This is a genomic window from Martinezella lusitana, assembly GCF_016901135.1.
Taxonomy (GTDB): Bacteria; Pseudomonadota; Alphaproteobacteria; order Rhizobiales; family Rhizobiaceae; genus Rhizobium; species Rhizobium lusitanum_D.
On record NZ_JAFEVL010000062.1, the window covers coordinates 172,254 to 227,273 of the forward strand.

Here is a 55,020-nt window from a genome sequence, read left to right on the forward strand (position 1 = left end):
TGAAACCAATCGAGCCCCAGATCACCGACCAGGCCGTCGCCGCCCCAAAGGGACTGGCGCACTTCCGTCCGAAACCGAAGCTGATTTTCCATCAACCAATATTGTGCGAAGCCGCCGGCATCGAAATTCCAGCGCACCCTGCGCTGGCTCTGCAGGTGCAGATTATTGAGGTCCAGGCGGTCATCTCTCAAGCCAACCACGGGACCAATTTCGAGACCGCCGAGGTCGAAGAGAGTATAGTCGAAGTTGTCGTCCGGGGCGCTGTATTCCGGGGCTTCACCAAGGCGATGGAAATCGAAAGAGGGCAAGGCGCTGAAGGAATGATGCTTCGATCCTTCGTAGTTGGGGCCATACTCCACGGTGGCTCCGAGCGTCACAACCCAAGTGTCGGATGAGGACTTTGTGGTGTCCTGCGCCATGGACGATGTTGGAAACGCACCGATTGCGGACGCTATCAGAAGACCCATTCCGGCCATTGTCGGCAACCGGGCAGGGAAAGATGTCCCAACACTTAACACTCTGACAACACCCGATCCCTGATCGCCCTTGCGGCACTACTATCACAGCTCAAGGTTCCGAAAATAGCAAAAATTTTTAGCGCAAACATTACGCCCGGCTGACGGCTGGAACGTTTTGCACCGTTTGCGGAAGATTGATCGCGGTGATGGGAGGCTTCCTTCTGTCCCTGGAGACGACGGAGGGTGTCGATGTTGTCGCATTCACTTGCTGGCAATCGAGATGCTCTCCGTCATAGACGAGTGAATCCTCTGCTGCCGTCAATGATCGCAAAGGATGCAGGTGAGAATAGAGATGTAACATTTCATGAACCTGAAACCCCCAAGCCCAAGCGCGGCCTGATTGTTCGTTCATTGCAGTTGGACCGTGCCGATTTTATCACTAGATAGCGAATGTCCTCATTTCGGACAGAGCTTCGGGCGACGACAGATCCCTTCCTGGCGTGGAAGGGGCGACATGAAGATATGGCAGGCAGGCGATAGGACATGAACGATCAAGGATCTCGCAAACCGGGCATTACGGGGTGGTTAAGCCGCAACGAGCCCCTGTTGCTTGTAATGTTCGCCGCCCTTTCAGGCGGAGTTCTTCTGTTCGTCTATCTGACGGGCGAGGTTCTCGAGGGAAGTACAAGGGGATTTGACGAGGCGATCTTGCTGGCGCTTCGCCAGCCTAGTGACCTGTCTACTCCCATAGGGCCGAGCTGGCTGACCCATGCCGTCAAGGACATTACAAGTCTCGGCGGCACCACCGTCCTCGCGATGATGACGGTCCTGGTGACGGTCTATCTGTTGCTCGACCGGCGGCGCGCCATTGCCATCTTCGTATTAGCTTCGGTGCTTGGCGGATGGGCGCTGAGCACGACGTTGAAGCTCGGCGTTGCGCGGCCACGGCCGGATATCGTGCCGCATCTGGTCGAGGTTCATGATCTGAGCTTCCCGAGCGGCCATGCGATGGTATCGGCGGTTACCTATCTGACGCTTGCAGCGCTCATTTCCGGTACGCGACGCTATCGCTCGACGCGCATCTTCACCGTCGCGGTCGGCATCCTGCTGACATTGATGATCGGCGCGAGCCGGGTCTATCTCGGCGTGCACTATCCGACTGATGTTCTCGGCGGCTGGTGCGCCGGGGCAACCTGGGCGCTCGGCTGCTGGATCATCGCCCGCCGCTACATCTCGCCATCCCGAGGCACCGAAGGTTCGGCGCGGATCGACGCCAGCTCGGTTAATTAAGGTGATGGCATCAGGCCGGAGGCGATCCCTCGCGCAGCATCAGCACTGGACCTCCAGCCTCGTTGCCACGAGGAGCGAGTAGTCCGTGCCCTTCGGATCACTGAAGAACATGCTGGTGAGGGCTGCCTGGTTCTCCGCCATGACTTCCTTGGGGTTGGGCCTCACAACCTTGCTCTTGCAGCGGCCGGAGGCTGTTCCCGAGAGGGTCATATCGTTGTCTGTGGCGAAATCGACCGCCGTGTAGAGCGTCTTGTCATAAATCCCGAAGATCGTGGTACCCTTGAGGAAGGTCTTCTGCTCGGGCTTCAATGAAAAGGTAAGGGTCAGCGAACCGTCCTTGTAGTCGGCCTGGATCGCATCGGGCTTGGCCATCGGTATCGCTTTGCCGTTGCTGGTGACATTCGTATAATAGCCGTACTGCGCAAGCGAATCCCTGACCGTCTTGCCGACGGCCTTGAGTTCGCTCGCGGTGAGCGTCTGGTCGCCAGCCTTGTCGTAATCCATGAGGACCGAGGAGGAAAACACCTCATCGAAGCTCCAGAGGTTGCGCAGCTCGCTGATCGAGCCGTCGGGCGCCGCAACGACCTCGAACTTGGCATCGATGAATATATGCGGATGGGCAAGGGCGGGCACGGGCAGAAGCGACAGCATCGCGATCAGCAGGGGCGTCTTTCTTTTCATGCGAACAATACCGCGTTCCATCCGTCAGTTCGATGTACAGACCTGAACGTCAATTGAGACTGATTTGAGACCCGCATCCCCTAGTGGCTCAAGGGACGATCGGCAAGAGGCGAAGCATGCCTGCCGTCACAGCACCAAGCGAGATAGTCATTGACTCCTATCCCCGGCGTGAGGATGTAAAGCATCATGTCCGGATATGTGTGTATGCCTCAATCCCAAACGTTTCTGCGGCACCATGCCACTAGAAGGGCAATCACGCCCATCAAGTGTGCGTTGAGCCGGGACCGCCATGGTCGCTATCTTGGAAACGCCATCGGCGCGTTTCCGGGAGGTCGACGTCGGTCGATCGCCGAGCCAAACACAACCGCCGCTTGTCTTTGACCGATGGCCGAACTTGCTGTCTACCTCAGTTTGTTCATGGCCGCTTTTGCGGCGGCCACCATCCTGCCGATGCAGTCTGAGGCTGCCTAGTCGGCTTGCTGCTGACGGAAGAATATGCAGCCCCTGTATTCGTGGCCGTCGCCAGCGTCGGCAACGTCCTCGGCTCGTTGCTCAACTGGATATTCGGTCGCGGCATAGAGCGTTTCCGCTCGCGGCGATGGTTCCCCGTTGGCGAACAGGCGATGGACCGGGCGCAGGAGTTGTACCGACGCTATGGACGATGGTCGCTGCTGGCAAGTTGGCTGCCGATCGTTGGTGATCCGATCACCGTTGCCGCCGGCGTCTTGCGTGAGCCGCTGCCGACATTCCTGTTGCTGGTGACCGTCGCGAAGGTCGGGCGGTATATTGCAATCGCCGCCGCGACGACGAGCTTGGTGTGATGATGTCACTCATATGGGGCACCTGACCTGAATAGGGCGCAAGTTCCATAATTTGGGCTCAGCTTGAGATCCTCCGTAATCGACCAATTCCTTCACAGCGAAGGCATTGCGAAAAGATGGATTGCCTCCTCGCGATCAGGTCAAGATCGCCACCAAGTTCGGTTGGGACGTCGATCCGGATACGGGCATCAAGAGTGGCAATGTCAACAGCAGGCCGGGGAAGAGCGTATCCATCGGCCTGCGTGACCGGGCGCATCGATCATGATCCGTGGCTGTTGGTATCAACTATCGCAGATACGACGAATCGAAATCAGCCAAACGCTCCAGCCTCTTGGCGTCGAGGAGTTCCACCGATCCTTCATGAAACGTCATTGCGTTCAACTCGCGTAATTGCCTGAGAACGCGATTGAAATGGACTGCGGTCAAACCCAGTGCATCGGCGATCAGTGACTGAGTTAGGGGACATTGATATGCCGTCTTCGTCCCTAAACCCACGAGACTCAGTCGCGAGCCCAGTTCAAGGAAGAAATGGGCCACCCTATCGATGGGTCGGCGCCGGCCGACGTCAACCAGATGCTGGACGACAATAGCCTCGTCCCTCAATGTCGACCAGAGTATCGACATGGCAAGACGGCCATTGCCATCAAACGCTTCAAGCAGGTCCTGGAGGTTTATCTCTCCGACCTCGACGCGTGTTATGGCGCAAAGGCTATCATCGGAATTGGGAAGCAGAAGCCGCCGAATGCCAATGAGATCGCCCGGAACGTAGAAATTGATGACCTGCCGTGTCCCATTGCGCATAAGCTTATAGGAGCACGCCCAACCCGAGCAGAGGATATATGCATTTTGGAGCTGCTGCCCCTCGTGGATGATGTCGCATCCCTTCGTAAAGACGCGCTTGCGGATTTCGAGCGAGTCCAAGGCCGCCTTGTCTTCAGGCAAGAAGGCGATATGCGTGTCAAGGTTACGCGCGTTCGTGCTTGTCGGGAGGGGAAGAGGTCTCGTTTTGGCCCCGAGCAGGGATAGATCATGTGGCATGAAGATGCTTTCAAGGTTCGATCGGTACACAACCCCCTGCCGCAGATATTGTACCGGAACGTTCCACTCACAAGTTTAACCCAGATTAACAAATGGTAGGGAAACGAAGGATCGTCGCATGTCAAATGGCATGGATTCTTCAAGATTTGCAAGGTGTTAGAAGCCTAAGCGTCCGTTCTGCCGTTCCTCACCGATCATGCACTTCTTAGTGAAACAGACGTGATTGGCGCCCACCGCAAGTGCTGCGGCTGTGTATCGGGGTGGCAAACGAATTGAGGCTGACGCCGCGCGCGGCGGAAAAATTCCAATGCATTGATTGAGATCATATCGAGGCCGCACGGAACAGCTCATGACTGGAGCGTGCACAAGTTTCTACTAACCGGTGCACTTTCGGAAACTTGAAACCATGCCCGTTCAAGAAAACCGGCAACAGCTCCTAATGGAGATTGAGATGTTCAGAATGCCCAAACCAACCATTGTCCTCGCCCTCGTGGGAACGAGTCTCGCGGCTCTCGCGGCTTCATCTGTTCCTAGCTTTGCCGCACCCACCACCTGCGCCGGAGACCTTCGGCTCACGAGAATGGAGTTGCGCGACACCCCGGACGGTCAACACAAGAATGAAGCCATGGGACTCTATTCCTCGGCGATCAACGCGTACGACAATGGGCAGCAGAGACAATGCCTGGGAGACCTAAATAAGGCCGGTACCGTACTTGCCTCCACCTCCATGTACCCCTTTGATCCAGGCAATGTTGGTGTGGTGGACCCGCCCTCAAATGCGGGACACCACCAAGGCGAACATGATCATGACCACGACCATGGCCATGATCATGGCCACGGGCGTGGCTAGACCCGTATCGCCAAATAGGACGAACGAATAGGTGGGACACGGCCCGCAACGCGAGTTGCGGGCCGTGTCTTACCGAGGTCTGGCTACGCAAAGCACTGGATACGACAGGCCGTTCCGACACAAATGAGTTGCCAGTGATTTCCGCTTGGTCCACAAGCGTTACAGGATTATCGGAAGGCGGTTATGCGGTATCTGAGGACAGGGCCGCGGCGGGCACAGGTTCCCCTCACGGACATCAAACGCGCTAAGACGGTCGGTCTGCGTTCCGGCGAAATCGCCGACCGAAATATCCGCGTCATCCTGGAAGCGATAAGGCGTCATGGTCCGCTGACGCGGCTTGAGCTCGGGCAGCATTGCGGACTGAGCGGCCCGGGAATCACCAACATATTGCGCAGGCTCGCTGATGATGGCCTGATCAGTTCCAACAGGCGCAACAATGGTGTTGGAGGCGCGTCCTCCGCCGAGTTCGCCTTGCGGCCGGAAGGGGCTTTTTCGATAGGCATCCGCCTGCGCCCATCGCACGGCGAAATCGTCCTGATCGATCTTAGCGGCCAGGTGCATGAGCGCCGGACATTCAGCGTGACGGACGCAGCCGTCGATACCGCAAAGGCTGCCGTTGACGATCTCATGCAAGGCGAAGCAAGGTCCTTGCGGATCTTCGGGCTCGGCATCGCCGCGAACGGCTGGACCGACGAGCAGACCGACCGGCTCGCCGCCATGCTGACGCTGCCACGCATATTCGCCGAGAACGAATGCACGGCCGCCCTCCTTGCGGAGCGCACGATGGGCAATGCCGTGCCGCTGGACGCGCTGGCGATGATCATCATCGACGAAGACGTCCAGGCTGGCTACCTCATCCGCGGAATACCCTTTTCAGGCGTTCATGGCAGAGCCGGCAGCATCGGCGAAATGCACACCGGCGCCGACAACGTTCCCCTCGATGGCGCTGTCGGTTTCGGCGCCTTGAGGGCGATGTTGAGCCAAGAGGACTTCGAACGCATGCGCGAGGGATACGAACTACCGAGATCGCCGGCGCTCGACAAATGGGTTCGCAGCGCGGCCGGCCATCTCCTCGACCCGATCCTTGCCATTGCCGGCTTCATTGCGCCCAGCACGATCATGATCGGAGGGGATTTGCCGCGCGGCCTCATCGAATCCCTCATTCATCAACTATCGATCGAACGCCGGGATACCACTGTCCGCCCGTTTTTGACCCCCTGGATTTCTCCGATGAAACCCGCGAGTTTCAGTGGCGGCGGTATCGCACTGGGCGCCGCCCTTTTGCCCTTCCTCGACGCATTGCTGCCGCCGCCAGCGGCAGGCTAGGGCAGACGAAATTGAAGAACGAGAGCGTGGTGACCACTCGAACAAAAGACCATCACGCTCCCGTGGTTACACGCTTGGTCGGCGATGTCAGGCAAGCGCCTCGTCCGCATGGCTGAGATCGGAGGCGATCGCTTGGTCGAGAACCTTCTGGATATTGGCAGCCCGCCGGAAGGACGGCTCCTGGGTCTTGCCCGCCCGCACGGCCTGGACGAAACGCTGATAGTTGGTCTCGACCGGGTCGAACGCGACATCGCGCCACGTCGCCGTGTGCACATCCTCTCCAAGGCAGGCGCGCAATGTCGATTTGCCGGTATCGTACATAATCTCGATCGAGCCGGTCTCGCCGTAAACGCGCAGCCGTAGCTGGTCCATCTGGCCGGCCGCCGTCCGTGTCGCCTGGATGGTGCCGATGGCGCCGCTGCTGAAATCGACATTCATGATGAAGCTGTCGTTCGCGTCGAGATCATATTCGCCGATCTTGTGACCCGGGGCCTTGTTGAATGTCTTCAGGCGGGCGAAGACATGTGCCACGTCGAGTCCGGAGCCATAGGACGTGAAATCGACAATATGGATGCCGATGTCGCCGAGCGCACCGTTCGAGCCATGCTTCTTGCTCAACCGCCACAGCCATTTACTTTCCGTTTTCCAGTCGCCCCAGTGCCGGCCGACCAGCCAGCTTTGCAGATGCGAGGCTTCGACATGCCGAACTTCGCCGATTTCTCCCGCCAGTACCATCTGGCGTCCCTTCTGAAGAGCCGGTGAGTTGCGATAGGTGAAGTTGACCATGCCGACCTTGCCTGAACGTTCCATCGCGTCGGCCATCTCCACTGCCTTGACGGCATCCGTCGCCAGCGGCTTTTCGCAAAAGACGTGCTTGCCGGCGGCGATCGCCTGCAGGGTCGTCGGATGGTGAATGCGGTCCGGCGTCACGTTGGCGACGGCATCGAATTCTCCCCACGCCAGCGCTTCCTCCAGCGAGCCGAAGTGATTGGGAATGCCGTGCTGCGAGCAAAATGTAGCGAGACGTTCGGGGTCTATGTCGACGCCCCCCACAACGCTGACGCCGTCAATTTCCTTGAATCTTGTGGCGTGCTGGTTGGCCATGCCGCCGGTGCCGAGAATGAGCAAACGCATAATGTCCTCCTGGATCTAACAGCCGGCTATCGTCATAGCCGAAGGAAAAGCATCTCCATCGCGACCGCAGCATCTGCGGTCGTGTGTTTCACTATCTGGAAAAGGGCATTCGTCCCTTCAGCTCGTGTTGAAAGCCGCCATCCTTGGATCCTCCATCCCGTGGCTTGACATCAAATCAAAGTAACTTAATCTATTTAATGCAGCATGGAAATGAGGAGAGGTCAACTGACCACCAGGCTGCATCCATTCACAATGGGGAGGAGACCCATCATGATCAGAGCAACCGTCAGCGCGCTTGCGCTGGGCTCGGCGTTGTTGTCAGTGCATGCCGTCTTCGCACAGGAATTGGCGACGAAGGACCGGATCGGCCTTGCCGATGCGCCCAAGACGCTCGTTGTCCGTCTGACGAACGACAGCCCGAATAATGCCGATCCGGCGATTGCCGACGGTTACCAGAAACTCTTCGTCGACTTCATCAAAAAGCATCCGGACTGGAAGCTGCAGCTGCAGTTCATGTCAACAGACATCGGCACCGAGCAGGCGAAAATGCTCGAGCAGGCCAAGGCCGGGAATGCGCCGGATTGCGCGGCGGTCGATTCCTTCGTCCTGTCGCAGTTCATGGTCAATCACGTCCTCGCCGATTTCACGCCGTATTTCTCAAAGGATGAAGTCGCCGATCTCTTCCCTTTCATCCGCACCGGCATCCTCGACAAGGACGGAACGATCCGCGCCTGGTGGTGGGATACGGATCTTCGCGTGCTCTATCGCAACAAGTCCATCGTTCCCGATGCGCCGAAGACCTGGGACGACCTGAAGACAGCGGCACTCTCCTCCGTCAAGCAGGGAATGGAAGGGGTCATCTTCAATGGCGGCCGCTACGAGGGAGCCACTTTCGATTGGCTGGCAAACTACTGGGCCCTTGGCGGCAAGCTGGTGGATGACAGCGGCAAGCCTGTCTTTGGCGAGGGGGAGAACAAGGAGAAATTTCTCAAGGCTCTGAATTACTACAAGGATCTCGTCGCTTCCGGCGCCGCGCCGAAGCGGGTGACCACCATTGCCAACTATGATGATCTGAACGCTGCCGCTGCCGCCGGCACGACTGCGCTCTTTATCGGCGGCAACTGGCAATATGCGCAGCTGAAGGCAACGCTGGACGAGGCCGACTTCAACAACTGGACGTTTTCGCCGATCCCCGGCCCGACAGCGGATCACCGCTCTACCGGTACCGGCGGCTGGACGATTGCCGCCTTCAGCAAGGACAAGGACAAGGTGGAGATGTGCGCCAATCTCGCTCGTGAGGTCTACATGGGCCCGGCAAACGCACTGCAGCAGCAGCTTCCGACCAGGAAGTCGCTATTCGATAAATATCCGGTCTTCGCCACGGATGCGAACAAGACCTTCTCTCAGGCATTGGCCGACGGGCAAGCACGGCCCGGTGTGCCGATCTATCCCGAGATCTCCAATCAGATCCAGATCATGATGGGTGACGTCCTTTCCGGCACCAAGCAGCCGGAAGAAGCGCTCGATGCTGCCTTTAAGGCGACGATGGAGGCTTACAAGCGTCTCTAGCCGAAGCAATTCGGACGAAAGCGTAAGCGGCTTTCCGACCGGGATTGTTTGATGAAGGGATCGGCTCTGCGACCCAGTGATGGTTTGAGCCGATCCAGCCGCGGCGATGTCTCCCTGGGCGTCGTCAATCGCCATCAAAATGCGGATAGAGAAGCTCATGAGTCCCATCGCAATTGAGGCAGCAAGTCCGTCGCCCAGCAGATCGTTCGCGCGTCGCTTTGCCGGTGCGCCGCTGCCGTGGATGATGCCGGCAATCATCGTCATCGGCCTGTTTTATCTCTATCCGGTGTTCGACGTCTTCCGCCTGTCGCTGACCAACGCGACCCTTATCGGCGACAACCAGCAATACACGCTGGACTCCGTCGTCAACACCCTGAGCTCCCCGCAGCTTCCCGACATTCTCTGGGCGACCCTCGTCTTTGTCGGCGGCAGCGTCGTAGGGCAGCAGGTTCTCGGTCTTGCAGTCGCCGTGGTCGTCGTTCGCGGCGAACACCGCGGCCTGTTCGGCACCGCCATCCTGCGGACGACAGCGCTGGTCGCCTGGGTCGTGCCGGGGATTGCCGGCGGCATCATCTGGCAGATGCTGTTTTCCGAGGCGCCCTATGGCGCCCTCAACAGTATCCTGCGTCTCATGCATCTGCCCGCCGTCGCCTGGTTGTCCGATCCGGCGATCGCGCCCTGGTCGGCGCTCTTGTCCAACATCTGGCGCGGCACGGCTTTCTCCATGGTGGTCATGTATGCGGCGTTGAAGGCCATCGACCCCTCGCTCTACGAGGCTGCGGAAGTCGATGGCGCGACAGGGTGGCAACGGTTCATATTCGTGACCTTGCCGCAGCTGCGTTCGGCCATTCTCGTCAATATGATCCTCATCACCATCATGACGGTCAACACCTTCGATGCCATCATCACGCTGACAGGCGGCGGCCCTGGGCGGGCAACCGAAGTCATCTCCCTCTACGTCTTCAATATCGTCTTCAGGAATTATGACCTGTCCGGGGGCAGCGTGCTTTCGGTGCTGATGCTGTTCATCAGTCTCGGTCTCGCCCTTGTCTACGCGTCGTTTCTGCCCAAGGAGGAACAGCAATGAGTGTCAGAACGGGCAGCCGCCTCGGCGATCTCATCAGCTATCTCTTCATGCTCGTGATGTTCGTCTTCTTTGCCGGACCGCTTTCCTACCTGCTGTCGATGGCGATGCGAGACCGTCGGGAAATCTATCGCGGCGTTGCGAGGTACATCCCGAACAATCCGACCTTCGAGAATTTCGTGACCGTGCTGAACAACAGCTATTTCCAACTTTATCTCTGGAATGGCCTGAAGCTTGCGGCCTTAAGCGGCCTCGGCGTTCTCATCGTTGCGCTTCCGGCCGCCTATGCTTTTTCCCGCTTCCAGTTCCGCGGCAAGGGCCTGTCGATGATGGGGCTGTTGATGTTCCAGATGATCTCGCCGCTTGTGATCATGGTCCCTCTCTATCGCTATATGAACCGGCTCGGCCTGCTCGACACGCATTTCGCCGTAGTCATGGTCTATGTCGCGCTCGGCGTGCCGGTGGCGACGTGGTTGTTGAAGAATGCGGTGGACAGGATACCGCGCAGCCTCGACGAAGCGGCGATGATCGACGGCTGCAACAGTTTCTCGGTTTTCTGGCGCATCATACTGCCGTTGTCGGCACCGGGGATCGCATCGGTCTTCATCATCACCGTCATCGCGGGATGGTCGCAATTCCTCGTGCCGTTTCTGCTTCTCACGCAGAACAATCTGATGCCGATTGGCGTCGGAATCTTCAATTTCAAGGGAATGCAGACCGATTCCTCCGTCCAGTTGCTGGCCGCCGCCTGCCTGATCTCCGTTGTACCGGCGATCATCGCCTTCCTGTCACTGCAGCGGCTGATCCTTGGGGCGATGACCAGCGGGGCGATAAAGGGCTGATGATGTTGGTCAAAGTCATTCCAGGAAAAGCGCTTGAGCGGCTCTCCGTGCGAGATTGCGAACAACAAGGAGCGGTTTTGAGATTTCGTGACGAGCCGAACTGCCCTAACGAACTGGGTAAGGATTTCGGACGAGGGAATATTCAAACATGACGCAGACCGACGACGGGCACATCTTTCTCAACCTATCCGGCGCAAATGTCGGGGACGCCGGCGAGCACAACCGGGCCGTCGTGCTTCGGTGCATTCACCGTCAGGCACCGATTTCGCGCGCCGAAATTGCCCGCCAGACCGGCTTCACCAAGCCCGCGATTGCCCGGATCGTCGATCGGTTGCTGGATGAGGGCCTGATTATCGAGGCGCGCAGGCGGCACGGCCTCAGGGGCCAGCCGGCAATCGAGCTGGAGATCAATCCCGACGCCTATTTTGCGATCGGCGTCAACATCGATCGCGATCATCTGACCATCCTTGCCGTCGATGCGGTCGGCAACGTTCGGGCGCGCGTCAATTATGAGAAACGTTTCATCCTTCCCGGCGAATTCATGCAGCTCACGGCCGATGCCATCTCCCATTTCCAGCGGAGCCGGCTGATCGACGAGGCTCGCCTCGCCGGGATCGGTCTGGCCATGCCCGACTGGCTTGGCGAAATCTCGCTGCTTGGAAAGCCGCCGGAATATGAGGAATGGACGGCGTTCGACGTACGCGCCGCGCTGGAAGGATTGACGCCGCATCCGGTTTTCATCGAAAACGAGGCCAATGCCGCAGCGCTCGCCGAGTTGGAATACGGACTTGGCGCGGAGAGCAACAGTTTCTTCTACATCGCCATCAACGCCTGCCCCGGCGGCGGCCTCGTTCTGGACGGCAACGGCCACCGCGGCGCGATGGGTCTGAGCGGAGAGATCGGCTGGTTGCCGATCGTCGATTCCACCCATAGCAGCGCCACACGGGTGCAGCTTCTGGGCCAGATTTTCTCGCTGTTTTTTCTCTACGATTTTCTGGAAAAGCACGGTGTGCAGGCCCGCACGCCGCAGGATCTTGTTGCCCTCGATTCCGACGGGCGGCGGCTGGTCTCGCAGTGGCTGATGGAGATGAGCGTTCATCTTGCCGTCGCCGTCAAGCATATCGGCGCGATCGTCGATCCGGATGCCGTCTTGGTCGGAGGCAGGCTGCCAATCCGCATGGTCGATGAATTGCTGCGTTACGTACACGAACATCTGCATCGATCGGACGCCAATCTGCCCTCGATCCACCGCGCCTCGCTGGGAGAGGATGCGTCGGCATTGGGAGCAGCGGCAATGCCAATGGCAACAGCGCTGATGCTTGCTTCGGCAAATCCCGCGCAGCGCACCCGTTCGCCGCTCAAGTTTATGGATCGTTCAAGTTCATGGACCGTTTGACCGCGTAGGACCATTCAAGATCATCAGGGAGGATTTCGATGAAGATCGGTTTTTACACATCAACATTCAATGATCGGCCTTTGGAGGAGGTTGTCGACTTCGCGGCGGCCGCGGGCTTCGATGCAATCGAGATCGATGTCAGGGGCCATATACAATCGCCGGAGAAAGTGGCCGGGGCCGTCGCGCTGGCGCGCAGCCGCAATCTTTTCGTCTCATCCGTGGCCTATTTCGGCAACCAGCTCGATCCCGATCCATCGAACCGCGCTGAGCTCCATGCGACGACTGCGGAGTTTGCACAGGCGATCGGCGAGGCGGGCGTTCCGATATTCGTGATCTTTCCGGGGCGCGACGATACGGCAAGCGACGCCGAAAACTATGATGCCTTTGCCGAATACGCCAATGGGCTGATCGCGGCGACGCGATCGAGCGGGCTCATATTCGCCATTGAGAACTGGCCGGGTCCGCGCGACAATTTCGTCGGCACGACGCCAAGTGGCTGGAGGGAGCTTTTCGACAGAATTCCCGATCACCGCTTCGGCCTCGAATTCGATCCATCGCATCTGATCCGCATCGGGATCGACCCATACAAGGCCCTGGAGGAGGTCCTGGATCGGGTTGTTATCCTGCATGCCAAGGACACGGCGATCGATGCATCCGCGCAGCAGGCCGTCGGTTACCACGGCAAGGGATGGTGGCAATACAAGCTGCCCGGCAAGGGCGTGCTCGACTGGCCGCGGTTCCTGCGCCAGGCGCGCACCGCGAACTTCGATGGAACGCTCTCCATCGAACATGAGGATGCCGCCTATGGCTGGCCGGGCAAGGATCTCGAAGCCCGCAAGGAGGGGGAGCGGCAAGGCCTCGTCTATCTGCGAGGGGTGATCGACGCTCTCTAATGGCCTGTAACCCGGGAGGATGAATGGCAATGGCACATGTCTTGGTCAACAATGCGCGTAAGGACTATGGAGCGTTCAAGGCGATCAAAGGGGTGTCCGTCGATATAAAGGACGGCGAGTTCGTCGTCCTCGTCGGACCGTCCGGCTGCGGGAAGTCGACGCTCCTGCGCATGATTGCCGGCCTGGAGGGTATTACATCGGGCGAGATCCATATCGGCAAGCATGTCGTCAATGAACTGGCGCCGAAGGACCGGGATATCGCCATGGTCTTCCAGAACTATGCGCTCTATCCGCATATGACCGTGGCTCAGAACATGGGATTTTCGCTGCGGCTGAAGCGGATGCCGAGAACCGATATTGCCGCTCGTGTCGGCAATGCTGCACGGATCCTGGGGCTGGAAACCCTCCTCGAACGATATCCGAAGCAGCTTTCGGGTGGACAGCGCCAGCGCGTCGCGATGGGCCGCGCCATTGTTCGCGATCCGGCGGTGTTTCTGTTCGACGAGCCGTTGTCCAATCTCGACGCCAAGCTGAGGGTTCAAATGCGCTCGGAAATCAAGGAGCTTCATCAGCGCCTAAGAACCACCACCATCTACGTCACCCATGACCAGATCGAGGCGATGACGATGGCCGACAAGATCGTTGTCATGAAGGATGGCCGCGTCGAGCAATCCGGATCCCCGCTCGACCTTTACGACCGGCCGGGCAACCTCTTCGTTGCCGGCTTCATCGGCTCGCCGGCGATGAACTTCATCAACGGAACCATGACGCCCGAGGGATTCCGGACGGCAGACGGCATGGTCTTGCCAAGCGACCGAACGATGGCGGAGGCGGTGACGTATGGGATTCGCCCCGAAGATATCCGGCTCGATCCAGCGGGTGTGCCTGTCTCGATCGTGGTGGTCGAGCCTACGGGATCGGAAACGCTCGTCGTGGCCAAGCTGGGTGAACAGACGATCAGTTGCGTGTTCCGGGAAAGGATCAAGGCGAAGCCCGGGGACCTGCTGCACGTTTCGCCGAACCGGCCGACGATCCATCTCTTCGACAGGGAAGGGAGCCGTCTTGAGGCGGGCGAGGCCGTGACATCATATTGAACGTCTCGCTGTCGCTGCGCGAGGCATGGCGCGCAGCCGGCTTATACGCGCAGTTCATCGTTCTCCTACCCGCCGACCGGCCCGTTCGGTCGAAGGCTGGCGGTTGCGGATATTGTCAATTCGACGTGCGAACGCCAGGGTTTGGAGCCGCGGCTGCGATCAGGCATGAATGATCTGGGCTATATCGATTTGGAACAGAGGACTTTGCAAACCATCGACAACCCGTTCGGCACGAGGTTGTCACCCATGTCTTAGGGACAAACTGTTACCTATGTCTTCGGTATGGACAAAAGAGAAACTGGAGCGGGCGAAGGGATTCGAACCCTCGACCCCAACCTTGGCAAGGTTGTGCTCTACCCCTGAGCTACACCCGCTCATTTCAACAGTGGTCCGGGGTAGTGTGTTGGACCGCTGGGCGTCGTCTTGCGGCGACGGGCGCTATATGGCCTAACCATTTTTCAAATGCAACAAGGAAATGACGAGTTGGCGAAGAAAAATCGCGGGTTCTTTTCGGTAGCCGCCGGAAAGCCCGGAAACGCCGGTCTTCGTCGTCTGGAAGATTGCAATGGAATTATGGGCGACGTATCAGGGGCGGAGCCATTTCCATTGCGAGACGCCATGACCGAGACCAACCCGAAAGACCGCGACGATCTTTTCCGTTTCCTGGATGGTCTCGGCATTGCCCACAGCACCAAGGATCACGCCCCGGTCTTCACCGTCGCCGAATCGGTGTCGTTGCGGGACGAGATCCCCGGCGGCCATACGAAGAACCTGTTCGTGAAGGACAAGAAGGACAATTTCTTCCTGTTGACCGTCGAGGAAAACGCGGCAGTGGATCTGAAGACGGTGCATACGCTGATCGGCGCCGCCAGCAAGGTCTCCTTCGGCAAACCGGAAAAGCTGATGGAATATTTGGGCGTTGCTCCCGGCTCGGTGACGGCGTTCGGCGCGATCAACGATACCGAAAAGAATGTCACCTTCGTCCTCGATGCCGATCTGATGGCGCATGACATCGTCAATTGCCATCCCTTGTCGAACGATGCGACGACGTCGATTGCCAGCGCCGATCTCTTGCGTTTCATGGAAGCGACGGGTCATGTGCCGCTAGTCTTGAAAGTGACGGGCTAACGTACGATTTTAGCGCTAAGATCAGAGCGATCCGACTTCTCTTCGAATGGTCCGATCGCTTAAGCTATTTCATCGAGCGCGATGTCATGCAGGGCCGGTTGGCTTGCATGGAAATCATGCTTCTAAAGTTTAGGATGCCGGCAGGCGGGAGATACTCATGAGTGGTCCGAACAATCCCTACAACGCTTCCTTCGGCGGACAGATGTCGGCCTCGGCCTCCTATGGTGCTGCGCCTGCGGCATCCGGCGCTTCGCCGATCAAGGACACGACGACCGCGACCTTCGCCAAGGATGTCATCGAGGAGTCGCGCAATCAGCCCGTGCTTGTCGATTTCTGGGCGCCCTGGTGCGGTCCGTGCAAGCAGCTGACGCCGGTTCTCGAAAAGGTCGTCAATGAGGCCAATGGCCGTGTCAAGCTGGTCAAGATGAACATCGACGACCATCCGTCCGTCGCCGGCCAGCTCGGCATCCAGTCGATCCCGGCTGTTATCGCCTTCGTCGATGGCCGTCCGGCCGATGGTTTCATGGGTGCGGTTCCCGAAAGCCAGGTTCGCCAGTTCATCGATCGTCTCGGCGGTCCCACGGGCGGCGCCGACGATCAGGCAGCCGAGATCGCGGCCGTTCTCGAGGAAGCCGGCGGCCTGCTCGCAGCCGGCGACATCAATGGTGCGGCCGAACTGTTCGGCGCGGTGCTGCAGGCCGATCCGGAAAACCCCAAGGCGCTCGCCGGCATGGCGGAGTGCATGATCGCCGCCGGCCAGAGCCAGCGGGCGCGCGAAGCATTGGCGGACCTGCCCGAGACGCTTGCCAACGATGCCGGCATACAGGCCGTGGTGAAGAAGCTCGACCAGATCGACGAAGCCCGCAAGCTCGGCGACCCCGTCGCGATCGAGCAGGAGCTGGCGACCAATCCCGACAATCACGAGCAGCGCGTCAAGCTCGCCAAGATCCGCAACGTCGAAGGCAAGCGGGAGGAGGCGGCCGAACATCTGCTTCTTATCATGCGTCGAGACCGCAGCTTCGACGATGATGGCGCACGCCGTCAGTTGCTGGAGTTCTTCGACGTCTGGGGGCCGAAGGATCCGGCAACGATCGCCGCCCGCCGTAAACTTTCATCGATCCTGTTTTCCTGAGCGTGCAATGCTTGCGCCAAACCTCCCTTGCGACAGTCCGCCAAGCGGCGGTCGTGGGTGGAGGGGAAGCGGGAGGTATCGCCGTTTTGACTCGAAATACTCTTGTGTTTTCGGCAGATGGGGCCACATTGTCCACTGGCGCGGCGTGAGATGGGGCACGGCCGCGACTGTGTGTCGTTCCCTGCGCGGCCCACTGCGGCGCGTGGCGCAGTGATCTAGCGGGATGGAAAACATGCAAGTCGGAAATGCCAGATATCTGAAGCCGAGCGATCTGCCTGAAACTGTGGTCGTCTTTCCTTTGTCTGGTGCCTTGCTGCTGCCCGGCGCGCAGCTGCCGCTCAATATTTTCGAGCCACGCTATCTCGCCATGTTCGACACGGCCATCGCCGGAAACCGGTTGATCGGGATGGTGCAGCCGGCGCTGGGCGAGCCGGCGGATTCTTCTCATCTATCGCATGTCGGCTGCCTTGGGCGCATCACCTCGATCGCGGAAACCGGCGATGGTCGCTATATCGCGTCGTTGACCGGCATCTGCCGCTTCCGGCTGATGGATGAAGTCATCGGCCACCAGCCCTATCGCAGCTTCCGCATCACGCCCTTCATTGCCGACCTCAAGTCGCGCGATGAAGAGGATACGGTCGATCGTTCCGAGCTGCTGTCGGTTTTCCGGGCCTATCTGGATGCCAATAAGCTGGACGCGGATTGGGAAAGCGTGGAGCGGGCGAGCAATATGATGCTGGTCAATTCGCTGGCGATGATGGCGCCCTTCGATCCCGCCGAGAAACAGGCGCTTCTGGAGGCGCCGGACCTGAAGACCCGGGCCGAGACCTTCATCGCCATCGTCAAGATCGTGCTCGCCGGCTCGGGCGACACCGATTCCATGATGCAATAGGAATTTGCTGATGGATATCACGGTCAGCAAGGTGGATCCGAAACTGCTTGACCTGCTCGTCTGCCCGCTCACCAAGGGGCGGCTCAGCTACGATCGGGAAAAGAACGAGCTGATCTCCGAAAAGGCGCGTCTCGCCTACCCGATCCGCGACGGCATTCCGATCATGCTGATCTCGGAAGCGCGTCGCATCGAGGACTGAGGTCCGCTCTCCCTCGGAATTAGGAGCAAGTGCCGCCGCATTCTCACAGACCGGAGGGAGGCAAGTTTGCGCCGGAAGCGGAGGCTCCGGCAAAAAGCCGTCCGAGGCGATGGTGCCTCAGCCGCGCCGCGCCGCTTCGATCATCCCGACGTCGATCTTATTCATGGTCATCATCGCATCGAAAGCACGCTTTGCCTGATCGCCGCCTACCGCGAGCGCTTCAGTCAGGACGCGCGGCGTGATCTGCCAGGACACACCCCATTTGTCCTTGCACCAGCCGCAGTTGCTTTCCCGGCCACCATTGCCGACAATGGCGTTCCAGTAGCGGTCGGTTTCTTCCTGATCGTCCGTTGCGATCTGAAATGAGAAGGCTTCACTGTGTGTAAACGCGGTGCCGCCGTTCAGGCCGATGCAAGGAATACCGGCAACCGTGAATTCAACGACCAATACGTCTCCCTGCTTACCGTCAGGATAGTTTCCGGGTGCGCGGATGATGGCACCGACTGCGCTGTCGGGAAAGGTCTCGGCGTAGAAGCGGGCGGCGGCCTCGGCGTCTTTGTCATACCATACGCAGATCGTGTTCTTTGCCATTGCGTGGTCCTTTCGCTCTTTGGTTTCCCATCCCCTGCTGAAATAAGAGGCAAACCGTCTTTCTCCAGTCCATGGAAGCGATTTTACGCCTTTAAAGCGGTCGAAGTGCCCGCTTCGAGCCGACGGCAGGCATGCCGATGGAGATTTCGGCTTCGGCCGTTCAGATGGCCTCTCCGGCGAGCAGCCGCGGATTGTCCTTGGCGGCCGTGCCAGCGGCCTGGCCCATGAAGAAGGACTTCAGGCTCGGCAGCCGGTCGACGATCCCAAGCCCGAAATCGCGGGCGACGCGCAATGGCGTGATGTCGTTGGAAAACAGCCGGTTCAGGGCGTCGGTGGTCACCCCCATGCGGAAGGTGTCGAAGCGCCGCCAGGTCTGGTAGCGCTCGAGGATGTTGATCGAACCGATGTCGAGGCCGAGGCGGTCGGCTTCGACGACGGTTTCGGCAAGGGCTGCCACATCCTTGAAGCCAAGATTGAGGCCCTGGCCGGAGATCGGGTGGATGCCATGGGCCGCGTCGCCGGCGAGCGCGAAGCGCGGCGCGACGAAGGCGCGGGCAAGCGTCAGGCCGAGCGGAAAGGCGCGACGGTCGCCGACGGCGTGCAGCGTACCGAGCTTGTGGCCGAAGCGGCGCTCCAGCTCCTCTTCGAACACGAGATCGTCTGAGGCGACCAGCCGGTTGGCATCGGCGGTGCGCTCGGTCCAGACGAGGGACGAGCGGTTGTTCTTGAGTGGCAGGATGGCAAAGGGGCCGGAGGGCAGGAAATGCTCCTCGGCACAGCCGCCATGCGGGCGCTCATGCTCGACGGTCACGACGATGCCGGACTGGCCATAGTCCCAGTTGACGGTCTTGATGCCTGCCATGTCGCGCAGCTTGGAACGCACGCCGTCGCAGGCGACTAGGAGGCGCGTTTCCAGCACGCTGCCGTCCGAGAGGGTCAGCGCGACCTTGGCATCGTCGGTCACGAATCCCGTGGCGCTGAGGCCGTGGCTGATCGTGATATCAAGGCGTTCGCACGCACCGCGCAACGCGGCGACCATGGCAAGGTTCGGCACCATGTGGGCAAAAGGCTGGCCTTCGGCCACCTCCCCGTCAAAGGTCAGAAAGACAGGGCGCACGGGATCGCTGGTGCGCGAATCGGTGACGATCATGCGGGTAATCGGTTCTGCTTCCGGCGCGATCTCGTCCCAGACGCCCAGGACTTCCAGCATCTTCGAGGCGGCAGCGATGACCGCCGAGGCGCGCATGTCCTTCTTCCACGCAGTTTCCGGAGCGGCTTCCACGATCATGACGTCGAGATGGGGGGCTGCCTGCTTGACGGCGACCGCAGCGGCAAGACCCACATATCCGCCACCCACTACCAGCATGTCCAACATAGCGCTTCCCTGTGTCCTACCGTCACTTCCTGTTCTATATAGAGCATCCCGTTCGTGGTTCCTACCATCGGAGTTCAAGCAAAATGTCGCGAGAGACCGAGAAGCCGACCCCCATGGAAGCCGTGCTTGCGACGCTCGATCTGGAAACGATCGAAATGAACCTGTTTCGCGGCAACAGCCCGCAGGTCGGCTGGCAGCGCGTGTTCGGCGGGCAGGTCATAGGCCAGGCGCTGATGGCGGCGCAAAGGACGGTGGCGGACGATCGCTTCGTGCATTCCCTGCATGCCTATTTCATGCTGCCGGGCGATCCCGCGGTTCCGATCCTCTACCAGGTCGATCGGCTGCGCGACGGTTCCAGTTTCAACACAAGGCGCGTGCTGGCAGTTCAGCATGGCAAGGCGATCTTTGCGTTGACGGCCTCCTTCCAGTTCGACGAGCCCGGCTTCGAGCATCAGGGAGAGATGCCGCAAGTCCCTATGCCGGAAGAGCTGATGAATGAGGAGCAGGTCAAGGAGCGCTATCTCGCCCATGCGCCCGAGAACGTGCGCCGCTATTGGGAGCGCAAGCGGGCAATCGAAATCCGGCCGGTGTCGATCGAGAGCTATTTCTCCCGCTCGCAGCCGAGCCAGCGGCAGAATATCTGGGTGCGCCTGACCGGCCCCGTGCCGGACGACCGGCTCTATCGCAACGCCGTGCTCGCCTATCTTTCGGATATGACGCTGCTCGACGTCGCGCTCAACGCGCATGGCACATCGGTTCTGGATCAGGGCATCCAGGTGGCGAGCCTCGACCATGCCATGTGGTTTCACCGCCCGTTCAAGCTGGACGACTGGCTGCTCTACAGCCAGGAAAGCCCCAGCGCCTCCGGCGCGCGCGGCTTCACCCGCGGCAGCCTGTTTACGCGATCCGGTGTCTTGATTGCGTCTGTCGCGCAAGAGGGCCTGATTCGTAAAAAGGCAAATGATTAAATAAAGTGCAAATTTATAAAAATGCACTTTATTTGTGCATATGCCGCGCCACGAACTGCCGCTTTATTGGGTTTATTCAATAAATCTCTTAGATTTCAATATGTTATAATTGTGTCACGAATCTGGCACGCCCCTTGAATGTGTACCCACGGTCGCTGCTGAAACATTCGTCGGCGGCAAGGAGAGTCGGCTCCATGCCGAGGGTAAACAAAGGATGGGAAACCAGATGAAAATTGTGATGGCCATTATCAAGCCGTTCAAGCTCGATGAGGTCCGTGAGGCCCTCACGGCTGTCGGCATCCAGGGCCTGACTGTGACCGAAGTGAAAGGCTACGGGCGCCAGAAGGGGCATACCGAGATCTATCGCGGCACCGAATATGCCGTCAGCTTCCTGCCGAAGCTGAAGATCGAAGTCGCGGTCGCATCCGAAATCGTCGACAGAGCCGTCGAGGCCATCGCGGCCGCCGCCAAGACCGGGCAGATCGGCGACGGCAAGATTTTTGTCTATTCGATTGACCATGCCGTGCGCATCCGTACGGGCGAAACCGATTCAGAAGCGCTGTAAGACACGGCTGATCAGGGAGTTATTTGCAATGACATCTACCAAGTTTTCCTCCACTCTTGCACGGGTGGGTACGCTTTCTGCGGCCTTGCTCGCGCCGGCGATTGCCTTTGCGCAGCAAGCTGCGCCGGCTGCCGCGGCTGCGGCTCCGGCTCCGGCGATCACCATGGACAAGGGTGATAATACCTGGATGCTGGTTTCCACGGTTCTGGTTCTCCTGATGACCATTCCGGGTCTGGCGCTCTTCTACGGCGGTCTCGTCCGCGCCAAGAACATGCTCTCCGTCCTCATGCAGGTCTTCATGATCACCGCATTGGTCATGATTATCTGGTGCGTCTACGGCTATTCGCTCGCCTTCACCGATGGCGGCTCGCTGAACAGCTTCGTCGGCGGCTTCTCCAAGGCCTTTCTTTCCGGCGTCAGTACCGATCCGAAGGATCTCGTCGAAACCTTCTCCAAGGGTGTCGGCATCCCTGAGCTGACCTATGTCTGCTTCCAGATGACCTTCGCCTGCATCACGCCGGCTCTGATCGTCGGCGCCTTTGCCGAGCGCATCAAGTTCTCGGCCGTCATGCTCTTCGTCTTCCTCTGGGTCACTTTCATCTACTTCCCGATCGCCCATATGGTCTGGTTCTGGGGTGGTCCGAGCGCCTACAGCGCTCCGTCCGGTATGGTCTTCGGCTTCGGCGCCATCGACTTCGCTGGCGGCACGGTCGTTCACATCAATGCCGGTATCGCCGGCCTGGTGGGCGCGATCATGCTTGGCAAGCGCATCGGCTATAAGAAGGAGATCATGGCTCCGCATTCGATGACGCTCACCATGGTTGGCGCATCGTTGCTGTGGGTCGGCTGGTTCGGCTTCAATGCTGGTTCGAACCTGGAAGCCAACGCCTACGCCTCGCTTGCGATGATCAATACCTTCGTCGCCACCGCAGCGGCCGCTCTCTCCTGGGGCGTCGTTGAAACCTTCACGCGCGGCAAGGCTTCGATGTTGGGTGCTGCTTCCGGCGCCGTTGCCGGTCTGGTTGCCGTCACACCGGCTGCCGGCTATGCCGGTCCGATGGGCTCGATCGTCCTCGGTCTGCTGGTTTCGCCGCTTTGCTACTTCTTCGTTGATGTCGTGAAGAACAAGTTCAACTACGACGACAGCCTCGATGTTTTCGGTGTCCACTGCATCGGCGGTATCTTCGGCGCTCTGATGACCGGTATTCTCGTCAACCCGGCGCTTGGCGGCGCAGGCATCGTCGATTATTCCACGGCGGATTTTGCCGCCTCCTATCCGGGCACCGCCACGCAACTCCTGGCTCAGCTCAAGGGCGTTCTGACGACACTCATCTGGTCGGGTGTTGGTTCGGCCATCCTCTACAAGGTCGTCGACATCGTCGTTGGTCTGCGCGCTACCCCGGAAGCCGAGCGCGAAGGTCTCGACCTCGCTTCCCACGGCGAAGCTGCATACCACAATTCCTGATCACAGCTTGCGATGCCGGAGTAACGCCTCCGGCATCGCTAAACATCCCGTCGCGGCGTATTTCATCGCAAATAGGCCGCTCTTGGCCCGAACCTCGGTTCGGGCCCTTTTTATTTGTGGGCCACGATAGGCGGCTGCAAAAGCTGTTGATTCGCCAGGCTTGGCCGCATGGTTAACATGCCATTAACCCTCCTCTGATTAGGTAGGGCTAACCTGCCGGCGAGTGGGCATAGACCGATTCGCTTGCGCTTTCGACAAGGAACGGGGCTGGATATCATGGGCAGAAGCAATTCGGCGGCGTTGAGCGGTCGCCCCGACCGTTTTTCGCTTTCGGGTGTGGTGTGGCGTCAGATCAAGGGCCTGACAGGCTTTGCCCTGCTGTTCCTGCTGGCGCTGGCCGTTGCGGCACTGGCGACCTGGAACGTCATGGATCCCAGCTATTCCTACGCCACCGGCAATGCGCCGACCAACCTGCTCGGTTTTCCCGGTGCCGCCTTTGCCGATATCATGATGCAGGCGCTCGGACTTGCCTCCGTCGTCGCGCTGCTGCCCGTCGCCGCCTGGGCCTTTGCGATGATTTCCAACCGCAAGCTCAATCGCGTGCCGTCGCGCCTTGGCGCGTGGCTCGGCGGTTGTGTCGTCGCGGCCGGCTCCATCGCCTGCTTTCCCGCGCCGCCGACCTGGCCGATCCCGAACGGCATCGGCGGGGTCGTCGGCGATATCCTCCTGCGCTTTCCCGCCCTTTTCATCGGCACCTATCCGAGCGGCGTCGTCGCCATCGTGATCGGTTCGGTTCTGGCTGTTCCCGCGATCTGGCTCATGCTTTTCGGCGCGGGCGTGATCGGTGAAAGCCTGGTGGAGGACGACGAGGACGAAGACGATTATGAGAACACACACAGCCGCGCTCGCCGGGTAGGCGATGAAGACGAGGACGATGATCGCGGCGGCTTTTTGAGCAACTTTATGGCCTTCGGGGCGGTCATGCATGCATGGTATAACGCGCATGCTCGTCTTCGCCGCCTGTTCGGCATGGGTCCGCGCAAGCGCCGCGACCACGCCTTCGATGCGCCCTATGATTTCAATGATGACGAATTCGGCACGCTGAACGAACCCGTGCGCGCCAAGACGCCGATGGCCCGGGGCGATCGCGTCGAGCCTTCGCTCGAAGGTTCGGCTGCGCGCCGTGTCGTTTCCGCGCCCTCCATCAGCCTCAACGATGACGACGACGAGGACGAGGATCCGTCCTATGAGCGCGATCCGCGGCGCCCGGCCGACATCCTGCCCGATGATGAGGAAGACGATGAATGGCCGCTGCGCCCTGTTTCGCCGAAGGCGGCAGCTGGCCAGCGCATTATCCCGCCGGCCGCGCGTCCGAAGCCCGGCGCACGTGCGGAGCGTGAGGCACAGACCTCGTTCATACGGCCCTATGGCTTCCAGCTGCCGGCCGTGCATTTGCTCGCCGAGCCGAAGACCGTCACCCGGGATACGACGCTTTCCGCCGATGCGCTCGAGCAGAATGCCCGCATGCTCGAAGGCGTGCTGGAGGATTTCGGCGTCAAGGGCGAGATCATCCATGTCCGCCCCGGCCCGGTGGTGACGCTCTACGAACTGGAGCCTGCACCCGGCATCAAGTCCTCGCGTGTCATCGGCCTCGCCGACGATATTGCCCGCTCGATGAGCGCGATCGCCGCCCGCGTCGCCGTGGTTCCCGGCCGCAACGCCATCGGCATCGAACTGCCGAATTCCACGCGCGAGACCGTCTATCTGCGTGAACTTGTCGCCAGCCGTGATTTCGAGACCTCCAAGGCCAAGCTCGCCATGGCACTCGGCAAGACGATCGGCGGCGAACCCGTCATCGCCGATCTCGCCAAGATGCCGCATCTGCTCGTCGCTGGTACCACCGGCTCGGGTAAATCCGTCGCCATCAACACGATGATCCTGTCGCTGCTCTATCGCATGACGCCGGAGCAGTGCCGTCTGATCATGATCGATCCGAAGATGCTGGAACTGTCCGTCTATGACGGCATTCCGCATCTGCTCTCGCCCGTGGTCACCGACCCGAAGAAGGCCGTCGTCGCGCTCAAATGGACCGTCCGCGAGATGGAAGAGCGCTACAAGAAGATGTCGAAGATCGGCGTGCGCAACATCGACGGCTTCAACACCCGTGTCGAGCAGGCTGTCGCCAAGGGCGAGGCGATCAGCCGCACTGTCCAGACCGGTTTCGACCGCCAGACCGGCGAGGCGATCTACGAGACGGAAGAATTCGATCTGAAGCCGATGCCCTACATCGTCGTCATCATCGACGAGATGGCCGACCTGATGATGGTCGCCGGCAAGGATATCGAAGGCGCGGTGCAGCGCCTGGCGCAGATGGCGCGCGCGGCCGGCATCCATGTCATCATGGCGACGCAGCGTCCGTCGGTCGACGTCATCACGGGCACGATCAAGGCGAACTTCCCGACGCGCATCTCCTTCCAGGTGACCTCGAAGATCGACAGCCGCACTATCCTCGGCGAACAGGGCGCCGAACAGCTGCTCGGCATGGGCGACATGCTCTATATGGCCGGCGGCGGGCGCATCCAGCGTGTTCACGGCCCGTTTGTCGCCGACGGCGAGGTCGAGGACATCGTCGCCTACCTGAAGACGCAGGGTTCGCCGCAATATCTCGATGCCATCACCGCCGATGATGATGAGGATGAAGACGGCCACGGTCCGGTGGGCACTTCCAATCTCTCCGATTCGGAGGATCCCTACGATCAGGCTGTCGCGATCGTCCTGCGGGACGGCAAGGCTTCGACCTCCTACATCCAGCGCCGCCTCGGCATCGGCTACAACCGCGCCGCCTCGCTGATCGAGCGCATGGAGCAGGAGGGCCTGATCGGCCCGGCCAACCATGCCGGCAAGCGCGAGATTCTCGTTCCCACCGAAGCGGACATTCTGGATCGCTGAGGCGATCCGCCTTTCCGTGTCACATATCCCGCCTATGTTCAGGGAAATTTGATCGTGGCCCGCAGCCGACCCCGGGCCGCCGCGCCATGAAGACGCCGATTTTGCGCGCCATGGACAAAGCATGAAGGAGAATTCGATGAAAAAGATTGATGCGCAGCCCTTGAGCCGATTTTCACTGACCCGCCGGCATTTCCTCGGCGCCGTGGTCGCGGTCGGTGCGGCAGGCGCTCTGCCGGTTTCGGCTCTTGCGCAGGCGCAGGCGGCAAGTATCAACCCAGGCATTGCCCAGGCCATCGCCGATCACTTCTCATCCATCAAGACCATGAAGGGCGGCTTCCTGCAGATCGGGCCACGCGGCGATCAGATGAGCGGCTCCTTCTTCATCCAGCGGCCCGGCAAGATGCGCTTCAACTACGATCCGCCGTCACGCATGCGCGTCATCTGTGATGGCAACAACGTCCAGGTCATCAACGACCAGACGAATACGAAGAACATGTACCAGCTGTCGAAAACGCCGCTGAGCCTGTTGCTTGCCAACAAGATCGACCTTTCCGCCGACATGGTGCGCAATGTCGATTCGCAGCCGGATCTGACCAAGATCACACTCGGCAACCGCACTGTCTTCGGCGATTCCACAATCGCGATGATCTTCGATTCGAAGAGCTACGACCTGCGCCAGTGGACCGTCATCGACCCGCAGGGCAAGACGACCGATGTCATCATCAACAACGTGAAGACCAATGTCGCCTTCGACGACAGCGTTTTCCGCATCGACTATACGCGCTGATCGCCGTCTCCATTCCTCGCAACGGGAGAAGCGCCGAATGGCGCTTTTCTTTCGGTCGCAGCCGGTCTAAAGCCTTATCCTGGCTAGAGCGGTTCAGCGTTTCACGGAACCGCTCTAGCTGTCTGTTTTGACGTGATTCCGGACGGAAAACCGCTGCGCACTTTTCCTGGAATTGCTCTGTGGGAAAGGCTTGGGCATGGGATTTTCGATTGCGACCTGGAATATCAACTCGGTGCGGCTGCGCATGCCCATTGTCGAGCAGTTCTTGATGCAGGCCCGGCCTGATATTCTCTGCCTGCAGGAGACCAAGGTCCCGAACGAGCTTTTCCCGCATGCGCCGCTGAGGGCGCTCGGCTACGAGCACATCATCATCCATGGTCAGAAGGGTTATCATGGCGTGGCAATCGCCTCGCGTTTTCCGCTGACCGAGGATCATCGGCAGGATTATTGCAATGTCGGCGATAGCAGACATATCTCGGCGATCTTCGAGCGCGGCGGCCGGCGCATCCGTCTGCACAATTTCTATGTTCCAGCCGGTGGCGACGAGCCGGATCGCGCCATCAATCCGAAGTTCGGTCACAAGCTCGATTTCATCGAGGAAATGAAGCGGCTGCACGCGAATGCCGAGCAGAACACCTCGGCGATCCTTGTCGGCGATCTCAATATCGCGCCGTTGGAGCATGACGTCTGGTCGCACAAGCAACTGCTCAAGATCGTCAGCCACACGCCGGTCGAGACCGATGGGCTGATCGAGGTGATGAAGCGCGGTGCCTGGCTCGACCTGATGCGCCAGCAGGTGCCCGCCAATGAGAAGCTCTATACGTGGTGGAGCTACCGCGCCAAGGATTGGGAGGCTGCCGATCGCGGCCGCCGCCTCGACCATATCTGGTCGTCATCCGATCTTGGCCCGCACCTGCAGCGCATCGAGATCCTGAAGGCGGCGCGCGGCTGGGATCGCCCGTCCGACCATGTGCCGGTAACGGCGCATTTCAATCTCTAGAACGATCTAGCTGGATCGCCGCGCGGGGTCAGGAAAACCGGCCGAGAAGCGCGGCTGCCTGCCTGGCAAGTGTCGCGAAGTTCTCGCGGATCCTATTCTGGATCAGCAGGCCGGCATCGGGATATTCTTCGATCAGCCGATGAAAGAGCGCGCGCGTGATGCGGATCACGTCGGACTCTTCGGCCGCGACGGCCGTGTATTTCCGCTCCACCGGCGTCACCAGCGCCAGCTCCGAGAGCATGGTGCCGGCCTGTATCACCGCTTCGACCTGTTTCTGCCCGGCATTGTCTATGGTGCTGAGTTCGAAGCTGCCCCGCGCGACGACATAGGCGCATTCGGCCGGTGACTTCTCCCTGAACAGGGTCTGGCCTTCGGCCACGTGGCGGCGGTCGGCGCCGAAGGCAATCAGCCGCAGCGGCTCATCGCCCATGCCGTGAAACAGCGGCAGTTGCGACAGCAGGCGGATATCGTCGTTCAGCGCCATGTCTGTTCCCTAGGGGATGATCTTGTAGCCGCCGTTTTCCGTGACCAGGATTTCAGCGTTGGAGGGATCGCGTTCGATCTTCTGGCGAAGGCGATAGACGTGGGTTTCGAGCGTATGGGTGGTGACGCCGGAATTATAGCCCCATACCTCTTCGAGAAGGATATCGCGGGTCACGACCTTCTGGTCGGCGCGATAGAGATAGCGGATGATGGCGGCTTCCTTCTCCGTGAGGCGGATCTTCTGCCCGTCTTCGGTGGTCAAAAGCTTCTGGCTTGGTTTGAACAGGTAGCGGCCGACGGTGAAGGTCGCGTCCTCGCTCTGCTCGTGCTGGCGCAGCTGCGCCCGGATGCGGGCGAGCAGCACGGCGAAGCGGAAGGGCTTGGTCACGTAATCGTTCGCGCCGGCTTCGAGGCCGAGGATGGTGTCGGAATCCGTATCATGGCCTGTCAGCATGATGATCGGCGCCTTGAAGCCGTTCTTGCGCAGCAGCTTCACGGCTTCGCGGCCGTCCATGTCGGGCAGGCCGACATCCATGATCAGGAGATCGACAGGCACGGTGCGTGCCGTCTGCACGCCCTTTCCGGCATTCACCTCCTGCAGAACGTTGAATTCCTCGTAAAGCGATAATTGCTCGACCAACATTTCGCGCAGGTCGTTGTCATCGTCCACCAGGAGAATGGTGCGTGCGGTCATGCCGTTCGGATCCTCGTTCTAATCCCTCCTAAGTCCTACGCCAAATTGCATTTTTAGCAAGTCGCGACGCGGCTCAGGCTTGGTGGTTTGGTTGGAACTGCTATGATTTCAAATGAAATCACGCGCAAAGCAAAAACATGTGAGGAAAATGGAAAAGACAAGGGCAGGGGCCAAGCGGGCCGCTTCCACGGTCGTCGTACGTCCTGCGCCGGGTAAGAAGACGCGCGCTCTGGTGCGGGTCGGACCTCTGACCATCCCGGCGGCGATCGGCCGATCCGGGCGCAGCATTTTGAAGCGCGAGGGCGACGGCGCGACACCGATTGCCGATATGAAGCTGCTTTATGGCTTCACCCGCGGCGAGCATGTCCGCTTCCTTCGCACCGCCCTGCCGATGCGGCGCATCCGCAAGGATATGCTCTGGTGCGATCAGCCTGACGATGCCAATTACAACAGGCTGGTGAAGGCTCCATTCACGCCGAGCCACGAGGAAATGCGGCGAGGCGACGGCCTCTATGACATCTGCCTGGTGCTCGATTGGAACATCCGCTCGCGCCGGCGTCACCGTGGCTCGGCGATCTTCTTCCATCTGATCAAGCCCGGCTACGAGCCGACGGCCGGCTGTGTCGCCGTCAGCCTTGGCGACATGCGGCGCATACTTCCATTGCTCCGAAAAGGTACGGTGCTTCGGGTTGTCTGAAATGTCGCTCGGGGTTAAAATCCCAATATTCTCCACTATATAGATTTTCGACCGGCGCTCCGCGCGAGCCAGGCCGGGACTTTTTCTTTCCGGATTTGAATCACACCTTCACTCCACCCACCATCCATCATCTGGAGACTCATCGTGATCACGCAACCGACAATTACGTTCAACGACGGCAATTCCATTCCGCAGGTCGGCCTCGGTGTCTGGCAGACGCCCGAAAACGTTGCCCCGATGGCGGTCAGCACGGCCTTGAAGGCCGGCTATCGCCATGTCGATACCGCAGCCATCTACGCCAATGAAGATGGCGTCGGCGAAGGCATGCGCCAGTCCGGCGTCGCCCGCAAGGATATCTTCCTGACCACCAAGCTCTGGAACGAGGCCCAGGGTTTCGATTCCACCCTCAAGGCCTTTGATGAAAGCCTGAAGCGGCTCGGTACTGACTATCTCGACCTCTATCTCATTCATTGGCCGTCGCCGCACCGCGACCGCTATCTCGACACCTGGAAGGCCTTCGTTCGCCTCAAGGAAGAAGGCCGCGCTCGCTCGATCGGCGTTTCCAACTTCGCTAAGGAACATCTCGACCGCATTATCGGCGAAACCGGCGTCACGCCCGTCCTCAACCAGATCGAGCTGCATCCGACCTTCCAGCAGAAGGCGCTGCGCGAAGTGCACGACAAGCTCGGCATCAAGACCGAGTCCTGGAGCCCGCTCGGCCAGGGCAAGCTCCTCACCAACGCCGCAATCGGCAAGGTCGCCGCCAAGCATGGCCGCACGCCGGCGCAGGTGATCATCCGCTGGCATATCGAAAACGGCCTGATCGTCATTCCGAAATCGGTCACGCCGAGCCGCATCGAGGAAAACCTTAAGGTCTTCGACTTCAAGCTCGATAGCGACGATCTGGCTGACATTGCCAAGCTCGATTCTGCCGGCGGCCGTATCGGCCCGGATCCGGTGACGGCAACGTTCTGATTCAATCCGTCGGATTGCATTGCTTTAGGAGGCTCGGAGTGAAAACTCCGGGCCTCTTTTGTATCGAGCAGGCTGCAATCGCCCTGGCGTCACGACGCCTCCTCGGAAAGTGCAGTGCGCTTCGCGATGGCGAAGCCGGTAAGCGCGACGACGAGTGCTGCGACGATCAGCAGGGCGGCGATCGCGAAGGTGATCTGCATGCCCATTGCAACGGCCTCGGAGCGTGCGATGGCGATGTTGGTGGTTCCCGATGCCAGCGTGAAGACCGCGCCCATCACGGATGCGCCGGTGATCAGTCCGAGGTTTCGCGACAGGCTCAGCATGGCCGAAATGACGCCGCGCTGTTCAGGACGGATATTGGTCATGATCGTGGTGTTGTTGGCTGCCTGAAACAGGGCATAGTTCGCCGTCACGAGGGCAAGCGGCCCGATATATCCAGCTGCACCGAACCTGCCCTGCAGCGCTGCTACCAGGAATAGGCCGATGATCATGGCGACGAGGCCGGTGATGGTCATGCGATGGGCGCCGAAGCGATCGACGATGCGGCCGGCCGGCACGCCTGTCAGAGCCGCCACCAGCGGGCCGGCGGACATCACCGCGCCGACATGGGCGGCATCGAGGCCGAGCGCGCGGGAGAGATAGAAGGGCCCGACCACCAGCGTCGCCATCATGACGGTCGAGACGAGGGTGCTCATGGCAAGGCCCGCGCTCAGCGCCGAATCGCGGAACATCGCGAGGCGCAGCAGGGGCGATTTCACTTTCGTCTCGGTAAAGGCGAAGAGCGCGGTGCCGAAGGCTGCGGCCAGCAGCAGGCCGATATTCACAGCACCGAAGCTGCCATGCCCCATCGTCATGGCGAGCGCATAGGCGGCAAGCGTCAAGGCAAACAACAGCGTGCCGATCGCATCCGGGCGTCCTTGAGCGGCTTTTCGATCCTGACGATCCGACGGCAGGAAGCGGGCGGCGAGAAGGAAATTCGCGATCCCGAGCGGCACATTGACCAGGAAGATGGTTTCCCAGCCGAAGCCGGCAATCAGGATGCCGCCGAGTGACGGACCGAGCGTGGTTCCGATGGCGGACATCGTGCCGAGGAGGCCCATGGCGCTGCCGGTTCTCTCCTTTGGTACCGTCTCGCCGACCATCGCCACCGTCAATGCCATCATCATGGCGGCGCCGAGGCCCTGCAAGGCTCTGGCAGCGATCAGCAGCCACAGCGTCGGTGCTATCCCGCAGAAGAGCGAGGCGAGGGTGAAGAGGGCTATTCCGGTCAGCAGCAGTCGGCGGCGACCGACGATATCGCCCAGCCGTCCGACGCTGACGATCAGTGCGGTAATCGCGAGCAGATAAGCGAGCACGATCCACTGCACTTGCTGGAAGGAAGCGCCGAAAGCCTCTGCCAGCGTCGGCAGGCCGACATTGGCGATGCTGGTATCGAGCGACGGCATCAGCATGGAGAGCGAGAGGCTGGCAAGCGCCCATCGGACCGAAGGTGCGGCTTTCATCCGCCCGGCTTTCGCCGGTTTTTCAATGATTGGCTTCAACATGAGCTCCAGTTCTGGCGGTGTCTTAAAAGTCCCGGCAGAAAGGTAGCTGTTTGCGCGATATGGCGGAACGCGCAGCATTTGCACTTCATTCGTGCGTTTAACGCTATATCTCGGCGAAATCGTGCTATGGTCGCGTCATGTCGACGCCCGATCTCAACCTGCTTGTCACTCTCAATGTCCTGCTTGCGGAGGGCAGCGTCGCGCGCGCGGCCCGGCGATTGCGGCTGAGCCCGTCCGCCATGAGCCGGGCACTGGCGCGCCTGCGCGAGACGACGGGCGATCCGCTGCTGGTCAGGGCGGGCCGTGGGTTGGTGCCGACGCCGCGGGCGCTGGAGCTGCGCGAGCGTGTCGGCGAGCTCGTGCAGGAGGCGGAGGCGGCGTTGCGGCCCTCCGAGACGCTGAACCTGAAGCAGCTCGTCTGGACCTTCACATTGCGCACTCGTGAGGGCTTCGTGGAGAATTTCGGCCCGGATCTCATCGCTCGCATTGCAGAGCAGGCGCCCGGCGTGCGGCTCTATTTCACCCAGAAGCTGGACAAGGACAGCACGCCACTGCGCGACGGCACGATCGATCTCGAGACCGGCGTTGTCGGCGACGATACAGGACCGGAGCTTAGAACGCAGGCTTTGTTCCGGGACCGCTTTATCGGCGTGGTGCGAAGCGGCCACCCGCTGAGCGAAGGTGCGATGACGCCCGCGCGCTATGCCGCCGGCCAGCACATCCTTGTCTCACGGCGTGGCCTGAAGAAGGGGGAGATCGATGAGGCGCTGGAAGGGCTGGGACTGGAGCGGCAGATTGCAACCATCGTCGGCAGCTTTTCGGCGGCGCTGGCTTTGGCCCGCGCTTCCGACCTGATCGTCAGCGTGCCGGAGCGGTATACGGGCAATCTCAGGGCCGATATGCATAGTTTCGCGCTGCCGGTGCCGACGTCGGATGTGACGATTTCGCTGCTCTGGCATCCGCGAATGGACGCCGATCCGGCGCATCGCTGGCTGCGCGGCTGCATCCGCGATGTCTGCGCCGAGCGGCGTTCGGACCTGTCAGCGAGATTCGAAGCTGGCTAAATAATTCCGCAGCAGGACGTCGAGGGCAGCTCTTTCCTCTTGCGAGAGGGCAGAGACCAGGCGTGCCTGCGTTTCGACATGCGCCGTCACGGCAGCGTCAATGAGTTTAAAGCCTTCCGGGGTCAGGGAAATCAGGAAACTCCTGCCGTCGTTCGGGTTCTGGCTGCGGGCGACGAGGCCGGCCTTTTCGAGCTGATCGATGCGGTTGGTCATGGTGCCCGATGACACCATCATCGTATCCATCAGGTCGCTGGGGGAGAGGGTATAGGGCTCGCCCGAGCGGCGCAGGGTCGCCAGCATATCGAAGTTTGCCGAATTCAGGTCGAAGCGCGCGAAGGTCTTTTCCATCTCGCGCGAGAGATGGAGCGTGAGGTTGCGCATGCGCCCGAACAGGCCCATGGCGGCAGTGTCGAGATCGGGCCGCTCGCGGCGCCACTGGTCAAGAATCTTGTCGATGCGATCCATGTCAGAACATCGCCACGAATTTATCTTGACGTCAAGATATTTCGGTTTATCTTGAGGTCGAGATAAATTTGGGGCCAGGGCCATGAACCGTAATGTCGACCTTCTGCTGACAGCCATCGCGCCGGCGATCTGGGGCAGCACCTATCTGGTGACGACGCAGCTCCTGCCCGCCGGCTATCCGCTGACCGTCGCAACCCTGCGCGCTCTGCCGGCCGGGCTGCTGCTGCTCCTCATCGTACGGCGGCTTCCGCATGGGATCTGGTGGCTCAAGTCGCTCGTTCTCGGCGCGCTGAACTTCTCCATCTTCTGGTGGCTGCTGTTCATTTCGGCCTATCGGTTGCCGGGAGGCGTGGCGGCCACGGTCGGCGCGGTCCAGCCGCTGATCGTCATCGTGCTGGCGCGATTGCTGCTCGGCTCGCCGATCCGCAGCCTTTCGATCATCGCCGCCGTTGCGGGTATCGGCGGTGTCGCCCTGCTGATCCTCACGCCGAAGGCAACGCTCGATCCCATCGGTATTGCCGCTGGCATCGCTGGCGCCTTCTCTATGGCTGGTGGAACCGTGCTCAGCCGCCGCTGGCGGCCGGATGTTTCGCCGCTGACCTTCACGGCGTGGCAGCTGACGGCCGGAGGCGCATTGCTGCTGCCGTTCGCTCTCCTGCTCGAGCCGCCGCTTCCGCATCTGACCAGCGCCAATATCCTGGGCTTTGCCTATCTCGGGCTGATCGGCGCAGCACTCACCTATATCCTCTGGTTTCGCGGCCTCTCGCGGCTTGAGCCATCGGTAGTTTCGCCGCTCGGCTTCCTCAGCCCGACGACTGCTGTGATCTTGGGGTGGTGGGTGCTCGGCCAGCAGCTGAGCCCGATCCAGATCTTCGGCATCGTCGTCGTGCTCAGCAGTGTCTGGCTCAGCCAGCGGGCGCAGCAAGCCTCGCCGGCGCAAATTCCTTCTCCCCCCGGGGAGAAGGTGGCCCGAAGGGTCGGATGAGGGGGCCAATCGTCTCGAATCCATAGGCTTTCGTGCGTCTGCCATCCCCCTCATCCGCCTTCTGAGCTTGTCGAAGGGCGGCCCCCTACCGGGGTTGAGCCGCAGGTCTCAACCCGTCCTTCGGACCCCCGAGGGGAGAAGGGGTTTCCATGCAGCGACTTCATTTCCTATGCGATTGCCCTACCCACAAACGAAAAGGGCGGCCCAAGGCCGCCCTTTGTTATTCATGCTTCGAAGCGGATCAGTTCCACTCGCGGATATCGACGAAGTGGCCGGCGATCGCGGCGGCTGCGGCCATGGCCGGGGAGACCAGATGCGTGCGGCCCTTGAAGCCCTGCCGGCCTTCGAAGTTGCGGTTCGAAGTGGATGCGCAGCGCTCGCCCGGCTTCAGGCGGTCGTCGTTCATGGCAAGACACATGGAACAGCCGGGCTCGCGCCAGTCGAAGCCGGCGGCCTTGAAGATCTTGTCGAGGCCTTCGGCTTCCGCCTGCTCCTTCACGAGGCCGGAGCCCGGAACGATCATGGCGTCGACCGTCGAAGCCACCGTCTTGCCTTCGACGACCTTGGCGACGGCGCGCAGGTCTTCGATGCGGCCGTTGGTGCAGGAGCCGATGAAGACGCGGTCGAGCGTGATGTCGGTCATCTTCGTGCCCGGCTTCAGGCCCATATAGTCGAGGGCGCGCCACTTGGAGGTGCGCTTGTTCTCGTCCTGGATCTCGTCCGGGTTCGGGACGATGCCCTGGACGGAGACGACGTCTTCCGGCGAGGAGCCCCAGGAAACGATCGGCGGCAGGGCAGCAGCGTCGAGCGTGACGATGCGGTCGTAATGCGCGCCTTCGTCCGATGTCAGCGTCTTCCAGTAGGCGATCGCCTGTTCCAGCGCTTCACCCTTCGGCGCGCGCGGCTTGCCCTTGATGTATTCGAAGGTGATCTCGTCCGGTGCGATCAGGCCGGCGCGAGCACCGCCCTCGATCGACATGTTGCAGATGGTCATGCGGCCTTCCATCGACAGCGCGCGAATGGCTTCGCCGGCATATTCGATGACGTAGCCGGTGCCGCCGGCGGTGCCGATCTCGCCGATGATGGCGAGGATGATGTCCTTGGCGGTGACGCCTGGTGGCAGCTGGCCGTTGACCTGCACCAGCATGTTCTTGGCCTTCTTCTGGATCAGCGTCTGGGTTGCCAGAACGTGTTCCACTTCAGACGTGCCGATGCCGTGCGCCAGCGAGCCGAAGGCACCATGCGTCGAGGTGTGGCTGTCGCCGCAGACGATGGTCATGCCGGGCAAGGTGAAGCCCTGCTCGGGGCCGATGATGTGGACGATGCCCTGGCGCTTGTCGTTTTCGGAGTAGTATTCCACGCCGAATTCGGCGGCGTTCTTGGCAAGCGCCTCGACCTGGATGCGGCTTTCCTCATTCTTGATGCCGAGGTGGCGATCGGGCGAGGTCGGAACGTTGTGGTCGACGACAGCAAGCGTCTTTTGCGGCGCGTGAACCTTGCGACCGGTCATGCGCAGGCCTTCGAATGCCTGCGGCGACGTCACCTCATGAACGAGATGGCGGTCGATATAAAGAAGACAGGTGCCGTCGTCTTGCGCGTCGACGAGATGATCATCCCAGATTTTGTCGTAAAGTGTGCGTGGAGCGCTCATGGCTACAGATCCATATTGGCAGTGTCGAAAAAGGGGGTGACGGATCAGGACCGCCGGCCTCGGGTGTGATCAGCGAAGTCGGCTGTTGAGCGCGCCCGAAATCATCGCAAAGAAGCGTGCCGGCAGGCGCTTGTGGTCCTGCAGCACGAAAGCCGTGACGTAGCGCCCGTCTTTGCTCATGATCCTAGTCATGGCGTTGCTCATATCAATTTTCTGAAGTCTCGGCAATGGTGACGATGGGGTGGTATTGGGGGCTGACGTTTGGCCGCAGGCGCTACACCTGTACGTCGGGCGGCTGACCCACGCTAAGAGGGCGGAAGGCGGACCGGTCCGCACCGGTCCGCCGCCGCATCCAGGATTCCAGCTGCCGTAGCAGCAGCGAGAGGCCGATCGTTATCAGCAGATAGATGAAGGCGAGGATCGACAGCGTTTCGAAGTAGCGGAAGTTGGCCGAGTAGTAGAGCTTGGCGAGCTGGCTGATGTCGGCGACCCCCAGCACGGAAACCAGCGAGCTATCCTTGACCATGGCGATGAAATCGTTCGACAGCGGCGGCAGGATGACGCGGATCGCCTGCGGGAAGACGACGAGCCTGAAGCGCTGGAAGCGGGTGAGCCCCAGCGCCTTCGCCGCCTCGATCTGGCCCTGGTCGACCGCCTGGATGCCAGCGCGGAAAATCTCGGCGATGAAGGAGGAATAGCCGATCATCAGCGCGATGATGGTGCGCCAGACAAACGGCACGTCGCGCACGACAAGCGGATTTGTCCAGCCGGTGGAGATCAGCGGCGACGTCAAGACATTGTAGATGGCCACGAAGGCCGGCGTGCCGACGAAGGCAACATAGGAGAGCAGCACCAGCATCGGGATGCCGCGCACGATCTCGATATAGAAGCGGGCGACCTGCCTGAGCACGAGGAAGTCCGACAGGCCGAGTAAGGCGAGGCCGAGACCGAAGAGCATGGCGAGCGTGAAGGCCACCAGTGTCACGAAAATTGTGACACTGACGCCATTGAGCAAAAGAGAGAAGATCTGGGCGTAGAGGCCGTTCGCGGCGATTGCGATGGAGACGACGACGCCGAGAACGACGAGTGCGATCAACCACCAGGGAAAGTCATCCTTGCCTTGGTGCCCGCCCGGGCCTGCGAGCAGGGCCATCAGAGCGGGCTTCCCATATGTCGATCAGCTAATTTCATTGGCCCATCTTGTAGTCGAGGAACCACTTCTTGTTCAGCGCTTCGAGTGTGCCGTCGGCCTTGAGGCTGGCGATGGCGGCATTGATCGGAGCGACGAGGTCGGAACCCTTCTGGAAGATGAAGCCGAAATCCTCTGTACCGAGCGGCCCGCCAATCAGCTTCAGGCCCCCGTTGGAAGCATCGACATAGCCCTTGCCGGCTGTGCCGTCGGTCAGCACTAGATCGACGTCGCCGGTCTTCAGCGCCTGTACGGTCGCGCCGAAGGTTTCGAAGGTCTTGATGCGCGGGTTCTGCTCGTTGCCGTCGAGAACTTCATAGACTGCAGTGTAGAAGGGGGTCGTGCCCGGCTGCGCGCCGATCAGGCCGTCCTTGAAAGCGCCGAAGCTCTTGGCATCGGTGAAGCGCTTCTCGTCGCCACGCACCAGCATGAACTGCTGCGAGCGCATGTAGGGATCGGAGAAGTCGACCTTCTGCTTGCGGTCTTCCTTGATGGTGATGCCGGTCATGCCGATGTTGTACTGGCCTTCCGAGACGGCCTGGATCATCGCGTCCCAGCTGGTGTTCTGGTATTCGACCTTGAAGTTCAGCCGCTTGGCGATCTCGTTCATCGCGTCATATTCCCAGCCGATCGCCTTGCCGGACTTGGGATCAACGAATTGCAGCGGCGGATAGGCATTCTCGGTGACGACGACGACGGTCTTGCCGTTAAGGTTCGGCAGGTCGGCGGCGAAGGAAGCGAAAGGTGCAAGCACGAGGGCGCTGAGGCCCAGAAGGAACGAGCGACGGAATGCCATGGAAATCTCCCCGGTTAGCGCGCGGAAAAGTGTCATATTTGGAAAGCAGATGGCAAGGCCATTGCCATTGCCACGATCATAAAAGCGGAAAAGTAACTCTAAAATAAGCGGGTGGCGGCGGAATTTTCTTTCTGCCCAGCTGTATTCGGCAGGCAGCAAAAAGGCGACCCGAAGGCCGCCTTTAAGCGTAGCGATCCGGATGGATCGAAATTTACTCGGCTGCCGGCTCTGCGGCGGCAGCAGCTGCTGCTGCATCGGCCGCTGCCTTTGCTTCGGCTGCTGCTTTTGCTTCAGCGGCTTCGGCGGCTGCCTTCTCGGCTGCGAGAGCCTGGGCTGCTGCAACCTTCTCGGCTTCGATACGAGCCTTTTCATCGGCGAAAGCCTGACGCTCGGCGTCGTTGAGCTTGCGGGCGCGGGTGCCGGTGTTCTCGACGATACGAGCAGCCTTGCCGCGCAGGTCGCGCAGGTAGTAGAGCTTGGCGCGACGGACCTTACCGCGGCGAACGATTTCGACGCTTTCGATCATCGGCGAGTAAACCGGGAATACGCGCTCGACGCCTTCGCCGTAGGAGATCTTGCGGACCGTGAAGTTTTCCTGCAGGCCGCCGCCGGAGCGAGCAATGCAGACGCCTTCATAGGCCTGAACGCGGGTACGGTTGCCTTCCGTGACCTTCACGTTGACGCGGACGGTGTCGCCGGCGGAAAATTCGGGAAGCGTGCGCTTGGCTTCGATCTTGGCAGCCTGTTCGGCTTCCAACTGCTGAATGATGTTCATATTATCAACCTCGTTGTTGCTTCAACAGCCAGAGCGCCCTGAGCGATCTATCCTTGGTCGGACCTTAAAGGTCTCGCCTCGAATATATGCCTGTGAAGGCAGGGGCGAATACGTCTGCTTTTCTTTGGTGGTTGATGGGAAATTTCCCATACCCGGCGCGCACATATCCTATTGTCACAGCTTTGTCACCCCTTGGCGGCGAATTTGTTGCAGCGCAAGCGGCTTTCAATGGCGGTTTGTGGTCCGCCGCCACCCCCGGATGTCGTTCAGGCTTTCTTCGGCTTTTTCAGCGTCGATATATTCAGTGCAGCCGCCGCACGAACGAGTGCCTTCAGCGCCTCCTCATCGATAGCTTCGTTCTCGCGGATATCGATGGCCCGTCTCGTATTGCCTTCGAGGCTGGAGTTGAAGAGGCCAGAAGGGTCTTCCAGCGAAGCGCCCTTGGCGAAGGTCAATTTCACGACACTCTTGTAGGTCTCGCCGGTGCAGATGATCCCGCCGTCCGACCAGACGGGAACGCCCCGCCATTTCCATTCCTCGACCACATCGGGATCGGCCTGCCTGATGAGGGCCCGGACCCGGGCGAGCGTTTCACCACGCCAGTCGCCCAGTTCCTGAATTCTCTCGTCTATCAGTTGAGAGGGAAAGGCTCCCTGCTCAGCCTCTGTTGCGCCGTTCTTCGCCATCCCTATTGTCCTCCTCGCTATTGCGGCATCCTGCCCCATTGCTTCTTTATCGCCGGATCGCGCCTGCCACCATCAAAATCCCTGATGGTCCCGCACCTTGAGAGCCAAAGCCTGCAGCTCTCTGATTTGATCATTTGTCAGAACGCGCTTCGGTATGATCCTATAGAGGCGCTGGGATTCATAGAGCAGGATGCAGTGGCGATCCTGCCGTGCCTTCAGGAAATCGCTCCATTGCAAGCGTGCTTCGCCGAAATCACTCCAGAGATGAACACCGCTCTCGGTCCACGAAAAATGAAGGGGTTTCTGTAGCGTTTTTTGCTCCCTGAAGGTTCGTCTCGCCGTTCGTCCGCCGAACGTATAGACGATCAGAAAGGGGATGCCGGTGATCGCAACAGGCGCGAGGATCGCAAAACTCAAGATGGACACGAATGCGTCGTTCGGATCGACCAAACCGGCCACGAGAATTCCATAGGCCACCACCGCCAGGACCCATGTGATCGCGAGACGGATGAATCCAGGCCTGCTCCGAAGATGTTGCCGAAAATGCAGGCGGAGCGCGTGCATCAGATCTTGTGGCTCCAGCTGAAAGAAAATATTCGTTTGTTTTTCATCATCATGCTTGAGCTCAGACATAAGTTTCCTCGATCGCAATGATGCGGACGTCCGTCAGGGGGATCCGAGATTGGGGCGCAATTCCCTGACGATAGTTTCCAGGTTCTTTGGCGTTACCTGCCAGCGCCGAGTGTCGTCATATTCGAAATCGGCATTTGATCATCAGGTCGTTCACGGACCAAAAATGGCAGCTTTCAGCTATTTCTCCAATAGGTCCGACCGGCGTTCCCTGGTCAGTCGTTCGGCCTCTTCCCTCTGCCATTTGGCGATGGCGGCATGGTTGCCCGAGGTGAGCACCGCGGGGATCTCGCGGTCTTCCCAAATCTGCGGGCGGGTATAGTGCGGATGTTCCAGCAGGCCGCTCTCGAAGCTTTCGTTGAGGCCGGATAGGTCGTTGCCCATGACGCCGGGCAGGATGCGGACGATGGCGTCGAGCAGGATCAGCGCGGCCGGCTCGCCGCCGGACAGGATGTAGTCGCCGATCGACACTTCCTCCAGGCCGCGGCCGTCGATCACCCGCTGGTCGACGCCTTCGAAGCGGCCGCAGACGATGATGACGCCGTCGCCGACGGCCAGCTCGCGCACGCGCTTCTGCGTCAGCGGCGCCCCGCGCGGGCTCATCAGCAGACGCGGGCGGCTGTCGTTTTCGCTGGCATGGTCGATGGCGCGGGCAAGCACATCCGGTTTCAGCACCATGCCGGCGCCGCCGCCGGCCGGCGTGTCATCGACGGTGCGATGCCTGTCGGTCGCGAAATCGCGGATTTGCACGGTGTCCAGCGCCCATTGCCCGCGCTCCATCGCCTTGCCGGCAAGGGACGTGCCGAGATGGCCGGGAAACATCTCGGGATAAAGCGTCAGGATGGTCGCCCGGAAACTCATGGCGCGGTCACTTCCCAATCAGGATTATTTCTTTGTCTCGCCTTCCGGCTTCGGCGGTTTCGGCGGCTTGCCGATAAGGTCGTCCGGGTTGTCGATCAGGCCGGCGGCCAACGGATCGATCAGGATCTTGCCGCCTTCGAGATCGATTTCGAGGACGGCCGTTTCGGAGAAGGGGATCAGGACCGGACGCTTGCCGGGCCCCTTCAGCTCCAGAAGGTCGCCGGCGCCGAAATCATAGACGCCGCTGACCGTGCCGTAGCCGGTGCCCTTGTCGTCGACGGCTTCCAGCCCTTCGAGGTCGGTGTAGAAGAATTCGTCATCATCAAGCTCGTCATCCGGCAGGTTGTCGCGCTCGATATAGAGCTCCAGCCCGTTCAGCGCCTCGGCGGCGTCGCGGTCATTGACGCCGCGGAAGCGTACCACCACCACGTTCTTGGCTTCACGGATTTCCAGAACCTCGAAGCTGCGGCCGTCCATGCTGTGCAGGTGGCCGTAGTCGCCAAGCGCTGCGGGATCCGACGTATAGGCGCGCGCGCGCACCTCGCCTTTAAGGCCCTGTGCCGCGCCGATGGTCGCCATCAATACCGGGTTTTGCAGTTTCGTCATGCTCTCTTCGCCGATTGCCGGGATCACTGCATAATTCCTTAAATCGGAATCGATTTAAGGACAAAATTATGCAGCAGATCTAAAGTGCTACAGCGACCTTTGCGCGTCACATGTGACGCGCGCCGCTGTAGTTGCGTTCTCTCATAAGATGAACATCCGCCGATGGGAAATGAAAAACGGGCGGCATGTCGCCATGCCGCCCGTTTTTCGATGATTGCAAGGGCCGATTATTCGGCAGCGGCGGCGTCAGCAGCCTTCTGTGCCTTTTCGGCAGCGCGTTCCTGAGCCTTCTTGCCCGGCTTTGCCTTTTCCGGGTTGCTCTTGACGTCGCGCGTTGCAACGCCGGCTTCGGCGAGGAAGCGCAGAACGCGGTCGGTCGGCTGAGCGCCGTTGTCGAGCCAATGCTTGATGCGGTCGGCGTCGAGCTCAACGCGCTTGGCGTCGTCCTTGGCGAGCATCGGGTTCCAGGAACCGACCTTCTCCAGGAAGCGGCCATCGCGCGGCGAACGGGCGTCGGCTACGACAACGTGGTAGTACGGGCGCTTCTTGGAACCACCGCGGGCGAGACGAATTTTCAGTGCCATGTTTCTTACTCCTTAGGCTTTTTGTGACCGCTTGATTTTGGCGGCGTGTTTATTTGCTGTTGCTGTTTTTGTGTGTTGCATGATCTCTTCCGAAATCCGCTTCACACGTTTCGGGATCATGCTTTGAGATCAGCAGCGATCTGTTCATGATGCCGGATGACTTCCTTGATGACGAAGTTCAGGAACTTCTCGGCGAAATCCGGGTCCAGATTGGCGTCCTTTGCTAGGCGGCGCAGGCGTTCGATCTGGAATTCCTCGCGCGCCGGGTCGGCCGGCGGCAGATTGTACTTGGCCTTCAGCACGCCGACCTCTTTGGTGCAGCGGAAGCGTTCGGCCAGCATGTGCACCAGTGCAGCATCGATATTGTCGATCGACTGGCGGTAGTTGCCCAATTGGGCCTTGACGTCTGGATCAATCATGGGGGTCAACGATCCTTCTCACTTCTTCTTCGGTAAACCGGGCAGGCCGGGGAACCCGCCGCCGAGGCCTGGCAGCTTGGCGCCGCCGAGACCGGGCAATCCGCCACCGCCAAGGCCGGGCATGCCGCCGGGGCGGCCTAGGCCCGCGGCTTCGGCCTGTTTCTGCAGGGCTTCGAGCTGCTTGGGATCCATGTTCGACAGGTCGGGCATGCCGCCCATACCGCCGCCGCCGAGGCCCATCTTGCCGGCGAGGCCGCCCATCAGCTGCTTCATCATGCCGCCTTTGCCCTTGCCGCCCATCATCTTCATCATGTCCGCCATCTGGCGGTGCATCTTCAGAAGCTTGTTGATGTCGGAGGCGTCAGTGCCGGAGCCGCTAGCGATGCGCTTCTTGCGGGAATGTTTCAGAAGATCCGGATTGGCGCGCTCGGCCTTGGTCATCGAGGAGATGATGGCGAGTTGGCGGCCGAAAAGCTTGTCGTTGAGGCCGGCGGCGGCCATCTTGTCCTTCATGCCGGCCATGCCGGGCATCATGCCCATGATGCCGCCCATGCCGCCCATCTTCTGCATCTGGCCGAGCTGATCGGCAAGGTCGTTCAGGTCGAACTTGCCCTTGGCCATCTTGGCGGCCATGGCGGCCGCCTTTTCGGCGTCGATGTTTTCAGCAGCCTTCTCGACCAGCGAGACGATATCGCCCATGCCGAGGATGCGGTCGGCGATACGGCGGGGGTGGAACTCCTCCAGCTCGCCCATCTTTTCGCCGACGCCGATCAGCTTGATCGGCTTGCCGGTCACGGCGCGCATCGAAAGGGCGGCACCGCCACGGCCGTCGCCGTCCATGCGGGTCAGCACCAGGCCGGTAATGCCGACGCGGTCGTCGAAATTGCGGGCGAGGTTGACGGCGTCCTGACCGGTCAAGCTGTCGGCAACCAGCAGGATTTCGTGCGGGTTCGACCGCTTCTTGATATCCGCCATCTCGACCATGAGCGGCTCGTCGATATGCGTGCGGCCGGCGGTATCGAGGATGACGACGTCATGGCCGCCGAGCTTGGCGGCTTGCACGGCGCGCGCGGCAATATCGGTCGGCGACTGGCCGGCGATGATGGGCAGCGTATCGATGCCGGCCTGGACGCCGAGCTGGCGCAACTGCTCCTGCGCTGCCGGACGGCGCGTGTCGAGCGAGGCCATCAGGACCTTCTTGCGGTCGCGGCTGGTCAGGCGGTGGGCGATCTTCGCCGACGTGGTGGTCTTGCCCGAGCCCTGTAGACCGACCATCATGACGACGACCGGGGCCGGCGCGTTGAGGTCGATGCCCACGCCTTCGCCGCCGAGCATTTCGATCAGCTCGTCATGGACGATCTTGACGACCATCTGGCCGGGCTTGATCGACTTCAGGATCCCGGCGCCGACGGCCTTCTCGCGGACTCGGTCGGTAAAGGAGCGCACGACATCAAGCGCCACGTCGGCTTCGAGAAGCGCGCGGCGAACCTCGCGGAGTGCTGCGGAAACATCAGCTTCCGAAAGCGCGCCGCGGCCTGTCAGTCCATTCAGAATGGAACCAAGACGGTCCTGGAGGTTTTCAAACATCAATTCTTCCTTATCGATCGCTCTGGGCTTTAGATTTGCGCCTATTCCTTATCTTCCTCGGCTTTGCCTCGAAAGGGAGATGCGCGGGTCCTCGCCCGAAAACGTCGTGCTTTTCCATGACGAAAACAAGACGCAAAGCCAAAAAGCACCCGAGGGCGCGTCGCGCTGTCGGGTGTTGACCTCCGGGATCTCTTTATACCTTTATGGGTCCCGGTCGGTGGCTCGGAGGCTTGTGCTCGTCGCAGATTGCGGGCGATAAACAGGAAAAGGCTGCCAAAGTCAACCCGAGGCGGTGGAAATGCCTGGGATGCATGCCCAATATCGCTATATGAACGTCGTTTTACCGCCAATACGCTCCTCTAATTATTGTATTGATCCCCGCCAAGCCATGATTCCCCGAGACAGATCTGAATGAACGATGCAGCCCTGACCAATCTTCTTGCCGCCTGCCGCAGCTATGCCGGCGGCCGGGTCGACGCGCGGTTCAACGCGGCGGCGCAGGCCTTTTATGCCGGAGCCAAGCTGCAGCCGAAAATCGTCACGAGGGCAGCGCGCGAGTTGCGCAGCCTGCCGCCTCCTGGGGCCGCGATCCTGGCCAACATGCTTGGCACCATCGTCGAGACCGGCGGTTCCGCCGAGCGCAGCGGTCCTGCCGTGTGGGAGCTTTTTACGGCCTGGCTGCCGCAGATCCATCGCGGCTTTGCAGGCCGCAAGGAGCTGAGCCCGAAGCAACAGCAACTGCTCGAAGCCTTCCAATTGCTCGGCCAGTCGGTCGTGTCTCACCTTGCCTCGATGCCGGAGGAGCGCAAGCTCGCCGCCGGCAATGCCGGCCTGATGGCGCAGCTTGCCGAGCTGCAGGATTATACGCCGGGTGCCGCCTGGGTCCGCCAGATGCTTCTGAGCCGTAGCGACGGTCTTGTGGTTTTGCATGTGCCGAGCCGCCGAGGCTTCCGCCTGCGCTATGAGAACATCGTCAATTGCTTTCATCTGTTCACGCTGATCCAGGCAGCGTTTGGCGAGACCTTGCCGGGCGGCCGCGCGCCTAACCGGTTCATCATCGACATGGCGCGTTGCGTAACCGTGGTGGAAGACGGTAACGACGAGCCCTGGTGGCGCTATGAGACAGTGCAGGCCGATCAGTCCGGCACTGTCGAGATATCAGGCGAAGCGTCCGTCGATACCATCACCCGCATCGACGGCATGCCGGTCATCCTGCTTTCGCCCTCCGTCGAAGGCGCCGCGTTCTGGGACACGAGCTTCTTCACGCCGCAGCTTTTCGCCATGCCGGCCAATGTCGTGCTTGAGCGAACGCTGACGGCGCGCGAGGTCGAGGAGTTGTTGGCGAAGGCCGGCTTGTCTGGCGAAGGGGAAATGATGGGCGAGCAAGGAGCGGACAGGCCATGACAAGCGCATCCGGCTCCGGCAAGAAAAAGAACCCCTATTATCAAGGCCCGGCTTCCGACCATTTCGATGGTCTGCGCTTCTTCAATCCCGGCGGTGTCGGGCCGGGAAGTTCGCTTGATCTGCTGAAATGGCAGTTCGCGGGCGGACGGGTGCGCTGGCCCAATCCGGTCATCAGCGCCTTTCCCCCGGCAAAGCCAGACCGGCATGTGTTCGGCGAGCAGATGCGGGTGACCATGGTCGGGCATGCGTCGATGCTGGTGCAGGTCCCTGGGCTGAACATCCTGACGGACCCGGTCTGGTCCGAGCGCGTCAGTCCGTTCCGCTCGATCGGGCCGAAGCGCGTGGTGCCGCCCGGCATCCGTTTCGAGGACCTGCCGCCCATCGACCTCGTACTGGTCTCGCACAATCACTACGACCACCTCGATCTCGCCACGCTCACGCGCCTGCAGGCGGCGCACCGGCCGAAGATCGTCACGCCGCTCGGCAACGACGCGATCATTCGCCGCGCCGTGCCCGACGCCGAAATCGTTGTCGTCGATTGGGGCGATCGCATCGCTGTCAACGGCGGGGCGACCATCGATGCCGAGCCCTGCCACCACTGGTCGGCGCGAGGGATGGGCGACCGGCGCATGGCGCTGTGGGCCGCTTTCGTGCTCACGACGCCGGCTGGCAAGATCTACCATGTCGGCGACACAGGCTTTCACGACGGCATTAACTACGAGGCCGTCAGGCAGAAACATGGCGGCTTCCGCCTCGCCATTCTGCCTTTCGGCGCCTATGAGCCGCGCTGGTTCATGAAGGGCCAGCACCAGAACCCTGAAGAGGCGGTCAAGGGCATGAAGCTCTGCAACGCCGCCTATGTCGCCGGGCATCATTTCGCGACATTCCAGCTGACGGACGAGGGGATTGATGAGCCGGTCCACGCGTTGGACGCGGCGCTGAAGGCCGAAGGCGTGGAGCCGGACCGGTTTCGGCCGCTGAGGGCAGGCGAAGTGTTCGACGTGCCGGTCGTCTGAAGGACGCCGCTCGTCCGGGCCGAAAACTCCTTCTCCCCGAGGGGAGAAGGGGTTGCGCGCGGAAGCCTTGTGGGCGCCGAGCTTACTGATTGATCTCAGGCTCGACGAGCTTTGCCAGGTTGCGCAGCGATTCCTGCCAGCCGAGATAGCAGGCTTCGGGCGGAATGACATCGGGTATGCCGGCCTGGGTTATATTCACTTCGGTCCCGACCAGGACCTTCTTCAACGACACGGTCACTTCCATTTCGCCCGGCAGGTTCGGATCGTCGAACTTGTCGGTATAGCGCACCAGTTCGCCTGGGACGAGCTCGCGAAATTCGCCACCGAAGGCGTGGCTTTGGCTCGTCGTAAAGTTGCGGAACGACATCTTGAAGGTGCCGCCGACTGTCGGTTCGAAGTGGTGTACGGTGCAGGCAAAGCCGTTCGGCGGGAGCCATTTGGCGAGCGCGTCCGCCTCGAGGAATGCGCGATAGACCTTCTCCGGGCTGGTTGCCAGGACGCGGTGCAGGCGTATGGTATTCGGCATGGTTATGATCCTTCTAAATTGACGGATTGGACGACCCTAGGACGGGTGAGGCTTCAGCAATCCGACACTGGAGCGATCTTTTCTCGAAATTAATCGCGCCAGGCTTCATACGGCAAGGTTTTTTGACCGAGATCAGGCAGAGCGCCGCTTTGTCCGCCAATGGTAATCTGGGACGATGCCGCCCGCTGAGGGCAGGGGAAGTGTGCGAAGTGTCGGCTGTATAAGAAACAGCCGCTGCGTCCCGCTATGGCTGGGTATGGGCAATCGCAAAGTATTATTGCGCCGTTGGGCATTTGTCGCGCCAACAGGCGAGCTGTCCGTTTGGTGCTCGCGGGAGGAGGAGCATGTTGGCGGCGGGAAAAATTCCCGCCGCCTTTGTCTGGATCGACGCGCGCGAGCGCTGTAAGGTGCGATGGACCTTTAAGGTCAAACGAGCACAGCGGCTCGGTCCGTCACGTCAGTGATTTTTATTCGGTCCTTTTCCAGTGGCGAAGCTGCAGGTCTTTACCTTGCAGCTCGGATCGTCGCTGGTTGGCACGCTGGCGCTGGTCATCGATCCCTGTCCGAGGCATGACATCGAATTGGATACATAGCGATTGTACATCAGACTGCCTGGCTGGTGTGAGGGGTACTTCAGTACGATCGAGCCTTCACTCGCAATTTTTTCGTGAATGGATGCACAAGTCATCGATTTCGAGTTGTACATGGGTCCGGCCATCGCGTTTGTGGAAATCATTCCAATTGCCGCGAGCATAATGATCTTCTTCATGGGCTTTCCTTTAAATCGGTTCCGGCACTCAGCTGTCACTTGCCGAGCGAGATTGAACTTTCGTTCGTCTCGTGCCTGCTTCCGCACCGCTCTTGTCAGTGGGCGCGGTCTGAACAAAATCTTGATTCGACGGCCGAGCGGAGAACAAGGCTCCGATAATTCCACGGAGCCTTTATTCTCTGATCGAAGGTCAAACCAAATCAGCTGGTATTAGAACGTGCGCTCAAAGCGAAGAATGCCGGAGACGGTATCGTCCTTGGCATAGTCATAGTGAACGTAGGTCAATTCCGGTTCGACCAGCAGGTTCTTGACCGGGTTGAACTTGACGTTCGTCGTCGCTTCGAAAATCTTCGAGTCGGTGTAGGCGAGCTGGAGGTTCCACTTCAGCTTGTCGTTGATCGGAACGCCAACACCGCCCCAAACCGCCCAGTCGCCCCAGCCGCATTTCGAGCCATTGACAACGCCTGCAGGCGAGGTGCAAGCCGAGACGTTCTGGTTCGAGCCGGCATATTGGTTGAGCTTGCTGCCGTCGGTATTGTAGCCACCCATCAGGAAGGCCGTGAGGAAACCGAAGTCCGCGTCGATACGAGCCTTGATGGCGCCTTCTTCGACGATGGAGTCATAACCACCAACGACCTTGAAGCCGAACATGCCGGCCTTGTAGCCGAGACCAGCAACGACGTTAGGGGCGTAATGGTCAGCCTCGGACAATTGCCACGCGCCGCCATAAGCAGTGCTGGTGGATCCGGAGTTGCTGTCTTCCACCGAGATAACGCCGGTGAAACCCGTGCCGCTATCGTAGTTGTAGGTCAGCTGGTTGAGTTCGTAAGGGCCGTCATAGATCACGTCGTCGTTGATGACATCGCCGGCATATCCAACGAACTGGTTATACTGCGAGTCCGTCTTACCAACGGTGAAGCCGCCGAGGCTGATGTAGGACCACAGCAGGTTCGTGCTGGTGGAGCCGCCGTCGTTCCAGTCCCAACGGACGATGGTTTCCGTCTTCAACGGACCGTATTCGGTGTCGGTCGCGGTGTTGACGTTGAGTTCGGCGCGGGTGTGCCACTTCGTGCCGATCGTGCTTGTGCGATTATAGGGATCGTACCACTGACCTTCGGTACGAACCTTGCCGCCGACCCTGAGGCAGGTTTCCGTGCCTGGGATGAAGAAGTAGCCAGCACCGAATGCATCGCAGATGCGGACGTATTCGAGCGGCTCCGGCTCAGCAGCAACGATGGCGTCGGCTGCATGAGCGCCGGATACTGCTGCCAAGGCAGCAGCGGAGCCGAGAAGAAGGCTCTTGATGTTCATAGTAACTCCGTTCCTGATATGAAATTGAGCCATGAGCGAACCATAAAGGCCCGTTCAAGATTCTGTTCATCAACCCCGAAGCGCTACCATTCCCACGCGGCGAGGATTGCATCCACGGTCTTTCTTTTACAAGGACGCTGCCATACTCGACGATATATATGTCAGCAGTATATGAGCCTGTGTTGCTGAAACATCGCACCACCGGCTCGAATCTCTGGCCAAAAAGCCAGCGCAGCGGATCACTTTGGTAGCCGGCTAATCATGGTTCCGCCTTAGGCCTCCCTGAAGAACGGTGAGGCGCATTACGGCCGTTCTTGGAACGGGGTGCGCGAAGGCTCTGGGCGAAGGAGCGCAAATGGCAACTTTGCATTGGCAATCGCCAAGTGGCCGTCACCAGATCAGCCGATCCATACCATTCCCGTAGATATTAGGGAGCCGGGTCCTCGGCGACTTCGCGGTCTAGGTTTTCGTTGAGCCGCTGCAGCAGCGACACGAGGGTCGCGACGTCATCCTGCGAGAAGCCTGCAAGAACGCGCGTGCTATTTGCATGCAGGGCTTCACGGGCGGCCGGAAGTTTCGCCTTCGCGGCCTCCGTCAGAGAAACCAGAGAGCTTCGACCGTCCTTGGGATCCGGTGTGCGGTGGATAAGGCCGTCGCGTTCCATGCGTGCGAGCATCTGGGTCATCGACGGCTGCTCGATCCTGGCGAAATGCGCGAGTTCCTTCTGGGACATCGCTGCGCCGTCGCGCAAGAGATAGAGAACCGGCATCTGCGCAATGTTAAAGCCGAAGGCCTTCACCCGTCGCTCGCCGAGGCGCGCGATGGCGCGTGCGGCCATGTTGATCAATGGCGCAGGCGTCGAGAAAAGTTTCCATTCATCCATTTTCTCTGCTCCCACTTGCATAGGCACCTAAGTAGATTTATATAGGTACCTAATTAAACCATTCAAAGGATGAAGTCCATGAAAGAAATACCACGCATTGCCATCATCGGCGCCGGGCCGGCGGGCCTGACGCTCGCTCGCATACTATATGCCGGCGGTGTCGAGGCGACGGTGTTTGAGCGCGACCCCGATGCTCAATTCCGGCCGCAGGGAGGCACGCTCGATCTCCATCTGGAAACGGGCCAGTTCGCCTTGAGGCGCGCCGGCCTGGAAGCCGAATTTACGAGGATGGCCCGTTACGACGATCAAGGTAGCCGGCTATATAACGGGGACGGCACTCTGCTCCTTGCAGACGACGAGGCCGCCGATGGCGAACGGCCGGAGGTCGACAGAACGGCGTTGAGGGACGCGCTTCTCGCCTCGCTGCCCGCCGACGCAATCCGATGGGGCAAGGCGCTGCGCGAGGTTCGCCCGCGTGAGGATGGCAGCTATGACCTGATTTTCGGAGATGAAACGGCCGGCCCCTTTGATCTTGTCGTCGGCGCTGATGGCGCCTGGTCGAAAGTGCGCCCTCTCGTATCGCGCTATGCGCCGCAATATTCCGGACTCACCTTCGTAGAATTCGGGATCGACGATGTCGATCGGCTGCATCCGCAATTGTCTGAGCTCGTCGGCCGCGGCAAGATCGGCGTCGAGAGCGGCGCTCGCTCCATGATCGTTCAGCGCAACGCCAATGCGCATCTGCGCGGTTACGCGATTTTCCGCGTGCCATCCGACTGGGCGGAGCAGACCTTCGATTTCGCCAGGCCCGCCATCGCCCGCGAACGGCTTGCTCGTGAATTCGAGGGTTGGGCACCGCAGTTCCTCGATCTCATCAGAGCCAGCAACGACAATCTGCGCGCGCGGCAGATCTGCGCGCTGCCGGTCGGCCACTATTGGCAGAACCGCATTGGAATTACGCTTATCGGCGACGCGGCGCATGTGATGTCGCCCTTCGGTGGTGAAGGCGTCAATGCCGCGATGCGTGATGCGGCGGAACTCGCGGATTATCTCCTGCAGCTTCATGACTGGCGTGAGGCAGTGCGCCGTTATGAGGAGGAGATGTTCGTCCGCGTCGCCGGTCCGGCGGCGGATGCCGCGGAAGCCGCGGCGACCGAACTATCGCATCTGGGTACCGAACTGACGCTGATGCATCTGAGAAGCCATATGACGGATCGCGAGCAAACCACATCGGCCGCATAGAGCTGGATCGCGGGACGGCTTTGTCGCTTCTCTGTTACGTTGAAGCTGTTGTTTGTGTTCGTCAAGCGCGGCCTGCGCCCAGCCATGAGCGGCGAATATCACGGCACTGGTAATTCCCCCGCATTTCCGCCATATACAGCTCGAAAACACTGACGGACATACCACCATGAGCAATATGGTCGAATTCGCGCGGATGAACGGGCTTGGCAACAAGATCCTGGTCGTCGACATGCGCGGCCGCAAGGATGTGGTAACGGCTGAGGCAGCGATTGCGCTCAACGCCGTTGCCGAGACCCAGTTCGATCAGATCATGGCGATCCACGATCCTAAGGCTCAGGGTACCGACGCCTGGATCGATATTCTGAATTCCGACGGCACCAAGGCGCAGGCTTGCGGCAACGGCACACGCTGCGTCGTGCAGGCGCTATCAGCCGAAACGGGCAAGAAGGTTTTCACCTTCCAGACGGTCGCCAGCATCCTGAATGCCGTCGAGCACGAGGACGGCACGATATCAGTCGACATGGGCAAGCCGGTGTTCGACTGGGACAAGATCCCGCTCGCCGAGGAATTCGCCGACACGCGCCATATCGAGCTCCAGATCGGGCCGATCGACAATCCCGTCCTGCATTCGCCCTCTGCGATGTCGATGGGCAATCCGCATGCGATCTTCTGGGTCGACAAGGACCCGATGTCCTACGATCTCGCCCGCTTCGGACCGCTGCTCGAAAACCATCCGATGTTTCCGGAGCGCGCCAATATCACGCTGGTGCAGGTGCTTTCGCCGACAACGGTGCGGACCCGCACCTGGGAGCGCGGCGCCGGACTGACGCTGGCCTGCGGCTCCGCTGCCTGTTCTGCCGCCGTCAGCGCCGCCCGCACGGGCCGCACCGGCCGCAAGGTGACGATCGACGTCGCCTCCGCGCCCGCACCGAGCCAGCTCACCATCGAATGGCGAGAGAGTGACGATCATGTCGTCATGACTGGCCCTGCCGAATGGGAATGGTCCGGCATGGTCGATCCCGTGACGGGCAGCTTCACGCGCGATCAGGAGCAGGGGGCTCAGGCGCGGTGAGCGGGGTCGAGGTCATTACCTTCGGCTGTCGTCTCAACACCTATGAATCCGAAGTGATGAGGTCGCAGGCGGAAAAAGCCGGGCTCAACAACGCCATCCTGGTCAATACCTGCGCCGTAACAGGCGAGGCCGTGCGCCAGGCGCGCCAGGCGATCCGCCGCGCGCGGCGCGACAATCCGCATGCCCGCATCATCGTCACGGGCTGCGCCGCGCAGACGGAAAAGCAGACCTTTGCCGAAATGGCCGAAGTGGATGCCGTGCTCGGCAATGAGGAGAAGCTGAAGAGCGCCTCCTATCGCGCGCTGCCGGATTTCGGTGTGTCGGCGGAAGAGAAGCTGCGCGTCAACGACATTGTGAGCGTGCGGGCGACCGCACCGCAGATGATCCGCCATATCGACGGCCACGTGCGCGCCTTCATCCAGGTGCAGAACGGCTGCGATCATCGCTGCACCTTCTGCATCATCCCCTATGGCCGCGGCAATTCGCGCTCGGTGCCGATGGGCGCCGTGGCCGATCAGGCCCGCAATCTGGTGGAAAGCGGCTATTGCGAGATCGTGCTGACCGGCGTCGATGCGACAAGCTATGGCGCCGATCTGCCGGGGACCCCGACGCTCGGCCTGCTTGCCAAGACGCTGCTGAAGCAGATCCCTGATATCCGCCGGCTGCGGCTGTCCTCGATCGACAGCATCGAGGCCGACCGGCACCTGATGGATCTCATCGCCGACGAGCCGCGCTTCATGCCGCATCTGCATCTGTCGCTGCAGCACGGCGACGACATGATCCTCAAGCGGATGAAGCGGCGGCACTCGCGCGCCGACGCGATGCGGTTCATCGAGGATGTGCGCCGTCTGCGGCCCGAGATGAGCTTCGGCGCCGACATGATCGCCGGCTTTCCCACAGAGACGGAAGAGATGTTCGTCAATGCCGTCGGGCTGGCCGAACAAGCCGCCATCGCGCATCTGCATGTTTTCCCTTACAGCCCGCGCCCCGGCACGCCCGCCGCCCGCATGCCGCAGCTCGACCGCGCCCTGATCAAGGAACGTGCCGCCCGCCTGCGCGAGGCTGGACAAAGACTGCACCAGACCCATCTCGACAGCATGGTCGGAACACGGCAATGGCTGCTCGTGGAGAATAGCGGGCTTGCCCATACCGAAAATTTCACGCTTGTCGCCGCCCCCGGCCTTCGCCCACGCGACCTTGTGCAGGTCGCAATCACCGGCCACAATGGCAAGCACCTCGACATGCAACTTCTGGCCGCTGACGCGGCCTAATGCTTCAACGGACATTTCATGGCGCTTGGTTTCATCAAAAAAGTCTTCACCTTCGGCCGTGAAAAGCCGGCGGAAGAGAAAGCGCCTGCGGAGGTCATTGCGCCGGATGTATCCGCTCCGGTGCAGGAAGCGCCTGTGGAGCCTTCCGTTGCATCCGAGCCTGCGTCGCCCCCCTCTGTCCCTTCGGGACATCTCCCCCACGAGGGGGGAGATCGTTTGGAGGATGCCGCGCCATCTCAGCAAGACCATCAACCGGCTGAGCAAGAAGATGTCGTTGTTTCGCATGAAGTTGAGGCTTCCGAGCCAACCACAGACACAGACAATGAAGTTGCAGCTCTGCCGGAGCAAGCTGCGGATACAGACGCAGATTTGACCTCGGAAGAGGCCTCCATCGAAACGATCTCCCCCCTCGTGGGGGAGATGTCCGACAGGACAGAGGGGGGTGACGAAGGTGCAGCAGACGCGGACCTAGCGTTGAAAGACACCGACACCACTCCCATCCTCCCCAGAGGCTTCGCCACCAACATCCCCGAATCCACCCCCGAAGTCGCAAAGCAGAAGCTTTCCTGGTTCCAGCGCCTGCGGGCCGGCCTTGCGCGGACCTCGTCGCAGCTCACCGGCCAGATCGCCGCGCTCTTTACCAAGCGCAAGCTTGACGACCAGACGCTGCAGGATCTGGAGGATCTGCTGATCCAGGCCGATCTCGGCGTCGAGACGGCGATGCGGGTGACCGACACGTTGGCCTCCGAGCGCTATGGCAAGGATGTGACGAGTGAGGACGTCGGCCGCATCATGGCGCAGGAAATCGCCAAGGTGCTGAAGCCGGTCGCCAAGCCGCTGCAGCTCGATCTCAGCCACAAGCCGCATGTCATCCTCGTCGTCGGCGTCAACGGCACCGGCAAGACGACGACCATCGGCAAGCTGGCGGCCAAGCTCTCCGGCGCCGGGCTCAAGGTCATGGTTGCGGCCGGCGATACATTCCGTGCCGCTGCCATCGAGCAGCTGAAGATCTGGGCCGACCGCACCAAGTCGGAATTCATCGGCACCAAGATCGGTGCGGATGCCGCCGGCCTTGCCTTTGATGCCTTCCAGCAGGCCAAGGCCAACAAGAGCGACGTGCTGATCATCGATACCGCCGGCCGCCTGCAGAACAAGGCGGAGCTGATGGCCGAGCTCGAAAAGATCGTGCGCGTGCTCGGCAAACTCGATCCGGACGCGCCGCATACCGTGCTGCAGACGCTGGATGCGACGACCGGCCAGAATGCTTTGAACCAGGTGGAGATCTTCCGCAACGTTGCCGGCGTCAAC

The 55,020-nt window shown here is 60.6% G+C and carries 56 protein-coding genes, 1 tRNA gene and 1 pseudogene (2 of these 58 running past the window's edge); 31 read left to right on the top strand and 27 right to left on the bottom strand.

Features of this window, described 5'->3' with window-relative positions; genetic code table 11:
- A protein-coding gene (locus JTP94_RS27225; protein ID WP_246755373.1) for a MipA/OmpV family protein crosses the window boundary here: on the bottom strand, window positions 1-467 show its 5' portion. The gene continues 331 nt to the left of window position 1, outside the view; 467 of the gene's 798 nt are visible here — the first part of the coding sequence; it begins with the start codon at window positions 465-467; its stop codon lies off the left edge, out of view.
- Window positions 468-1,001: 534 nt separating this feature from the next.
- Between JTP94_RS27225 and JTP94_RS27230 the strand changes: the two genes are divergently transcribed.
- Window positions 1,002-1,748 carry a phosphatase PAP2 family protein gene (locus JTP94_RS27230; RefSeq protein ID WP_204853522.1) on the top strand — a complete coding sequence of 249 codons (747 nt, stop codon included), beginning with the start codon at window positions 1,002-1,004 and terminating at the stop codon, window positions 1,746-1,748.
- A 39-nt stretch (window positions 1,749-1,787) separates the two neighbouring features.
- On the opposite strand, the gene JTP94_RS27235 is transcribed toward JTP94_RS27230, so the two are convergent.
- Window positions 1,788-2,429, bottom strand: a complete 642-nt coding sequence (locus tag JTP94_RS27235; RefSeq protein WP_204853523.1) for a DUF1007 family protein — start codon at window positions 2,427-2,429, stop codon at window positions 1,788-1,790.
- 384 nt (window positions 2,430-2,813) lie between these two features.
- Here JTP94_RS27235 and JTP94_RS27240 point away from each other — a divergent pair.
- Both JTP94_RS27240 and JTP94_RS27245 read left to right on the top strand, forming a co-directional pair.
- Window positions 2,814-3,250: pseudogene (locus JTP94_RS27240) on the top strand (YqaA family protein).
- 121 nt (window positions 3,251-3,371) lie between these two features.
- The gene (locus JTP94_RS27245; RefSeq protein ID WP_204853524.1) at window positions 3,372-3,515 is read left to right on the top strand and encodes a hypothetical protein; all 144 of its coding nucleotides are present in this window, start codon (window positions 3,372-3,374) and stop codon (window positions 3,513-3,515) included.
- A gap of 20 nt (window positions 3,516-3,535) precedes the next feature.
- Here JTP94_RS27245 and JTP94_RS27250 read toward each other — a convergent pair whose 3' ends face one another.
- Window positions 3,536-4,192: a Crp/Fnr family transcriptional regulator gene (locus JTP94_RS27250; protein ID WP_246755375.1), complete on the bottom strand. Its 657-nt coding sequence runs from the start codon at window positions 4,190-4,192 to the stop codon at window positions 3,536-3,538.
- Window positions 4,193-4,694: 502 nt separating this feature from the next.
- On the opposite strand from JTP94_RS27250, the gene JTP94_RS27255 reads away from it, so the two are divergent.
- Window positions 4,695-5,138 (top strand): hypothetical protein, encoded by a 444-nt coding sequence (locus tag JTP94_RS27255; protein WP_246755376.1) that lies wholly within the window; start codon window positions 4,695-4,697, stop codon window positions 5,136-5,138.
- Window positions 5,139-5,321: 183 nt separating this feature from the next.
- Window positions 5,322-6,464: an ROK family transcriptional regulator gene (locus JTP94_RS27260; protein WP_204853526.1), complete on the top strand. Its 1,143-nt coding sequence runs from the start codon at window positions 5,322-5,324 to the stop codon at window positions 6,462-6,464.
- Between the two features lie 87 nt (window positions 6,465-6,551).
- Here the strand turns inward: JTP94_RS27260 and JTP94_RS27265 are convergent, their stop codons facing one another.
- Window positions 6,552-7,598, bottom strand: coding sequence for a Gfo/Idh/MocA family protein (locus JTP94_RS27265; protein ID WP_204853527.1), 1,047 nt, complete (start codon window positions 7,596-7,598; stop codon window positions 6,552-6,554).
- Window positions 7,599-7,868: 270 nt separating this feature from the next.
- Between JTP94_RS27265 and JTP94_RS27270 the strand changes: the two genes are divergently transcribed.
- The 6 genes from JTP94_RS27270 (at window position 7,869) to JTP94_RS27295 (ending at window position 14,476) form a co-directional block, all read left to right on the top strand.
- Entirely contained in the window at window positions 7,869-9,167 is a 1,299-nt protein-coding gene (locus JTP94_RS27270; RefSeq protein WP_204853528.1) for an extracellular solute-binding protein, read from the top strand.
- 157 nt (window positions 9,168-9,324) lie between these two features.
- Entirely contained in the window at window positions 9,325-10,254 is a 930-nt protein-coding gene (locus tag JTP94_RS27275) for a carbohydrate ABC transporter permease (RefSeq protein WP_204853529.1), read from the top strand.
- Window positions 10,251-11,093, top strand: a complete 843-nt coding sequence (locus tag JTP94_RS27280; RefSeq protein ID WP_204853530.1) for a carbohydrate ABC transporter permease — start codon at window positions 10,251-10,253, stop codon at window positions 11,091-11,093. The genes JTP94_RS27275 and JTP94_RS27280 overlap by 4 nt, the downstream gene beginning before the upstream one ends.
- A 148-nt stretch (window positions 11,094-11,241) precedes the next feature.
- Entirely contained in the window at window positions 11,242-12,489 is a 1,248-nt protein-coding gene (locus JTP94_RS27285) for an ROK family transcriptional regulator (protein WP_204853531.1), read from the top strand.
- A 38-nt stretch (window positions 12,490-12,527) separates the two neighbouring features.
- Complete coding sequence (locus JTP94_RS27290) at window positions 12,528-13,382, top strand: sugar phosphate isomerase/epimerase (protein WP_204853532.1); 855 nt, start codon at window positions 12,528-12,530, stop codon at window positions 13,380-13,382.
- A 29-nt stretch (window positions 13,383-13,411) separates the two neighbouring features.
- The gene (locus JTP94_RS27295) at window positions 13,412-14,476 is read left to right on the top strand and encodes an ABC transporter ATP-binding protein (protein ID WP_204853533.1); all 1,065 of its coding nucleotides are present in this window, start codon (window positions 13,412-13,414) and stop codon (window positions 14,474-14,476) included.
- A 299-nt stretch (window positions 14,477-14,775) separates the two neighbouring features.
- On the opposite strand, the gene JTP94_RS27300 is transcribed toward JTP94_RS27295, so the two are convergent.
- Window positions 14,776-14,850, bottom strand: a tRNA-Gly gene (locus JTP94_RS27300).
- A 244-nt stretch (window positions 14,851-15,094) separates the two neighbouring features.
- On the opposite strand from JTP94_RS27300, the gene JTP94_RS27305 reads away from it, so the two are divergent.
- The 4 genes from JTP94_RS27305 (at window position 15,095) to JTP94_RS27320 (ending at window position 17,827) form a co-directional block, all read left to right on the top strand.
- The gene (locus JTP94_RS27305) at window positions 15,095-15,604 is read left to right on the top strand and encodes a prolyl-tRNA synthetase associated domain-containing protein (RefSeq protein WP_204853534.1); all 510 of its coding nucleotides are present in this window, start codon (window positions 15,095-15,097) and stop codon (window positions 15,602-15,604) included.
- A gap of 157 nt (window positions 15,605-15,761) precedes the next feature.
- Entirely contained in the window at window positions 15,762-16,736 is a 975-nt protein-coding gene (trxA, locus tag JTP94_RS27310) for a thioredoxin (RefSeq protein ID WP_204853535.1), read from the top strand.
- A gap of 232 nt (window positions 16,737-16,968) precedes the next feature.
- On the top strand, window positions 16,969-17,628 hold the full coding sequence (locus JTP94_RS27315; protein WP_409456637.1) for an LON peptidase substrate-binding domain-containing protein: 660 nt from the start codon (window positions 16,969-16,971) through the stop codon (window positions 17,626-17,628).
- 10 nt (window positions 17,629-17,638) lie between these two features.
- Window positions 17,639-17,827, top strand: coding sequence for a Trm112 family protein (locus JTP94_RS27320; RefSeq protein WP_034481561.1), 189 nt, complete (start codon window positions 17,639-17,641; stop codon window positions 17,825-17,827).
- 117 nt (window positions 17,828-17,944) lie between these two features.
- Here the strand turns inward: JTP94_RS27320 and JTP94_RS27325 are convergent, their stop codons facing one another.
- Complete coding sequence (locus tag JTP94_RS27325; RefSeq protein ID WP_204853537.1) at window positions 17,945-18,418, bottom strand: VOC family protein; 474 nt, start codon at window positions 18,416-18,418, stop codon at window positions 17,945-17,947.
- A 160-nt stretch (window positions 18,419-18,578) separates the two neighbouring features.
- Complete coding sequence (locus JTP94_RS27330; protein WP_204853538.1) at window positions 18,579-19,793, bottom strand: ubiquinone biosynthesis hydroxylase; 1,215 nt, start codon at window positions 19,791-19,793, stop codon at window positions 18,579-18,581.
- An 83-nt stretch (window positions 19,794-19,876) separates the two neighbouring features.
- Between JTP94_RS27330 and tesB the strand changes: the two genes are divergently transcribed.
- The 6 genes from tesB to JTP94_RS27360 all read left to right on the top strand — a co-directional run bounded on the left by tesB (window position 19,877) and on the right by JTP94_RS27360 (window position 27,527).
- Window positions 19,877-20,761 carry an acyl-CoA thioesterase II gene (gene tesB, locus JTP94_RS27335; RefSeq protein WP_204853539.1) on the top strand — a complete coding sequence of 295 codons (885 nt, stop codon included), beginning with the start codon at window positions 19,877-19,879 and terminating at the stop codon, window positions 20,759-20,761.
- 214 nt (window positions 20,762-20,975) lie between these two features.
- On the top strand, window positions 20,976-21,326 hold the full coding sequence (locus JTP94_RS27340; RefSeq protein WP_271025411.1) for a P-II family nitrogen regulator: 351 nt from the start codon (window positions 20,976-20,978) through the stop codon (window positions 21,324-21,326).
- 28 nt (window positions 21,327-21,354) lie between these two features.
- Window positions 21,355-22,791 carry an ammonium transporter gene (locus tag JTP94_RS27345; RefSeq protein WP_204853541.1) on the top strand — a complete coding sequence of 479 codons (1,437 nt, stop codon included), beginning with the start codon at window positions 21,355-21,357 and terminating at the stop codon, window positions 22,789-22,791.
- A 276-nt stretch (window positions 22,792-23,067) separates the two neighbouring features.
- Entirely contained in the window at window positions 23,068-25,740 is a 2,673-nt protein-coding gene (locus JTP94_RS27350; protein WP_204853542.1) for a DNA translocase FtsK, read from the top strand.
- Window positions 25,741-25,876: 136 nt separating this feature from the next.
- On the top strand, window positions 25,877-26,527 hold the full coding sequence (locus tag JTP94_RS27355) for an outer-membrane lipoprotein carrier protein LolA (protein ID WP_204853543.1): 651 nt from the start codon (window positions 25,877-25,879) through the stop codon (window positions 26,525-26,527).
- Window positions 26,528-26,723: 196 nt separating this feature from the next.
- Window positions 26,724-27,527, top strand: a complete 804-nt coding sequence (locus JTP94_RS27360) for an exodeoxyribonuclease III (protein ID WP_204853544.1) — start codon at window positions 26,724-26,726, stop codon at window positions 27,525-27,527.
- Window positions 27,528-27,555: 28 nt separating this feature from the next.
- On the opposite strand, the gene JTP94_RS27365 is transcribed toward JTP94_RS27360, so the two are convergent.
- Both JTP94_RS27365 and JTP94_RS27370 read right to left on the bottom strand, forming a co-directional pair.
- The gene (locus JTP94_RS27365) at window positions 27,556-28,011 is read right to left on the bottom strand and encodes a cyclic nucleotide-binding domain-containing protein (protein ID WP_204853545.1); all 456 of its coding nucleotides are present in this window, start codon (window positions 28,009-28,011) and stop codon (window positions 27,556-27,558) included.
- Between the two features lie 9 nt (window positions 28,012-28,020).
- The gene (locus tag JTP94_RS27370) at window positions 28,021-28,704 is read right to left on the bottom strand and encodes a response regulator transcription factor (RefSeq protein ID WP_034509100.1); all 684 of its coding nucleotides are present in this window, start codon (window positions 28,702-28,704) and stop codon (window positions 28,021-28,023) included.
- Between the two features lie 148 nt (window positions 28,705-28,852).
- On the opposite strand from JTP94_RS27370, the gene JTP94_RS27375 reads away from it, so the two are divergent.
- Both JTP94_RS27375 and JTP94_RS27380 read left to right on the top strand, forming a co-directional pair.
- Window positions 28,853-29,401 (top strand): L,D-transpeptidase, encoded by a 549-nt coding sequence (locus JTP94_RS27375; protein WP_204853546.1) that lies wholly within the window; start codon window positions 28,853-28,855, stop codon window positions 29,399-29,401.
- A gap of 144 nt (window positions 29,402-29,545) precedes the next feature.
- Complete coding sequence (locus JTP94_RS27380; RefSeq protein ID WP_204853547.1) at window positions 29,546-30,376, top strand: aldo/keto reductase; 831 nt, start codon at window positions 29,546-29,548, stop codon at window positions 30,374-30,376.
- A gap of 89 nt (window positions 30,377-30,465) precedes the next feature.
- On the opposite strand, the gene JTP94_RS27385 is transcribed toward JTP94_RS27380, so the two are convergent.
- Window positions 30,466-31,920 carry an MFS transporter gene (locus JTP94_RS27385; protein ID WP_204853548.1) on the bottom strand — a complete coding sequence of 485 codons (1,455 nt, stop codon included), beginning with the start codon at window positions 31,918-31,920 and terminating at the stop codon, window positions 30,466-30,468.
- A 137-nt stretch (window positions 31,921-32,057) separates the two neighbouring features.
- On the opposite strand from JTP94_RS27385, the gene JTP94_RS27390 reads away from it, so the two are divergent.
- The gene (locus JTP94_RS27390; protein WP_204853549.1) at window positions 32,058-32,984 is read left to right on the top strand and encodes a LysR family transcriptional regulator; all 927 of its coding nucleotides are present in this window, start codon (window positions 32,058-32,060) and stop codon (window positions 32,982-32,984) included.
- Here JTP94_RS27390 and JTP94_RS27395 read toward each other — a convergent pair.
- Entirely contained in the window at window positions 32,961-33,449 is a 489-nt protein-coding gene (locus tag JTP94_RS27395) for a MarR family winged helix-turn-helix transcriptional regulator (RefSeq protein ID WP_204853550.1), read from the bottom strand. The two genes, JTP94_RS27390 and JTP94_RS27395, sit on opposite strands and share 24 nt — an antisense overlap.
- Window positions 33,450-33,531: 82 nt before the next feature.
- Between JTP94_RS27395 and JTP94_RS27400 the strand changes: the two genes are divergently transcribed.
- On the top strand, window positions 33,532-34,434 hold the full coding sequence (locus JTP94_RS27400; RefSeq protein WP_204853551.1) for an EamA family transporter: 903 nt from the start codon (window positions 33,532-33,534) through the stop codon (window positions 34,432-34,434).
- Between the two features lie 241 nt (window positions 34,435-34,675).
- Here the strand turns inward: JTP94_RS27400 and leuC are convergent, their stop codons facing one another.
- From leuC to ffh, 12 genes are all read right to left on the bottom strand, one after another.
- On the bottom strand, window positions 34,676-36,085 hold the full coding sequence (gene leuC, locus JTP94_RS27405; RefSeq protein WP_204853552.1) for a 3-isopropylmalate dehydratase large subunit: 1,410 nt from the start codon (window positions 36,083-36,085) through the stop codon (window positions 34,676-34,678).
- 69 nt (window positions 36,086-36,154) lie between these two features.
- A complete protein-coding gene (locus JTP94_RS35845; protein WP_281434843.1) occupies window positions 36,155-36,289 on the bottom strand; it encodes a hypothetical protein in 135 nt (44 codons plus the stop codon).
- 70 nt (window positions 36,290-36,359) lie between these two features.
- Entirely contained in the window at window positions 36,360-37,238 is an 879-nt protein-coding gene (locus JTP94_RS27410; protein WP_204853553.1) for an amino acid ABC transporter permease, read from the bottom strand.
- A 34-nt stretch (window positions 37,239-37,272) separates the two neighbouring features.
- On the bottom strand, window positions 37,273-38,070 hold the full coding sequence (locus JTP94_RS27415) for a basic amino acid ABC transporter substrate-binding protein (RefSeq protein ID WP_204853554.1): 798 nt from the start codon (window positions 38,068-38,070) through the stop codon (window positions 37,273-37,275).
- 211 nt (window positions 38,071-38,281) lie between these two features.
- Entirely contained in the window at window positions 38,282-38,845 is a 564-nt protein-coding gene (gene rplS / locus JTP94_RS27420; protein WP_204853555.1) for a 50S ribosomal protein L19, read from the bottom strand.
- 266 nt (window positions 38,846-39,111) lie between these two features.
- Complete coding sequence (locus JTP94_RS27425) at window positions 39,112-39,531, bottom strand: DUF1801 domain-containing protein (RefSeq protein ID WP_204853556.1); 420 nt, start codon at window positions 39,529-39,531, stop codon at window positions 39,112-39,114.
- Window positions 39,532-39,603: 72 nt separating this feature from the next.
- Window positions 39,604-40,164: a YcxB family protein gene (locus tag JTP94_RS27430; RefSeq protein ID WP_204853557.1), complete on the bottom strand. Its 561-nt coding sequence runs from the start codon at window positions 40,162-40,164 to the stop codon at window positions 39,604-39,606.
- A gap of 177 nt (window positions 40,165-40,341) precedes the next feature.
- The gene (gene trmD, locus JTP94_RS27435; protein WP_204853558.1) at window positions 40,342-41,022 is read right to left on the bottom strand and encodes a tRNA (guanosine(37)-N1)-methyltransferase TrmD; all 681 of its coding nucleotides are present in this window, start codon (window positions 41,020-41,022) and stop codon (window positions 40,342-40,344) included.
- A gap of 24 nt (window positions 41,023-41,046) precedes the next feature.
- The gene (rimM, locus tag JTP94_RS27440) at window positions 41,047-41,628 is read right to left on the bottom strand and encodes a ribosome maturation factor RimM (RefSeq protein ID WP_204853559.1); all 582 of its coding nucleotides are present in this window, start codon (window positions 41,626-41,628) and stop codon (window positions 41,047-41,049) included.
- Between the two features lie 227 nt (window positions 41,629-41,855).
- Window positions 41,856-42,212: a 30S ribosomal protein S16 gene (rpsP, locus tag JTP94_RS27445; RefSeq protein WP_204853560.1), complete on the bottom strand. Its 357-nt coding sequence runs from the start codon at window positions 42,210-42,212 to the stop codon at window positions 41,856-41,858.
- 116 nt (window positions 42,213-42,328) lie between these two features.
- Entirely contained in the window at window positions 42,329-42,631 is a 303-nt protein-coding gene (locus JTP94_RS27450) for a chorismate mutase (RefSeq protein WP_034509068.1), read from the bottom strand.
- An 18-nt stretch (window positions 42,632-42,649) separates the two neighbouring features.
- On the bottom strand, window positions 42,650-44,218 hold the full coding sequence (gene ffh, locus JTP94_RS27455; protein ID WP_204853561.1) for a signal recognition particle protein: 1,569 nt from the start codon (window positions 44,216-44,218) through the stop codon (window positions 42,650-42,652).
- Between the two features lie 411 nt (window positions 44,219-44,629).
- On the opposite strand from ffh, the gene JTP94_RS27460 reads away from it, so the two are divergent.
- Both JTP94_RS27460 and JTP94_RS27465 read left to right on the top strand, forming a co-directional pair.
- Complete coding sequence (locus JTP94_RS27460) at window positions 44,630-45,622, top strand: hypothetical protein (protein ID WP_204853562.1); 993 nt, start codon at window positions 44,630-44,632, stop codon at window positions 45,620-45,622.
- Window positions 45,619-46,638, top strand: a complete 1,020-nt coding sequence (locus tag JTP94_RS27465) for an MBL fold metallo-hydrolase (RefSeq protein ID WP_204853563.1) — start codon at window positions 45,619-45,621, stop codon at window positions 46,636-46,638. The genes JTP94_RS27460 and JTP94_RS27465 overlap by 4 nt, the downstream gene beginning before the upstream one ends.
- Window positions 46,639-46,720: 82 nt before the next feature.
- On the opposite strand, the gene JTP94_RS27470 is transcribed toward JTP94_RS27465, so the two are convergent.
- The 4 genes from JTP94_RS27470 to JTP94_RS27485 form a co-directional block, all read right to left on the bottom strand.
- Window positions 46,721-47,164 (bottom strand): SRPBCC family protein, encoded by a 444-nt coding sequence (locus tag JTP94_RS27470; RefSeq protein WP_204853564.1) that lies wholly within the window; start codon window positions 47,162-47,164, stop codon window positions 46,721-46,723.
- Between the two features lie 457 nt (window positions 47,165-47,621).
- Window positions 47,622-47,933 (bottom strand): hypothetical protein, encoded by a 312-nt coding sequence (locus JTP94_RS27475; protein WP_204853565.1) that lies wholly within the window; start codon window positions 47,931-47,933, stop codon window positions 47,622-47,624.
- A 210-nt stretch (window positions 47,934-48,143) separates the two neighbouring features.
- Complete coding sequence (locus JTP94_RS27480) at window positions 48,144-49,244, bottom strand: porin (protein WP_204853566.1); 1,101 nt, start codon at window positions 49,242-49,244, stop codon at window positions 48,144-48,146.
- Window positions 49,245-49,671: 427 nt separating this feature from the next.
- Window positions 49,672-50,127, bottom strand: a complete 456-nt coding sequence (locus JTP94_RS27485; protein ID WP_204853567.1) for a MarR family winged helix-turn-helix transcriptional regulator — start codon at window positions 50,125-50,127, stop codon at window positions 49,672-49,674.
- Between the two features lie 78 nt (window positions 50,128-50,205).
- On the opposite strand from JTP94_RS27485, the gene JTP94_RS27490 reads away from it, so the two are divergent.
- The 4 genes from JTP94_RS27490 to ftsY form a co-directional block, all read left to right on the top strand.
- Window positions 50,206-51,369, top strand: coding sequence for an NAD(P)/FAD-dependent oxidoreductase (locus JTP94_RS27490; RefSeq protein WP_204853569.1), 1,164 nt, complete (start codon window positions 50,206-50,208; stop codon window positions 51,367-51,369).
- A gap of 166 nt (window positions 51,370-51,535) precedes the next feature.
- Window positions 51,536-52,441, top strand: a complete 906-nt coding sequence (gene dapF, locus JTP94_RS27495) for a diaminopimelate epimerase (protein ID WP_204853570.1) — start codon at window positions 51,536-51,538, stop codon at window positions 52,439-52,441.
- The gene (mtaB, locus tag JTP94_RS27500) at window positions 52,438-53,712 is read left to right on the top strand and encodes a tRNA (N(6)-L-threonylcarbamoyladenosine(37)-C(2))-methylthiotransferase MtaB (protein ID WP_204853571.1); all 1,275 of its coding nucleotides are present in this window, start codon (window positions 52,438-52,440) and stop codon (window positions 53,710-53,712) included. Before dapF ends, mtaB begins: the two co-directional genes overlap by 4 nt.
- Window positions 53,713-53,730: 18 nt before the next feature.
- Window positions 53,731-55,020 carry the 5' portion of a signal recognition particle-docking protein FtsY gene (gene ftsY / locus JTP94_RS27505; protein WP_204853572.1) on the top strand. Its footprint extends 183 nt past the window's final position, so 1,290 of the gene's 1,473 nt are visible here — the first part of the coding sequence; it begins with the start codon at window positions 53,731-53,733; its stop codon lies off the right edge, out of view.

Excerpts from the sequence above, each read along its gene's own strand:
- JTP94_RS27260 (WP_204853526.1), top strand. The coding sequence starts at position 5,322 with ATGCGGTATCTGAGGACAGGGCCGCGGCGGGCACAGGTTCCCCTCACG.
- JTP94_RS27475 (WP_204853565.1), bottom strand. The coding sequence starts at position 47,933 with ATGAAGAAGATCATTATGCTCGCGGCAATTGGAATGATTTCCACAAAC.
- JTP94_RS27450 (WP_034509068.1), bottom strand. The coding sequence starts at position 42,631 with ATGATTGATCCAGACGTCAAGGCCCAATTGGGCAACTACCGCCAGTCG.
- JTP94_RS27400 (WP_204853551.1), top strand. The coding sequence starts at position 33,532 with ATGAACCGTAATGTCGACCTTCTGCTGACAGCCATCGCGCCGGCGATC.
- JTP94_RS27235 (WP_204853523.1), bottom strand. The coding sequence starts at position 2,429 with ATGAAAAGAAAGACGCCCCTGCTGATCGCGATGCTGTCGCTTCTGCCC.
- JTP94_RS27370 (WP_034509100.1), bottom strand. The coding sequence starts at position 28,704 with ATGACCGCACGCACCATTCTCCTGGTGGACGATGACAACGACCTGCGC.
- JTP94_RS27430 (WP_204853557.1), bottom strand. The coding sequence starts at position 40,164 with ATGTCTGAGCTCAAGCATGATGATGAAAAACAAACGAATATTTTCTTT.
- JTP94_RS27270 (WP_204853528.1), top strand. The coding sequence starts at position 7,869 with ATGATCAGAGCAACCGTCAGCGCGCTTGCGCTGGGCTCGGCGTTGTTG.
- JTP94_RS27320 (WP_034481561.1), top strand. The coding sequence starts at position 17,639 with ATGGATATCACGGTCAGCAAGGTGGATCCGAAACTGCTTGACCTGCTC.
- JTP94_RS27330 (WP_204853538.1), bottom strand. The coding sequence starts at position 19,793 with ATGTTGGACATGCTGGTAGTGGGTGGCGGATATGTGGGTCTTGCCGCT.
- JTP94_RS27325 (WP_204853537.1), bottom strand. The coding sequence starts at position 18,418 with ATGGCAAAGAACACGATCTGCGTATGGTATGACAAAGACGCCGAGGCC.
- JTP94_RS27360 (WP_204853544.1), top strand. The coding sequence starts at position 26,724 with ATGGGATTTTCGATTGCGACCTGGAATATCAACTCGGTGCGGCTGCGC.
- JTP94_RS27265 (WP_204853527.1), bottom strand. The coding sequence starts at position 7,598 with ATGCGTTTGCTCATTCTCGGCACCGGCGGCATGGCCAACCAGCACGCC.
- JTP94_RS35845 (WP_281434843.1), bottom strand. The coding sequence starts at position 36,289 with ATGAGCAACGCCATGACTAGGATCATGAGCAAAGACGGGCGCTACGTC.
- JTP94_RS27490 (WP_204853569.1), top strand. The coding sequence starts at position 50,206 with ATGAAAGAAATACCACGCATTGCCATCATCGGCGCCGGGCCGGCGGGC.
- JTP94_RS27375 (WP_204853546.1), top strand. The coding sequence starts at position 28,853 with ATGGAAAAGACAAGGGCAGGGGCCAAGCGGGCCGCTTCCACGGTCGTC.
- JTP94_RS27275 (WP_204853529.1), top strand. The coding sequence starts at position 9,325 with ATGAGTCCCATCGCAATTGAGGCAGCAAGTCCGTCGCCCAGCAGATCG.
- JTP94_RS27295 (WP_204853533.1), top strand. The coding sequence starts at position 13,412 with ATGGCACATGTCTTGGTCAACAATGCGCGTAAGGACTATGGAGCGTTC.
- JTP94_RS27305 (WP_204853534.1), top strand. The coding sequence starts at position 15,095 with ATGACCGAGACCAACCCGAAAGACCGCGACGATCTTTTCCGTTTCCTG.
- rimM (WP_204853559.1), bottom strand. The coding sequence starts at position 41,628 with ATGACGAAACTGCAAAACCCGGTATTGATGGCGACCATCGGCGCGGCA.
- rpsP (WP_204853560.1), bottom strand. The coding sequence starts at position 42,212 with ATGGCACTGAAAATTCGTCTCGCCCGCGGTGGTTCCAAGAAGCGCCCG.
- JTP94_RS27355 (WP_204853543.1), top strand. The coding sequence starts at position 25,877 with ATGAAAAAGATTGATGCGCAGCCCTTGAGCCGATTTTCACTGACCCGC.
- JTP94_RS27230 (WP_204853522.1), top strand. The coding sequence starts at position 1,002 with ATGAACGATCAAGGATCTCGCAAACCGGGCATTACGGGGTGGTTAAGC.
- JTP94_RS27340 (WP_271025411.1), top strand. The coding sequence starts at position 20,976 with ATGGGAAACCAGATGAAAATTGTGATGGCCATTATCAAGCCGTTCAAG.
- rplS (WP_204853555.1), bottom strand. The coding sequence starts at position 38,845 with ATGAACATCATTCAGCAGTTGGAAGCCGAACAGGCTGCCAAGATCGAA.
- JTP94_RS27415 (WP_204853554.1), bottom strand. The coding sequence starts at position 38,070 with ATGGCATTCCGTCGCTCGTTCCTTCTGGGCCTCAGCGCCCTCGTGCTT.
- JTP94_RS27285 (WP_204853531.1), top strand. The coding sequence starts at position 11,242 with ATGACGCAGACCGACGACGGGCACATCTTTCTCAACCTATCCGGCGCA.
- JTP94_RS27410 (WP_204853553.1), bottom strand. The coding sequence starts at position 37,238 with ATGGCCCTGCTCGCAGGCCCGGGCGGGCACCAAGGCAAGGATGACTTT.
- JTP94_RS27290 (WP_204853532.1), top strand. The coding sequence starts at position 12,528 with ATGAAGATCGGTTTTTACACATCAACATTCAATGATCGGCCTTTGGAG.
- JTP94_RS27465 (WP_204853563.1), top strand. The coding sequence starts at position 45,619 with ATGACAAGCGCATCCGGCTCCGGCAAGAAAAAGAACCCCTATTATCAA.
- JTP94_RS27350 (WP_204853542.1), top strand. The coding sequence starts at position 23,068 with ATGGGCAGAAGCAATTCGGCGGCGTTGAGCGGTCGCCCCGACCGTTTT.
- trxA (WP_204853535.1), top strand. The coding sequence starts at position 15,762 with ATGAGTGGTCCGAACAATCCCTACAACGCTTCCTTCGGCGGACAGATG.
- JTP94_RS27480 (WP_204853566.1), bottom strand. The coding sequence starts at position 49,244 with ATGAACATCAAGAGCCTTCTTCTCGGCTCCGCTGCTGCCTTGGCAGCA.
- JTP94_RS27315 (WP_409456637.1), top strand. The coding sequence starts at position 16,969 with ATGCAAGTCGGAAATGCCAGATATCTGAAGCCGAGCGATCTGCCTGAA.
- JTP94_RS27365 (WP_204853545.1), bottom strand. The coding sequence starts at position 28,011 with ATGGCGCTGAACGACGATATCCGCCTGCTGTCGCAACTGCCGCTGTTT.
- dapF (WP_204853570.1), top strand. The coding sequence starts at position 51,536 with ATGAGCAATATGGTCGAATTCGCGCGGATGAACGGGCTTGGCAACAAG.
- trmD (WP_204853558.1), bottom strand. The coding sequence starts at position 41,022 with ATGAGTTTCCGGGCGACCATCCTGACGCTTTATCCCGAGATGTTTCCC.
- JTP94_RS27255 (WP_246755376.1), top strand. The coding sequence starts at position 4,695 with ATGCCCGTTCAAGAAAACCGGCAACAGCTCCTAATGGAGATTGAGATG.
- JTP94_RS27390 (WP_204853549.1), top strand. The coding sequence starts at position 32,058 with ATGTCGACGCCCGATCTCAACCTGCTTGTCACTCTCAATGTCCTGCTT.
- JTP94_RS27460 (WP_204853562.1), top strand. The coding sequence starts at position 44,630 with ATGAACGATGCAGCCCTGACCAATCTTCTTGCCGCCTGCCGCAGCTAT.
- JTP94_RS27395 (WP_204853550.1), bottom strand. The coding sequence starts at position 33,449 with ATGGATCGCATCGACAAGATTCTTGACCAGTGGCGCCGCGAGCGGCCC.
- JTP94_RS27485 (WP_204853567.1), bottom strand. The coding sequence starts at position 50,127 with ATGGATGAATGGAAACTTTTCTCGACGCCTGCGCCATTGATCAACATG.
- JTP94_RS27470 (WP_204853564.1), bottom strand. The coding sequence starts at position 47,164 with ATGCCGAATACCATACGCCTGCACCGCGTCCTGGCAACCAGCCCGGAG.
- JTP94_RS27345 (WP_204853541.1), top strand. The coding sequence starts at position 21,355 with ATGACATCTACCAAGTTTTCCTCCACTCTTGCACGGGTGGGTACGCTT.
- JTP94_RS27280 (WP_204853530.1), top strand. The coding sequence starts at position 10,251 with ATGAGTGTCAGAACGGGCAGCCGCCTCGGCGATCTCATCAGCTATCTC.
- JTP94_RS27385 (WP_204853548.1), bottom strand. The coding sequence starts at position 31,920 with ATGTTGAAGCCAATCATTGAAAAACCGGCGAAAGCCGGGCGGATGAAA.
- JTP94_RS27425 (WP_204853556.1), bottom strand. The coding sequence starts at position 39,531 with ATGGCGAAGAACGGCGCAACAGAGGCTGAGCAGGGAGCCTTTCCCTCT.
- ffh (WP_204853561.1), bottom strand. The coding sequence starts at position 44,218 with ATGTTTGAAAACCTCCAGGACCGTCTTGGTTCCATTCTGAATGGACTG.
- tesB (WP_204853539.1), top strand. The coding sequence starts at position 19,877 with ATGTCGCGAGAGACCGAGAAGCCGACCCCCATGGAAGCCGTGCTTGCG.
- leuC (WP_204853552.1), bottom strand. The coding sequence starts at position 36,085 with ATGAGCGCTCCACGCACACTTTACGACAAAATCTGGGATGATCATCTC.